Consider the following 56,446-nt stretch of genomic DNA (forward strand, 5'->3'; position numbering starts at 1 on the left):
GCAGTATCCCTTATCAGCAATATGTCCGCCGTCCCCTTCCCTCGCTTGCAAGCTTCTTCAAGGATCAGGGTTATGCGACACGGGCCATCCACCCCTATCGCCAATGGTTCTGGAACCGCGGCCCCGTTTATGAAAGCATGGGCTTCGACCGGTTCATGTCGGAAGAAAACATGCCGCCGCTGGAAAAGCGCGGCGCACTGGCTTCCGACGCTGCCTTGACCGATGAAATCATCCGCGAAGCAGATTCCATGGATGCGCCATTCTTCTTCTTTGCCGTCTCGCTGCAGGGACATGGCCCTTACGAAGCCAATCGTTACCCGGATTCCAAACTTGAGGTGCAGACTGACGCCAGCGAACATACGCGCCAGTCGATCCGTTCCTATTCGCAAGGCGCGATGGATGCCGATGCGAGCCTTGCACGGTTGATGGAATGGGCATCGAAGCGCGACCGGGAAACCATTCTCGTCTTCTTCGGCGACCATCTGCCTCCACTTGGCCCCGTCTATGTCGAGACCGGATTTATGACAAACCGCGTCGCAAGCCGTACGGCACCTGCCGCCGATATGATGTTGCAGCACGAAACGCCGCTTGTTCTCTGGTCAAACAAGCGCGGCGCCGAGCGGGGAACCGGCACGATCAGCCCTGCCTTCCTGCCGCTGCACATTCTGGACATGGCGGGTATGCAGCACCCCTACTACACAGGCTTCCTGCGTCAGTTGCATGAGCAATACCGGGTCGTCGATAATCATGCAATTTTCGACCGGTCGGAGAAAGCCGAAGAAGGCTGGCAACAAAGGCCGCCATTCCCGCCACTCCTGCGCGATTATCAGATGCTGCAATATGACATGATCTTCGGCAGCAATTTTGCCCGCGAGCGGTTCTTCCCCGGCCCGCATTCACAAAGCTGACCTGCAGTGTCAGGCGGGAACCTTGCCTGACGATTGGCGGATGATGAGCTTGTAGTCGATCCGTCGGGAAGCCGATGCATGACCGGTTTCGATCTGGTTGAGAAGCATGTCCGCCGCATCGCGGGTCATCTCGAAAATCGGCTGGCACACGGTGGTGATCTGCGGCGAAACCATGCTGGCAATCGCGCTGTCATCGAAGCCGACTACCGTTAGCTGGTCAGGTATCGCAATGTTACGATCATAGGCGATCTGCATGACGGCTGCGGCCATATCGTCGTTTGAGGCAAACACGGCAGTCGGCGGCTCTTCGAGCGATAGCAGCTTCTTTCCGGCAGTGAGACCGCTCGAAAAACTGAATCCGCCTTGCACCTCATAATCAGGATTGCTTTCGATTCCCGCCTTTTCCAATGCGCGGCGATAGCCTGCGAGGCGCAGCTCTGCCGAACGATGGGTTGGATCGCCAATGACGATCGCAATCCGGCGATGACCGAGTTTCAGAAGATACTCCATCAGATCGACGGCAGCCGCCTCGTCATCGATTGTAACGCTGTCGGTCGGGTGCACATTAACGTCGCCTGCGACACGGGCAAATGGCATTGCCGAAGCTGTCAGTTCGGCCAGAATTTCCGGATCGTCCGACATGGGCGGCGTCACGATGATGCCATCGAGACCGGAAGCATGCGCCGTTTCAATCAGCGCGCCGCGGATATCTTCACGATTTTCGACAGGGAAAATCAGCAACCGGTATCGCGTGTCGCGCAGCCGTTCCAGCGCGCCCATCTGCAGTTCGGTGACATAGCTGGCGCTTGGGTTCTCGAAGAAAAGACCAATCAGGTGAGAACGCCGCTCAACAAGATTGCGGGCTGCAGCATTGGGACGGTAACGCAGCTCGCTCCCCGCCTGCCTGACTTTTTCGCGAATGGCTTCGCGCACATTCGGTTCGTCATTATAGACGCGTGAAACTGTCTTGATTGACACACCGGCAAGGCGTGCCACATCATGAATGGTTGCTCGTTTTCCTGCAGCGGCCATGTTGGATCGTCTCCCTCCCTCTCCGTCCTAACTAGCCGCTTTGCCGGGAAACGAAAAGAGAAATCAGGGAACCGAACAGACGCGCGAGCGCGTCAGAAACCGAACCTCGCGCCCATTGTCGAGCGAGAACATGCCGCCGCGCCCCGGCACGACATCGATGATGAGTTCGGTATGTTTCCATGCCTCATATTGTGGGCCGCTAATATAGACCGGCGCGCCACCGATTTCACCCAGTTTTACGTCCGTGTCACCGACAATGAATTCGCCTTGGGGATAGCACATCGGTGATGACCCGTCGCAGCAACCGCCGGACTGGTGAAACATGATCGGCCCATATTCGGCCTGCAGTTCACGGATGAGATCAAGCGCTGCCGCCGTGGCGCTAACCTGACCCTTGCCGTCGCCGGAAGCTACCTCAACCATATCCTCCTCCATGATACGAAAGGGCGGAAATTCACCGCCCTCTCTTATATTAGCCCAACCGGCCTATTGAGTCAGGTCCATGACCACGCGACCTTCGATATTGCCTTGGCGCATATCATCGAAGATGGAATTGATATCTTCGAGCTTCTCTGTGCGGATGGTGGCCTTGACCTTGCCGTCGGCTGCAAAATCCAGCGACTCCTGCAAATCGAGCCGCGTACCGACGATTGAGCCGCGCACGGTAACGCCGTTCAGCACCATGTTGAATATTGAGAGCGGGAAATCGCCGGGCGGCAGACCATTCAGCGATACAGTGCCGCCCCGCGATACCATGCCCAGGGCCTGTTCGAAGGCAATCGGCGAAACCGCCGTAACCAGCACGCCCTGCGCGCCGCCATCGGTTTCTTTTTTGATATAGGCCGCAGGATCGTTATGCGTCTTGGCATTGACGGTTACCGTCGCACCAAGCTTGCGGGCCAGATCGAGCTTTCTGTCATCGATGTCGACAGCGGCAACGTTAAGCCCCATTGCCTTGGCATATTGCACCGCCATATGACCAAGACCACCAACACCGGAGATCACAACCCAGTCTCCGGGCTTGGTGTCGGTTACCTTGAGGCCCTTGTAAACCGTCACGCCAGCACAGAGAACCGGCGCGATTTCGTTGAAATCAATGTTCTTCGGCAAATGTCCGACAAAATTCGGGTCGGCCACGACATATTCGGCAAAACCACCATTGACCGAATAGCCTGTATTAAGCTGTTCCTCGCAGAGCGTTTCCCATCCGCCCAGACAATGACGGCAGTGTCCGCATGCAGTGTAAAGCCATGGAACGCCGACGCGGTCGCCTTCCTTCACATGTTTGACACCACGCCCCACAGCCGAAACATAACCGACGCCTTCATGCCCCGGAATGAATGGCGGATTGGGCTTCACAGGCCAGTCGCCTTCGGCTGCATGCAGATCGGTATGGCAAACGCCTGACGCATGGATGGCAACCTGTATCTGCCCCGGACCGGGCTCAGGAACTGGCACTTCATCGATCGTCAGCGGCTTTCCGAATGCCCGCACCACGGCGGCTTTCATTGTCTTTGCCATGAAGTTTCTCCTTCGTTGTCGAACTGAGCAGGCTTCCTGGGGGAGGGAAGAAATGAATGTCGAAAACTGAATGCTTTACGGAGGCATTAGAGCGCGTTTCGATCTGATTGAATCAGATTGGCGCTCTAACTGTTTGTTTTGACGCGCATCTCGTCCGAGAACCGTTTCACACTTTTCGGGATGCGCTCCAGAAAAAGGTCGCCCGGGCGTTTCCGCCCAGGCCCCCTTGGGAGGGTATTGGAAACCGTTATGCTCGACGCGATACTGACATGAAGAACGGCTCCGCCCCTTGATTGAGCGCAATACGAAGATTTTTCTCCGTATTGCGGTTGCGGGTTCAACTTTGGTTAGAAGAAACCCAGTTTCTTCGGGCTATAGCTCACCAGCATATTCTTGGTGTTCTGATAGTGGTCCAGCATTTTCAGATGGTTTTCGCGACCGATACCCGATTGCTTGTAACCGCCGAATGCAGCATGGGCCGGATAGGCGTGGTAGCAATTGGTCCACACACGACCGGCCTGAATGGCGCGACCGAAGCGATAGGCGCGTGTCCCGTCGCGGGTCCAGATACCGGCACCGAGACCGTAAAGCGTATCGTTGGCAATCGATAGCGCCTCGGCATCGTCCTTGAAGGTAGCAACGGACACGACGGGTCCGAAGATTTCCTCCTGGAAAACACGCATCTTGTTGGTGCCCTTGAATACGGTCGGCTTGACGTAGTAACCGCCAGCCAGATCGCCTGGCAGAATATTGCGCTCGCCACCTGCCAGCACTTCAGCACCTTCCTGACGGCCGATGTCGAGATAGCTCAGGATCTTCTCGAGCTGTTCGCTGGAGGCCTGCGCGCCGATCATCGTGGCAGGATCAAGTGGATCGCCCTGCACAATCGCATCCACGCGCTTCAGCGCCTTTTCCATGAACTTGTCGTAGATCGATTCATGGATGAGTGCGCGGCTCGGACAGGTGCAGACTTCGCCCTGGTTGAGAGCGAACATGACAAAGCCTTCGATGGCCTTGTCGAGGAAGTCGTCATCTTCCGCAGCAACATCCTTGAAGAAGATATTCGGCGACTTGCCTCCGAGTTCCAGCGTAACCGGAATGAGGTTCTGACTGGCATATTGCATGATCAGTCTACCCGTCGTCGTTTCGCCGGTGAAGGCGATTTTCGCGATGCGCGGGCTGGATGCAAGTGGTTTGCCCGCCTCAAGGCCAAACCCGTTGACGACATTGATCACACCGGGCGGAAGAAGATCACCGATCAGTTCCATAAGCACGAGGATCGATGCCGGTGTCTGTTCAGCCGGTTTCAGAACCACGCAGTTGCCCGCCGCAAGGGCCGGAGCAAGCTTCCATGTCGCCATCAGCAGTGGAAAGTTCCACGGGATGATCTGGCCGACAACGCCGAGCGGTTCATGGAAGTGATAAGCGACCGTGTCGTGGTCGATTTCGGAAATGCCACCTTCCTGGGCGCGGATGACGCCTGCAAAATAGCGGAAATGGTCGATGGCCAGGGGAAGATCGGCAGCGGTGGTTTCGCGGATTGGCTTGCCGTTGTCCCAGGTTTCCGCAGCAGCGAGCGCAGGCAGATTTTCCTCAATCCGGTCTGCAATGCGATTGAGGATGAGCGCGCGTTCCGCCGCACTCGTCTTGCCCCAGGCATCCTTGGCGGCATGCGCTGCATCGAGAGCCGCTTCAACATCTGCGGCGTCCGAACGGGCTACTTCGCAAAGCACCTGACCGTTAACTGGCGAAGTGTTTTCGAAATAGCGGCCCGATTTAGGCTCGACCCATTTGCCCCCGATGAAATTTCCGTAGCGTTTTGCGAAAGCCGGCTTCACGGTCCGGCTGAATTCAACCTTGTTCATGACATTCCTCCCAAAACCACGCTGCTCCTACAGCGTTTCATGCGTGAGGATCGCGCGGCAGTGCGAAAGAGTCATCCCGCGCATTCAAGCTCGCAAGGTTATGTGTCGCAATATTGAGACAGTTGCGCCCGCTTATTGCTGATTAGTGCGGACGAATGATCTTCAGGCGATTGAGCTTGCGGTGAAGCGTGGCGCGACTGATGCCCAAAAGCCCGGCAGCGGCTGAAATATTCCCTTCTGCACGCGCAAGAGCGCGCAAAATAACACTCCGCTCCGACTCCGCCATATCTTCACGTGGATCGGCATGCCAGCCGAGAAGATCGGCTGCGGGCAACGGAACCGCAAGAGCGGCATCGTCAAGCCCCATTGCCAGACGCGCCGCACGCGTTGCGCCGATGACCAGGTCATCCTTGTCGACCGCGATCAGTGCGCCGCCGGTTCTGTCGGGGCTTGGCGCCAGCATGATACGAGCCTCGGGAAAAGCCTGACGGAAATTTTCAGCCTCGATGCGCCGGGCAGCATCGATTACAGCGACAGATATGAGCTGCGCAAAAGCCTCTGTCAGATCGGCGCGGCATGACGAAACATCAAGCGCTGCCATCAGGCGCCCCTGATGATCGTGGATCGGGGCGACCGTACAGGAAAGCCCGATATTACGCGTGTGAAAATGCTGGTCGCGATGAATTGTCAGCGGACGCTGTTCGACAATGCAGGTGCCGATCCCATTCGTACCTTCGCTCTGTTCGCTCCAGACCGCACCGGTCCAAAGCCCCCAGCGATAGAAGGTATCGTCATCGCCCGGTGCGCCACGACGTTCGACCGGCACACCCTCGCTATCGGCCAGAAGCACACAACAACCGACCCCGCCAACGGCCAGATAAAGGCGGTCCATACTGGCTTGCGCTATGCTGACAAGGCGTTCGATACGTTGATGAGCGGTCCTGAACTCACCGTCGGAAAGGGTGCGCACAGACCCCAGTTCGGCAGGATCAAGCCCATGCAGTTCCGCCGAGCGCCGCCATGAGGCGACCAGAGCCGATCTGGCAGCGCCACCGGCTGTCATGATTGCGGACTGAATCCGATCAGCATGCGTTAGGTCTTGCGGTGTGCCCATCTTTTCCTCCCAGGAAGGCTGGAACCCGCTGTATGGGAGAATAATGACTGCTCAAAACACAACTGGCAAGTGCGGCTAAAGATTGAGAGAGCTTAGGCGACGCGTGCTGGCTTCAGATATTCCTCAAGCGAGGAAACATCCGCCGCATTAAGCCGAAGACCAAGTTTCGTACGCCGCCACAAAATATCCTCGGCGCTCACTGCCCATTCATTAGCGAGCAGATACCGCACTTCGGCTTCATAAAGATCGGCACCAAAATGCTGTCCGAGGTCGGCAAGTGAAACGGCTTCTCCAAGCAGAACATGAATACGCGTTCCATATTGTCGGAACAGACGCCGCGCATGAGCAGGTGTCAGGAAAGAATATGCGGCAGCCACCTTTTGCAGCTCACGTTCGAACTCGACATCCACGAAATCACCGCCGGGCAAGGGTGCAGCATGGGTCCACGGCGTCCCCTTTCTGCCTAACCGATGCTCGATCTTCTCCAGCATATGTTCGGCAAGCCGCCGCGCCGTAGTCAGCTTGCCGCCAAAGACGTTAATCAGAGGAACAAGCCCATCCGGCGCATCTTCTTTCAGCACATAATCGCGGGTCGCTTCCTGTGCCTTGCTTGCGCCGTCATCATAAAGCGGGCGCACACCGGAATAGGTCCAGACAATATCCGAGCGATTGACCGGCTCCTTGAAATATTCGCTGGCTGCCGCGCAAAGATAGTCGGTCTCGCCATCGGTGATCGCGACCTTGGCCGGGTCACCCTGATAATCCTGATCGGTCGTGCCGATCAGTGTAAAGTCGTCCTCATAGGGAATGGCAAAGATGATGCGCCCATCATTGTTCTGGAAGAAATAGGATCGGGGATCGGAGAACTTCTTGCGCACCACAATATGGCTGCCCTGAACAAGTCGGACATTGTGAAGCTGTCGATCTCCTTCGACACCTTGCAGGACCTTGTCGGCCCACGGGCCGGCAGCATTGACCAGCAGGCGAGCCCTAACTTCCTCGCGCTCATGTGTACCGGTATCTTCCAGCGTAATGGTCCAGTATTCCCTGTCACGGCGCGCCGCCACGACTTTTGTGCGGGTTCGGATCATCGCACCGCGATCTGCTGCATCCCTAGCGGTCAAAGCGACGAAACGTGCGTCATCGACCCAGCAATCGGAATATTCGAACGCCTTTGTAAAAAGCGGCTTCAGGGGCTGCGCTGCCGGGTCGGAGCGCATATCGAGTGTACGCGTTGCAGGAAGCTTTTTACGCCCGCCCAAATGGTCATAGAGAAACAATCCGAGCCTCAACAACCATGCTGGGCGCATTCCGCCCTTATGATAAGGCAGCACAAACCGCATCGGGTGAATGATGTGCGGTGCGTTGGCCCACAACACCTCGCGCTCCATCAGCGCCTCTCGCACCAGACGAAATTCGTAGTGCTCCAGATAGCGCAAGCCCCCATGAATAAGCTTGGTTGCTCGCGACGAGGTGCCGCTTGCCAGATCGTTCATTTCGGCAAGGCCAACTGAAAATCCCCGGCCAACCGCATCACGCGCGATACCGCAGCCGTTAATGCCGCCGCCGATTACAAAAATATCGAATAGTTTCTCTTGCGCCATGGCGAACCCCGAAGACCAGTCTCCGAAAACCAAAGCGAATATAATTCATTTAATACGAAAGCAAACCGAAAATGAAACGAACCTACGTTCGTTTTTCGTCCGTCTCGCTCTCTCCAAGGGTTTCGATCAGTTCGACCTCGTTTTCACGGCACAATTCCCGCAACTGGTTCGACGGGCAGTGATCCGTAATGAACGTATCGATCTGCGATATGTGTCCGATACGCACCGGCGCGGTCCGTTCCAGTTTTGTGGAATCGGTGACGAGAATAACGTTCCGGGCATTGGCGATAATGGCTTGCGCCACTTTCACTTCGCGGAAATCGAAATCCAGGAGAGCTCCGTCTTCATCCATGGCAGAAGCGCCGATAATCGCATAGTCGACCTTGAACTGCCGGATGAAATCAACGGCTGCTTCGCCGACGATCCCCCCGTCGGACGGACGAACGACACCGCCTGCAACAACCACCTCTATCGAGGGATGAACGCGCAACGTATTGGCAACATTGATGTTATTGGTGATAACCATCAGATTGTTATGGTCAACCAGTGCCTGACTGACGGCTTCAGTCGTGGTGCCGATATTGATGAACAGGGAGGCGCCGTCCGGAATGATTTCTGCAGCAGCGCGTCCGATCGATTCCTTTTCGTGCGCGGCGATGCGGCGGCGCGCTTCATATTCCATGTTCTCCACGCCGGACGGATAGAGCGCGCCTCCATGGATACGACGCAGCATCCGGGCGCGGCAAAGATCGTTCAAATCCTTGCGTACCGTCTGCGGCGTCACTTCAAAAGCCGCAGCAAGATCATCCACCAGAACCTGCCCTTGCTTGCGAGCGAGCTCAAGAATTGCATTGTGACGGGGGGTGAGCTGCATTTTTATCCCGGAGCTGGCATTATTCTGATTGCGTTCGGGTAATTTCGCGGTTTTTCAATAGAAAGCAACCATTTCAGTTCGAATAGCTTCGAATAGCATTCGCTTTTCAGCAATTTTCGACTTCTATCGCCGCCACTCGGCACCACCAAAAGGAGATTATAAATCCAAATAAAACCTTCGTTTAATTTTCTGACCAAAGACGTATTTCACTGATCAATTTCCAAATCTCAATCATCACTTTGGGCATATTGCTCTGATCGTCATAAACCTATTCGTTAAATGTGGATCGAATATCTATATTCATAAGATTCCAAACTGGCGTATTCTTGTAATCATCTCTTGAACACAAAAGACTGAAGTAAAACGAGAGATATGAGGCATGAAAGAATGAGTTTGGCACGTTCGTCCCTGCTCAATGCAAACATAAAACAAAATAATCGGGCTGCTTGATTCAGGCATTATAATGCGGGGAAATGAGTAGCGTTATTGCGTAGCAGGCCAAGTGTGAAATTGGGGTTCAGAAGGCAACGAACATCGCCAGCATGACTAAATGCAAGCCCAATAAAAAGAATACTCTCTCATATTCGAAAGAGGCGGACTACTTGTTCGCCCTTTTTTCGTGCAAACGGCATTGAATTGGAGCGTTTTTCGATCTGATTGGATCAGATCGGCGCTCTAATCATTTGTCTTTACGCTCATCCTTCCGAAAACCGTTTCACACTTTTCGGGATGCGCTTTAAAACGAAACCCGGAGAGTTCAATCGAGATCGAACTTCTCACCATACATGCGATGCAGCTTGCAAGCGACTTCCGTGCGGTTCGCAGCACCGATCTTCTTCATGATATTATGGACGTGTGCCTTGACCGTGCCTTCGCTCATACCGAGTTCGAAAGCGATGATCTTGTTCGATTTACCAATCCGGATGGCATGGACGACTTCGATCTCGCGCGCTGTGAGCAACTCACCCAGAACATCGTCGTCAATGTCAGTCGGTGCCGTCTGGAAAACCATGGAAGCAGGCACATACATGCCGCCAGCCGTGGCAAGATGGATGGCCTCTACGCAAACCTTGATGTCAACCGAAGTGGGAATATAGCCGCGAGCGCCGATTTCCATAGCACGCACAACCTGTGCCCATTCCTCGCGCTCGGCAAGGAAAACGACCGGCACCGGACGCCAGAGCTCGATCACAGCCTGCAACTTTTCCGAGAAGAACGGATCGGCGAGGCGCTTCGAACCTATATTGATAAGAACAACAGCAATATCGTCTGTCGGATCTGCGATCTCGATCGCCGCTTGTGTCTCCACGGGAAGCTTGAGGCCATTCAGCACAAGCCCGTTATAAAGGCACTGTCGTTCAAGATTGCTCTTGCACACGAGCAACATGCGCCGTCCGCGCGCTGCTTCAATGCTGGCGGCGTTGCCCCTATCGCCCATATTCTCCGAAGCAGCCCAAAGGCTATCCCCTCTTGTCTCCAACATGTGATACTCCCGGCGCTACTCAAGTTGCTCTATGTTTATGCATCCAACTATTACTTTCGTCAGAGACGAACAATTTCCTGCGCTTGCCTGGATAGACCTGTAACCTTGACTGGGGTAAATATTGCTATCGGGAAATAATCGTGTCATTAACTTATGTTAGCAATGCAGAAAATTTATGACCGTCCATAAGAACGACTTGGAGAGCGGTAGGATATAGCCTCTATATCTTTCGTTTAGATGGTTTTCGAGTTTACTGAATTCACCAACGCCGAAGAGGCAGTTAGGTGTTTCAAAACTCACGGATACTCAGACTTTTGATGGAAACGCCGACTGCTATTTACACGGTTGTCCGACCGCCATGTGATTAGGCGGAACTCTGAGGCGCTTATCGATTTGATTGAATCGAGTAGGTGCCCTAGTTGTGACTTTCAGGTGCAACTTTTCCGAAAGGCTGTCTTACAAATTTCGGGATACGCTCTAGTGGGTTAGAAATGCATAGTGGCAGGCAGACCACAGACCCATCAATTGAAGCGCTTATTGGTTTATTGGAGGCACCTCCAATTCTTGCCAAGCTGGAAGCGCGGGAAACAGACGCGCTTTCATCTCTCACCATTATTGAAAACGACTTTACCGCCGATGCCATCATCATCGAGCAGGGTGCGCGCGTCAGAAGCATCCATCTCGTACGCTCCGGTTGGGGTTGCGTATATCGCGATCTGTCGAGCGGCGAACGACAAATCATCGATTTTCCCATGCGGAGCGATTTTCTCGGACTCAGAACTGCCGATGGCTATAGCTACAACACAATCGCGGCGATCACGCCCATGTCGATTTTCGAAATCCCGCTTGCCTCGCTTGAAACTTCTATTGAGCGCGCACCGCGCCTCAGTCTGATCCTTATCGAGCTTCTTGCGCGTCAGCGCTCGATGTTGATCGAACATCTTACCAATATCGGATGCCGCGCAGCATTTGTCCGAACCGCCCACCTGTTTCTGGAGCTTTCCGATCGGGTGCAATCGTGCGGGATGGGCGATCCGGACTCTTTCTATTGCCCTTTGACGCAATATCAACTCGCCGATGCTCTGGGACTGACGCCCATCCATCTCAATCGAATGCTGCGTGATCTACGCGAAGAGGGCCTGATCCTGTTCCGTTCGAACCGTGTGGAAATACTGGATCGCAAACGCGTGGTCGCCCTTGCCCAATATGATGGAGAGTTCATGCGCCTGTCGGTTTTCGGGAAAGCGGAATAACAACCGATGTGAATTCTATTCTCTGGCGCTATTGTGGGGAATCCGAAATTCGCATCACTTAGGAGCAGTGCCGTGAACGAATTTCGGATTCAAATCCACCACACTAGCCACAAATATGAAGGCCCTGATCCGGGCCTTCATATTTGTCAGCCTGCATTTCCTGCTACCAGTGATTGCCAATCAATCGCTTGATCCGAAGCCTCCGGCTTTATCGAAACCACGACCCCGGTTTTGATCCGTCGCCGCATGACGACGTCGCTTTCATCCGATGTCATCCGAATTGTGCCTCCGTCACTGAGCACCTGAAGGCGCGTGCGAGAGATTTTAAGCTCGGTTGCCAACAGACGATCCAGGCGCATATTGACCGGAAGGGCAACTTGCAACTCGATCTCGATTGTCTTGAAAAAGGCTGCTTCGTGCACAACACCTTTAGCGACATCGTATTCTGCAAACTCGTCGACGCGCTGCGATTTGCGTCTCAATGCCTGCATATTGAACGCCTCGGCCCAAATCCATTGCGGATCGTTGGAATGAAGAGCCTCCAGTATCCTGGGATCGATCTCGCGGACATTCTGCCGTTCAAAGATCGACCGATTCCATGTCTTGTCGCATGTCAGGCATTTATAAATCAGCCACGCATCAAGCTTACGGCCGTTGGCATTCAGCCGGACCTTTCCGCTGGATCGAAAAGCGTTCAGCTTGCCGCATCCACTGCACGCAATCCAAGGCTGAGGGGCAATTTTCGGTGTGATCGTCCACCGCACCCGAAGAATATCGCTCATAATATCTCGGTCTTCCATTTTGGAAGCTCACCAAGATGGCGAATGAGGTGCCCATTCCGGGCGCGGCATGGCGATTTTTCAAGTGATTGAAGAGCAGAGACAGGCAAGCTGTTCCGGCACATTTGACAATGCCAAACCGGTCTCTAACCGCCACCCGATGAACAAGTTCACACGCCCGACAGCTCGCTGCTATCAGGTTGCATGGGTGAAACTGGATTGAGACCGGAATTAATTAGGCAAAGTCTACCTCAATGCGCCAATGCTCTTCGGGAAAGCATTTAACACGGCATCAACTTGGATTGTAGCCAATACAGGTGCCTTGAAGGAAGAAATAGTTCGAGTGGTGCCAATGCAACGGCTCATCACAGGCTGGCGGATATTGATGTGAAGAGAAATATCGGGATAAAAGTGCTTTGGCACTTGGAAAATGGTCGGAGTGAGAGGATTCGAACCTCCGACCCCCTCGTCCCGAACGCGGGGGCTTTCTTTGAAAGGTCCGAGTTTCTGGTCTTTTCTATCACGCTTAACTGCGCTTGTTCACCCTTATTTCCGTTTTATCTGTGGGGAAAATGTGGGGAGAATCCGCCTTGTTCCCTGTCTGTGCATCATTGATGCTCACAACGTTTTTTGGTCGGCGCGCAGCACCATGCTTCGCCGTTATCTTTTCGGCTGCATCAATCTGGAAATCGGGATGGTGATGCCCGTAAGTTTGCACCAAAGTCTCGACTGTCATCCCCAAAAAGCCTGCGGACTGCCATACATCCGTTCCAGCCATCATCAGCCATGTCGCAGCTGTGTGACGGAAGATGTGCGGGGTAACATCCTCCCCGAGCCCCGCAATCTTGCGAGCACTGCGAAAGCCTTTTTTGATTGAATTGACCGGTTTTCCGTTCCATTCAACGACATAGTCCTGAGAGATTTTCCGCCCGATATTTTTGCTCTTAGCGCGGCCCTTCGTATGAATTTCCAGTTCCGTGGTGGCCCAACGTCTCAAATGCGCCAGGAGTCGAACAGGTAGCCGCACTGGCGGTTGCCGCTTTTTGGTTTCCTTCGCGCCTTCTGCCCGGCGATAAAACACGCCGCGCTCCAGATCGACATAACCTTGGCCTTCTGTCGGTCGGATTGCTGCCCCACAAATTGCCGCCGAGCGGGTGCCGGTATAAAGCGCAACCAGCATGAACCGGGCAAGGTGCCTGCCGGTACGGCGAAGACTGCCGTCGCCCGAGGGCGCGCGTTGCGACATCCGCCATGCAGCCCAGATTAGCTTCGCTGCTTCGGAACGGGTAAGCCATCGTTCTCGTCGTTGGGCTTTATCAGGAAGTGTGATTTTCGGAGCGGAGGTCGCGTAGCCCTCCTTGTGGTAGTAATTGATAGCCGAGCGCAAATCTTCGAGTTGTCGCCGTGCGGCCGCTTCGGTCGAGGACTGAGCGATAAAGTCACGGCACAATTTTCCGTTGACCTCGCCCAGCATCTTTTCGCCAAAGAAATCCAAGATGGTTTCAATCCGTGCTGCAGTCTCGCCAGGCCGCGCATGCTTGGTTGCAACATCCGTCAAATAAACATTGACGACATCGGCAATCAGGATCTGATCGGGGTCACGTCCCCTCTCTCTCGCTGGCTGGTATTTTTCGTTGATGTAGGCTGCGAGCGCGATTTCAGCGCGCTCACGGCTTGTCTCGCCGCCGCCAACGCTGATGAATTTTTGCCCATCGCGGATGAACCACCCGGCGCGGTTTCTGAGCGAGCCATCGCTTTTGCGGCTCTCGTCGCGCCAGACGAGGCGCGCTCCTTTCGACGTCCGCGACATAATTCCCGCATCTCCCTGATAGCAGCTAGCGTTACATATTCTTTGCCTGCGATCAGTTCTGTTTGCAATCGTCCAGCATCGCGTTCTTTCCGAAGCCCAGCAGCTTTCATGCTGCCATCGGGAAATGCTAGGCGAACAGCATGTTCAAGTCGAAGAGGTGTATCGTCGGAGACGCTCTCGATCTTAATGTTCATTGTTCTGCGCCCTCCGAAGCTGGTGCAGAGGGGAGCAGCGGCGACAATCCGTGAACTTCGTCGCCCTCCAAGAGCAACCGGAAAAGCATCGCAAACGTCTGCTTTATTTCTGCGATGACGGCTTCTGGATTTTCCCGGCCTTCAGCGCAATGGATGGCGGCTTTAACAACCTCTCCAGCTTCTTCGGCAATTTTGGAGATGATATAATTCGGCTGCGGGAATTTCCGCATTGCCTTTGCAGCCTCTTCCTTCGCCGCTTCAATCAAGTTAGAAATGGCGGCTGATTGCAGTCCATCCCTCTCGACCAATTTACCGGCGTCGGCATGGTCCGGGGAGGATAGGGCAGCGCGAAGTTCTGCCGCTGCGTTCTGCGCGTTTTGGGCAACCTTACGAGGCGTCGAACTATTAAGCTCGTTTTGATCGCAGATGAAGCGCTCAAACCATTTTAAGTGCTCCCGTACAGCCTCCCCCAACCCCAGATCACGCGCTGCGGATGGCTGAGCATGGCCGAAGTCAATGAGGGCAAAGTCACGGTCGGCATTCTTGTCGTGGTCGAAAGCCGTCAAAAACCATTGCGGCTCGGGATGCCAATCGCTGATGCCATACCATACCCGCTTCGGAGTGATGGTGCGTTCGGCAGTCTCGCCGCGATAATTGGTGTATATGATGCGGGCAGGTTCGCCTATCGCTACCATTTCGTCACCTCATATTTCAAATGAAGCTCACGCATATTGACCAGAACGGGCTGTGCGCTCATCGGGCGCACCATGGCCCAGCCCTCGGCTATCGTCATCACACGTGCAGGGTGTTTCGTTTCACGGTTTTGCAGCCTACTACCCGGCCTAATTTTTCTGGTACGATCAGCCATGGCGTACTGATCCCGGCATCGCGTTATGTTCGATGCCATCCAAAACCCGACCGGCTATTTTCTTGGTTGCATGAAACATGGTGTCTGGCGGCATAGCGCCAAGTAGCGGTGCATAATTGCCCCATTGTTTGAAGAAGAATGGAATACCGGCCGCAACGCACTGATCGCGCAGAGAACGCGCCCAATCCGGATGCATAGGACGCGCGCCCTTCCCGCTCTCTCCACCTGCCACAACCCAATCAAGCCGACCGCCATCGTGTAACAGCCCGGCGTCAAGCGGACCACGCGATGAACCGTCCATAGCGCGGGCTTCTGCCTCCCACTTTCCTTTGAATGGGTTGAGCCAAGTGGCATCTTGCGTGTCTAGCGGCAGTTCAGGGACTGGATGACCGCCGCAATCTGCGAACGTATCCACAAATTCGCCGATACGATCCAGCCGGACAGGCCCAAGCAATGGCTCGGCACTCACCCAGCGAACTGCCGCCGGAGTGTCGAGCAGCGCAGGAATGCGCTCGTCGGCCCGCCTCTGGTCTTCAACCGAAACGCCAAGCCAGACATTGGGCAGCGGCCATGACCAGACCTCGCGCGCGCCACCGTCAAAGCTGTACCAGTTGGTATAGATTGCTTCGAGCAGGTCATCTTCGGGGCGCGATAGAAATTCGCGCATCCTGTCGGCGCGCTTGGTTAGAACCTGAAAAGTGTGCTGTTTGGCGATCGCCATGATGGTAAAAATGTCTAGAATCCATTCGTCCGGAACGTCTTCATGGAAAAGGTCGCCATGCGCGCAGACGAACACCATGCGCGGCTTTTTCCATTCAAGCGGCTGGTAGAGCCATTCGCGGTTAAGCCGAACTTTGCCATTCCAAACCGGCCCCGACTTCGAGGCTGCAGTCAGCCCGGCACGTGAAGGGTGATGCTGCAAGCGCGTGCCGGCGAGCTTCATGGCATAGCAATTCGTGCATCCGGGCGAAACGACGCTGCATCCTGTGATTGGATTCCACGTTGCATCCGTCCATTCGATATGGGTCTTGTCAGCCATGATCGCGCACCTCCGCAGAACATTTCTTCCGCCAATCGAAAAAACCGAGAGCGCCATTGCAGGTGATTGGTTTTTCTAGCAGACGCGGATTGTCGAGAACGAAGCCATACGGGCCAAAGAACCAAGGATCGTTTGACCGGCGAACCACATCGACGATATCGACCGTGCCGATGATGGCTCCGCGCGGGATCGATCGAAGTGACGGCACGGGGTTCGAGCGCAACATTTCACCCGTTGCGTCATCAATCTGGCCAATCTGATAAGCCAAGGTGCGGCAGTCTTCATACTCGTACTGCGTCATTCCCTTGGAGGCGTGGATGCAAATCGTCCCGCGAATGCTTGTGTTCCATTTGCGGTTCTCGACTGGCTTTCCAAGATGAAAAATACAGTGAACCCACGGCTGGCGCACTGACAGTGCCAGTTGTGGTAGGTCTTCTGGAAGAATGATTTTCATAGCCTCCCCCTAAACCCGCATCGGCATGATGACGAAAAGCGGTGGCACGTCACCATCCTCGGCCCCGACGGGCGAAACTTTGCACGGTGCGCCGGGGTCGCTGAGTTCGAACCGCATTTCCTTGGCAGAAACAGCGCCAAGTATGTCGAGGCAGTATTTGTGATTGAAGCCGATAGTCACTTCGTCGTCGTGACCTTCGTTGACAACAATGCTGTCCTCGGCCTGCCCGCTATCGGGATTGGTGACTTCCATCTTTAATTCGCTCGGGCCGAAACTGAATTTCACAGCCCTGCCGCGCTCGCTTGAAACCGTGCTCACGCGATTGATCGCGCCCGCAAGTTCCTCCCGATCAATGGTGTAAGCCTTGTCATTATTGGCAGGAATTACCCGCTGATATTCTGGATACGTACCATCAATCAGTTTCGACGTGATGGCGGTCCCGTCAGGCAGCACAATGCGAATTTTACGGTCGGATATCTTTAGAATGATATTCTCATCGCCCTTCGCAAAATGCTGCAGCAAGGCAACAGTGCGGCGCGGCACGATGATTGGCGGCATAGCTGCACTGCCAGCCGGAGCATCGAGTTTCATTAGCGCGAGGCGATGGCCATCTGTCGCCACGAAAGCCAGATGCTCCCCGTCGTTGTGGATGAAAACGCCATTCAGGTAATAGCGCGTTTCTTCGGTCGAGATTGCGAATGCCACTGTGGAAAGGACGCGCGCAAGCACATTGCCCGGCAGGGCGAATTCGTGCGTGAACTCACCTGCCGACATTTCCGGGAAGTCCGTCGCCGGCAACACCTGCAGGCGAAAGCGCGATCGACCCGACTTGATGTTCACGTGCGTCTCGTCGCCTTCAAACGTGACCACACTGCCGTCAGCGAACTTGCTGACCGCGTCATGCAAGAGTCCGGATTGTACGGTGAAGGGTCCGATATCTGGCAACCCATCCTGCTTTGCCACCGACTTGACCTCAATGTCGAGGTTCGTACCGGTAACGCACAGTTCGCCATTCTCGACGGTCAGCAACACGTTACCAAGGATCGGGATCGTGTTGCGCTTTTCAACGGCGCGATTAACCGCCGCAAGGGCGGGGAGCAAAGCTCCCCTTTCTATGCTGAAGCTGACCTTCGTCACGCCGCTGCCTCCGGCTTTCCAGCGAAGCATGGCAGTTCCGTCGCCGACTTTACGTCGGAAACCGAATGCTCCAGGTGCTGGGTTATAATCTGGTCCGGGCGGTAGATCTGATAGCACCAATGGACACTGCCGCCGCTAACGCGATAGCGCAAACGAACCGGAATGCGCACCGCATCGCCCATGAAGAATACCGGGATCGACAGGATAAACATGCCAGGCACAGTAATGGCCTTGCCGTCCGCACCAACGTGGTTTTCTTCCCACTGAAGCTGTCGTTCACCAGATTGAAGGGTATGATTGACCTTGACCTTGGACTCCACATTAACCTGCATCTTGCGAGAAAGCTCAACCAACTGGTTCGGGTTGGCAACGGTGCAGGAAAAGTCTCGCTCGATGTTGGCCACATCAGCATCAGAAGGTGACGCAAGATCGGGAATGCGATCTTCAAGGAAATAAGCGAACTTTTCCTGATCCATAAATTCGCCGTCCTTGCTGATCCAGACTTTCCATTCCTCGGACAGAGGGAACTCGTAGTGGATACGATGGGACAGAAAGTCGGCAATGCCGCCGTTCTGAGCTTCATGATAGTCGATGACAGTCGTCATGGATGGCTTGCGCCAGTTCAAGTCGACAAAAACAGCGGAATTATCGGTCTTGTGTCGGTTGGTGAGATCGATGAGTGAACCCAGCGTCTGCGCGTTGGCAGTGCCATGCTTTCGTTTGGGGTGCAGGCGATGCTCTTCGAGCAGCTTGGAAACGCTGTTGATGCCGGGTGTTTCGCCTCGCGTCAGCAATGCGGGTACTGATTTCGGCAGGCCAACCATCTGATCATTCGTTTCGATGACGACCAGTTCGGCACCATCTGCCCGTGCGCCAAGATCGGCAGCGGCCCGGATATCGAAGCTATTGGACGGCAGAAGTTCGGAAGTTGCAGTATTCTCGGACATTTTAACTCCTGATTTTTAAAGGGTTAGCCGTGGATCACGTCGGTCACGCTGCGCGAGGCATCGCGAGGGCCACCGAACATGTCGATTTGCTTGGGGTGCTGGGTGGAAAGAGAGCCGTCATCCAGAAGCCAGTAGAACGACGAACCGTGGACCGGCTTGGGACGTTTGGAATTGGTTTCCGCTTCGATGGTGACAGTGCCGTCAACCACTTCGATATTGAGCTTGAGCGTAACGGAACCTTTGGCTTTCACCTTTGGCCGACCGCCGGTGTGCTCCTGCAAGGCGGCAAGAGTATCCATCATCTCGGTGGTCAGGCGCTGCGCCAGTTCGCCGTTTTCCAGAAGTCCGATAATGGTGTTGGAATCGCGGATGCGTTGCATGTTTTCCTCTGCTAGTTGAAGGGCACAATTCGCCCGTTATCCGCGCCATTCAGGCGCTAAGGGGATTTCGTCATCCAAAGCTGGGTTGTAGCCGCCGCCCTGCTGGTTCGCGGTCTGGCTTGGCTGGTCGCGCGAGCGTCCATCGCCGTAATCGTCCTGGCTGGAAGGGCCTCGCCCGCCGTTTCCTTGGGGCATGAGCTTCAATTCACCGCCAAAGCTCTCCAGCACAAGTTCCGTGGAATAGCGGGTGTTGCCCTGCTGATCTTCCCACTTGCGTGTGCGGCTTTTGCCCGCGATGAAAACGATATTACCTTTTGACAGGTACTGTTCTGCGGTCTTCGCAAGTGCCTGATTGAAGATGACAACTGTATGCCATTCGGCCTTTTCTTTCCGCTCGCCGGTCTGCTTGTCGCGCCAGTAATCGGACGTGACCACGCGCATGGTGACGATGAGGTCACCACTATTGGCGTTGCGAACCTCTGGATCAGCGCCAAGACGGCCGATAATTTCATGACGATTGTACGTCATGCCGCCGCCCTCCAGTCGATGCCAAGATAGCGGGAGAGCCGGTCAAGCCACGCTTCCTCTGCCTTCATCGGCGCCCACGGCTTGATTGCCCCGGTGAGTTTCGGCATCGGCAATTCCCTGCCGGCCAGATTCTTCAGGCCGTTATTGCCAAACAGCGCCTCTGTTTCGGCGCGCAGCATCCGCTCGTCCATTTCCTTGACAGCGAATGGAACAGAAGGTGGCAGGCCAGCCTTCCGATAAATCGCCTGATCCAGTCGCGCCTTTACGGCCTCGACAGCGTCCCGGACACGATGCATCGGTATATCGTGCATGCGATAGAGTGCATCGGCCAGAAACAGAACCGCCGGTCGCGACCAGTCTCCAAGCAGCGCCTCATGGGCGTCATGCAGAAGAAAATAAGCACACAAAGTCGTGTCGCCCGTTTCATTCGCCAAAGCATCTGCACCCATTACGCAATGCTGCGCGACTGGAAGCATCGGGCCTCTATTGATGCCGTTGAAGCGGGCCAGCTTTGAAAGGGCGCTGGCGATCGTGGGCCAGTGAATATCGCTATCCAGCGGATTGGCGAGATCCATGACAGAACCGTCTGGACGGAACGAAAGTATTTCGGAAGTCATAGCGGGATACCGATAACAAGAGAAAAGAACGGGATGGCGAACGCGATGACGCTCCCGGCGATGGATTCTGTCACCGTCATGACAGCGCCCTCCCGTTACGAACCGGGATTTTCGGCAAGGTTTGCTCTGCCGCGAGGGTCAGCCTGGCGCGCTCTGCTGGAAGCAAGGGAAGGAGGTTCAAGAACTCCTGAAGCACACAAATGCAGCGCTCGCGCTGTGGTGCCCAAGGGTCCAACATCAGGGCCGCGCGGCTGGCGCAATACCGTCCCCAAGCCTCGAAAAACTGCGTTGATGTTGTGAGGTCAACCGTCATGGGTGGGCGGTTCGGAACCGGTTGCCTGACTTTCATGACCATGTCAGCGATATTGTCGTGAACCGGCCTTCGGCTTTCCGATTTCCATTCCGCAGCCAAATGCTGGGCTTGTGTGCCGAACTCGATGATTTCAGCAGATGTGAAACCGGCCCGGATCAAGTCCTTGAATGTCGCAGCACCTGACGATGCGGCTATGTCCTGCATCGTCTTCGCCATTTCGATAGCGCGAAGATGCGGGGTGCTTTCAGGGCTACGCGGATCAGTGTTGCGGATTGGAAATGAGGGCCGAGAAACCGCTGCCTTGTGGCCGATAGATTGGGTGAATGGGAGAGTCATGCTTGCCTCCAACTTGAAAGATGTGGCGCAATGTAAGCATAACTTATATTTCAATTCAAGTGGCTCTTGAAATCCACAGACAAAAGAATCGATTCGACATTGCCAAAAAAAGAATCAATTATGAGAACGGAATGAGAACAAACAGGGCGTAAAGGGTGTGTAATGTTCCCGAAAGAACCGACAATTGGACAGACTTTTTCGATATCGATTGAGTGTGGAGACTGCGGACACGTGCGATGGCGCAAGCCGCAAGAGCTTTACAAACTCGGCTTCAAATACGGGACGTTAATCAACGATCTGGGGCTGAAACTGTACTGCGCGGAATGCCGACGCAATGGAGATTCGGGAAAAAATGTGATACTCAGCCCAGCTTTCAAAACTGAGCTCGACCGAGAACGCGCGAACGCGTCCCGGATCAATAACCTAATAGTTCCCGGAGAGGGATTACGCGCCACATGTTCCTGATGGCGTAAGGATCAAAACTGATTTCCTTTTGGGGATTGAACTGCGTGCAGATAATCTCCGACGTCGAGCGCCGGACAAGGCGCTTGATATATGCGTGACCGATTTCACCTTCCTTCACCGGAAACATTTCGATCACAACATCATCGCCCGGCACAGCCTCGCGTCCACCGCAATAAATAAGCTCACCGGGCTCATATCGTGGCCACATGCTGTCGCTGATCACATGTAGCGCGAATACCTTGCGAATGCCGGCAAGCCCAGGGGGGCGGCGCACATATCCGGTAATTTCCCCGTTAAGCGAGAAATCGCCATCATCGCCACCAACGGCCACACCCCTGACCTCAACATCAAGCGGACCCTTCGGCAACTCGTGAGAATCAGAGATTATCTCCGCTTCATTCACCGGCTGATCGTCGAGGTACACTACCTCGCCCCGTCCTAATGCCGCTGCATCCACTCTCAATAGCGCGGCAGTCCTGATCAGATTTTCAGTCGACGGGAGATTCTTGCCAATTTCCCAATTACCGACAGCGGCGGTCTGGGTGTTCAGATGGGACGCAATCTCGCGCATCACCAAGCCGCGCTGCTTTCGCGCCGTCCGGATAGCTGCCCCAACTTTGATCGCCAGTTCATTCTTGTTCATGGGCTGCATGTGAAGCTTAAACATGTTTCTAGTCCATTTAAGAGTTTCTTGCTTTCATTTTTAAGTTATGCTTATATCGCCTCATGAAACCGAACCTTGACCCCTCCGGAGCACTCAAGCTCGCCATAGACAAAGCCGGCAGCGCCAGCGCACTGGCGCGCCATTTGCGTTTGACGCCCTCTGCGGTCTTGCAATGGGACGTCGTTCCCCCAAAACGTGTGCTCGAAGTAGAAGCCTTCACCGGCGTTTCTCGCCACGCACTTCGCCCGGATATTTACGGGTTGAAGCCATTTGCCGAGGTGACGGCATGAAGCCTCTTTTCCGCCGCCTTGATAATGCAGCCTGCGCTTTCCTGGCCGGCCATTCGCGCCGCGATCTGGATAGAGTGCGTTTGCGCCGTCTGAAGATCCTTGTTCGTCGCGAAATTGCCCGACTGGAGCGCGAAGCGCGAGAGCATGATTATTTCTCATTTCGTGCGACCTCCTGCCGGTCTCTAGCGCAGTCGCTTGCGAGCCGCCTTGAAGGCGTCGTCGATCGCATTGATGGTGATGCCTACCGAATTCTGCTGGATCATCTCCATATCGAGCGCGTCAACCTGCACGCCCGCCGCAAATTTCAGTGGGATGACTGGCATTCGCTCGACGATTTCGACAAGGCGCGAATTCACTGCCCGGTAATGCCGGTAGTCGATCCTGCCGGCAAGCAATACGGCAAGCTCTTCAAGGGCCTTGGTGACCGCCGCATTTTTGATCCGTTCCATGACAAGGGCGGTTTCCGCGTTTGGCATTGGCATAGTGTTCTGGCTCCGTTGTTTCGGCGGCTGGTGCGCCCCTGGCAGCGTGCGAAGGTTAGCGGTCCGCCGTAGTGATCTGACACCGGCAACCTGACACTCCAATCCCTTTCCCACCATGGGAAAAAACTGCGGCTTTTCCCGCCACGGGAAAGCTTTGCCATTTGAGGACTTACCCATGACCCCATTAACCGATGCTTGGTTTTACCGGATCAAGGCAGCCCAGAACGATCTCATCAAATATTGCGGGGGCGTTGAGAAAACGGCGTCGCTAGTTTCCATGTCGAAAAGTCAGGTCGGTCGATACAACAACACGCTCGATCCCGACATGATGCCGGTGCATGTCGTCTGCCAGCTTGAGGCTCAATGCGGCGTACCTTGCGTAACCTCCGTAATGGCGGACCTGAACAACCGCCGACTATCGGAACCCGATAGCGAGGACGTCAGGGCGGCTGGCGACATTCTGAATGCCCATTCCGAGGTTGTCCGCAGCGTGGGCGAAGTAATGAGCGTAGGTGCGCAGGTGTTTGCCGATGGCAAGGTGACCGGCACTGAGGCCATTAAACTCGATAAATCCGCATCGCAGGTCGAGCGGCATGTTTCCGAACTCAGACGGAAACTATCCGGGCACATCACCAATGCGCGTCGAGGCGATCCCGCGCTTCGCATCATAGGGGATGACTGACCATGGTGCGCCGCCCCTCCAATGATCCGCGCTCATGGCAGATTGTCTTGCTCATCGCATCATTATGCGTGGGTGCAGTGATTGCGGGCGCCTACGCCTCTATTCTGTTTTCTCCGGTAACACCATGGCAATGAATTTGCTCGACGGTCGCGTGGAAATTCGTCTCGGCGACTGCATAAGCGTCATGGCCGCGATGCCGGACGATAGCGTCGACTGTGTGGTTACATCACCGCCTTATTGGGGCCTCCGCGACTATGGCGTCAGCGGTCAGATGGGCTTGGAACCAACCCTCGCTGAACATTTGGCCGTTATGGTTCGCGTGTTTGCAGAGGTGCGCCGTGTCCTGAAGCCCACCGGCACTTGCTGGATCAATTATGGTGACTGTTATGCAACCACGCCTAATGGTAAGTCAGCCGCGGATTACAAGGCTGAAGGTACTGATGATCGGACTTTCAGGGACAAACCCTTCTCGACGATTGGTGGCGGTATCAAATCCAAAGACCTGCTGATGATCCCCAACCGGCTTGCGATTGCTTTGCAGGACGACGGCTGGTGGGTGCGCTCGGAAATCATCTGGGGCAAATCCAATCCGATGCCGGATTCCTCCGGTGCCTATCGCCCGTCTGCCGCGCATGAGAAAATCTTCATGCTGACGAAGTCGGACGATGGCGACGTGTGGCGCGCCCGCGATACGGGCGAGATTTCTTTTGCACCGGATCTGACTGAGCGCTGCTCGTTCATCACCGACCCGTCACGCGAAGGCGCTCGTTGGATACGCATTGGCTCTTTCTATGACGCGGAAGCTGTCCGACAAGGGCGGGCCAGTGATGAAGATGCAAATGGTTATCGCGGAGGCTCATACACTGGCGGTAAACCCGGCAAACGGAAAACCGTCGGAAACAGGCGCGTAGCGGGCTGGACCGAAGGTGACGGCCTCCATACTGTGATCGCTCATAACCGTGTACGGACTGATAAGCAGCGTGGCCATGGTCGGCGACATGACGGTTTCAATGGCCGTTGGGATCAGATGACGAAGGAAGAGCAGAGCGCAAATGGCCGCTTTCTTCGCAATTATGAGCCTGCGCCGCTGTCTGTCTGGCCGATTGCCACTAAACCCTTTTCCGAAGCTCACTTCGCTACGTTTCCGCCAGAACTGGCAGAACGCTGCATTCTCGGCGGTTGCCCGAAAGATGGTGTCGTTCTCGATCCATTCGGCGGCGCCGGAACCACCGGATTGGTCGCTGCTCGCCACGGTCGCCGTGCAATCCTGATCGAGCTCAACCCGGAATACGCCGACATCGCCAAACGGCGCATCGAAAAGGAATGGCGCGTTTCGGATGCTCGCTCTGACGTGCCCGATCATGGCCCCTTGTTCAACAACGAGGCAACCGCATGAGGGGAGCGACTGATTTCACAGTGCTTGGCATGTTCGTTGACCGCCAGAGAATCCTTTGCCGCATGAACATCCAGCAGGTCGCGCGGACATGTGGCGTTCCCTCTGACGACGTGCACCGCGTCATCGCAGGTAAAGCGATCGGCTCGGACTCGCTTGCATCATTCTGCGCCTGGCTTGGGCGTTCACCTTCCTTTTTTGACAAGCATTCGCTCGCAACCCGACGAAAGGTTTACCCATGAAAACGTTTGGTCAGCCCGGCAGTATTACACCTGCAAGCTTCACCCCTGAATTGCCAACCCAAATGGTCATCGAAGGGTTGATGCTTCTGCGCGAAATGGGAATGACCCGCTGCCAGATGGTTAAGGCCACTGGTATGTCGGAATATAAAATCCGATCGTACTTCAACACGATCTGCAGCCAGTGGAATGTGAAGGGTCGCGATCAGGTGGGGGTAACACAATGAACCTCCCGCTGATTATTGATTCATTTACAGGCGGTGGCGGAGCATCCACCGGCATTGAAATGGCCCTGGGCCGTTCGCCGGATATCGCAATCAATCACAATGCGGCCGCACTGGCTTTGCATGAAGCGAACCACCCTCAAACACTGCACTTGTCGGAAAATGTCTACAAGATCGACCCGCTCGATTATCTGCGCGGAGCGCATGTCGGGCTGGGCTGGTTTTCGCCTGACTGCAAACACTTCTCGAAGGCCAAGGGCGGGAAGCCAGTTGAGCGTAACATTCGTGACCTCGCCTGGATCATTCCCGGCTGGATCGAGCGCGTTCAGCGCAGCGGCGGCAAGGTTGATGTCGTCATACTCGAAAACGTCGAGGAATTTCAGGATTACGGCCCGCTGATCGAAACAGCGCGCGGCCTGATGCCAGATCCAGAGCACAAGGGCGAGTATTTCAGAAAATGGTGCCGCAAGATTCGCTCGCTTGGAGGCAAGATCGAGTGGCGGGAATTGCGCGCCTGCGATTATGGAGCGCCGACTATCCGCAAGCGCTTCTTCGCCGTTATTCGTTTCGATGGCCAGCCCATTGTCTGGCCAGAGCCGACCCATGGCGCGCCAACCGATCCGGATGTTATTTCAGGGCGCATACTGCCATGGCGCACAGCGGCGGAAATCATCGACTGGTCCCTGCCCTGCCCCTCCATTTTCGATACGTCCGAACAGATCATGGAAAGGCACGGGCTTCGTTCCGTGCGCCCACTTGCTGATAACACTATGGCCCGTGTTGCTCGCGGCATGAAACGCTATGTACTGGACGCGGAGCGCCCATTCCTTGTCAACCTGACCCATGGCGGGCGCGTCGAAGCGGTTGACGAACCGTTCAAGACCATCACCGGCGCGCATCGCGGCGAAAAGGCTGTAGTGTCGCCGCATCTTGCGTCTGTTGCGCATGGCGATAGTGGCGGGCGCAGGGAATATCCTCTGTCCGAGCCGCATGGCGTCGTCACCGCTGGCGGAATCTCCAATGCGCTGATTGCGCCGTCAGTTATCCGCTTCAACACCGGAGCCACCGGGCAGGATGCGCGCGAGCCGCTCTCTACCGTAACCGCCAACAGTTATATCAAGCGACCCGGCGGCGCTGCGCCATTAGGCATAATCGCCCCGCACCTCATGACAATGCGCAATGCGGGCAAGCCGTTCAATGGAGCCGACGAGCCGACACATACTATCACGGCGGGCGGGGCCGGCCTGACTGTCGTCGCCCCGGTGCTGACAGCAGCGCAGCATGGCGGCTCGACCCGTTCGATCGAGAGCCCCTCGCATACCATCACTGCCAGCACGAAAGACCAGAACAGCGTTATCGCACCGACATTGGTTCAGGTCGGATATGGTGAGCGGTCGGGTCAAGCACCAAGGGCACTGGATATCGATAGGCCGCTCGGCACTGTAGTCGCGGGCGGCACAAAACACGCGCTCGCTACTGCACTGATTGCTCGCGATTTCGGAACTTCGACCGGCCATGGCCTTGAGGAGCCGGCGCACACGGTCATGCCTGATGGCCAAGGCAAGTCCCGCCTGATTACAGCTTATATGGCGCAACATAACAATGACAGCCGCCGCGAAGGCGGTGTCAATCCGGGCCGTGCCATGGGCGAACCGGTTTCTACTGTCACGCAAACCGGCTCGCAGCAAAGCGTAGTGGCGCCGTATCTGCAAGCCTATTACGGCACCGGCGATGGTGGCGAAGAAAACCAGCCTGTCAGGACCGTCACGACTAAGGACCGACACGGACATGTTGAAGCTGCGCTTGACGTGCCGCCATTCTCGCCTGCTCAGGCCGACCGGGCACGTGAGGTTGCCGCGTTCCTGCGCTCCTATGGATTCTGGGATGAACGCGAGTTCGTAACCATAGAGGCTGGCGGCGTTGTCTATGTCATCGTGGACATTGGTATGCGCATGCTTGTGCCCCGCGAGCTCTATCTCGCGCAAGGTTTCCCGGTAGATTACAAGATCGAGCGCGGCATCAATGGTGAGCTTTTCTCGAAGTCGGTGCAGGTTTCCTGTTGCGGCAACAGCGTTTCGCCGCCGGTCGCCGCTGCCCTCGTAGCCGCGAACTGCAGCCATCTGACGGCACAATTGGAGGCGGCGGAATGAGCACCGCCCTGAAACTCTTTGTCGAAGATGCTCGCGCCGTCACGATCGCTGACGCCGCGCAGCGCCTCAACCTGAAATGCAACCCGCGCGGAAGCGAGCACCCGCAACCCTGCCCCGCCTGCGGCGGCAAGGATACATTCGCGTTCAACACCCAGAAGAACAAATGGAACTGCCGGCAGGGTGGAGTCGGCGGGAATGACGCCATCGGCATGGCTGCGCACGTGCACGGTCTCAATGTCCGCAACCGCGAAGGGCTGCTGGAAGCCTGTTCAATTCTTCTTGGACAGCCAATCCCGGAAGGTGGCGAACGGGAATCCGATGACGACAGGGCGGCACGCATGGAGCGGCTGGAAGAACAGCGCAGGCGCAATGCCGAATTGCAGAATGAACAGGCCAAGAGCCAGGCGGATTACCGTGAAATCGAGCGAAACAAAGCGCGCGGCATCTATGACCGGGCGATCCCGCTTCACAGCACCGGCATTACCTTCGGTCGCTATTATCTCATGGCGCGTGGTGCCAGCGCGCCAGAATCCGAATGGTTGCGGGTCAGCCAGAATGTTTCCTATTGGCATGGCGGCGACGCGCTCCATGAAGGGCCTGCCATGATCGCACCGATCATCGGTCCTGATCTCGGTGTCATCGGCTGCCATATCACCTGGATCGACCTCGACAACCGCCCCAAATGCAGGCCCGATATCATCGACCAGGAATTGGGCGAGCTTCTGCCAACCAAAAAGATGCGCGGGAGTAAAAAAGGCGGGCTGATCCCGCTTGCCGGTCATCCACGCTTGGAACGCTGGGTAGGTGGTGAAGGCATAGAAAATACGCTGGCTGTTGCTCGGGCTGAAAATCTCCGGCCTGACACGTTCTATTTCGCAGCCGGCGATCTCGGCAATCTCTCCGGCCCCGCTGACCCTGCATCACGCTTTGCGCACCCCACCCTGAAGAAAGAAGACGCCAAGGGGCGTTTGCGCGCAGTCATGGTGCAAGGGCCAGTCCCGCGCCCGGATCGAGGGCCTGAAGACGGCTTCTGGGTTGGCGACCACGTGCGCGAGATTGTTCTTCTGGGTGATGGGGATTCCGAGCGCGTTATGACGTCCGCCGCAATGGCGCGCGCCCGCGCACGCATTCTGCGACCAGATCGCAAGGTAGCAATTGCCTGGCCTCCGGCCGGGACTGATTTTTCTGAAATGATGGCAGGTGCCGCGTGACCAAGACTACCAAAGATATTCCAGCGGCTGTTCGAGCTATCATGGACGAAGCATCACGGCAGGCGGAAGCCGCCGATATCGAGCCCCGTAACCCCGTTACCGATGGTTCACCTGATGCGCACTCCCCAGATGATGGGGAGCCTGCCGCCACCACGCGCGGGGACAGGACAGTTGACCGCGAAGTTGTCAGGGCCTGCGCTTCACTCGATCATTCAGACACTGACAATGCGGAACGGCTGCAGCGCCACTTTGGTGACGATATGCTGGTGCTTGCCCAGAGTAAGGCTCGCAAGGCGACTTATGCCATATGGGACGGAACGCATTGGGATATCGATACCGGCGATCCCCGCTCGCTTGCTATTGCGCAGCAGCTTGGCGGGCGTATCGCCATGGAAACCGATTTCCTGCAATACACCCCCGCCGAGGATGAGGTGGTCAAGGCTGGCAAGGATGCCTTGAAAAAACCGGAGGATGAACGATCAAGACCTGAAAAGAAACTGGCTGACGCCGCGCTGAATGCGAAAGCAAACCTTGCCAAGCGCAAAAAACGACGCATGGATCACGCGGTCACATCAAAGAACCGCGCGCGGCTGGAGGCCATGCTGACGTGTTTGGCACCGCATGTGATGCGCTCGCCAGACGACTTCAACGCCGACCCGCTCAAGGTTGCTCTGCTCGATCACACCCTGATTTTCTCACGCAAGGTCGAGGAAGTCCGAAACCCGGCTTACGATGATCCTGACGACAATCGTGAGGATATTCCCGAAACAATTGACCAAAAGTCCGCGAGCGTAAATGTGATAAAGGGGCATCGGCGCACCGACCTGATTACACAGATTGTGCCTGTTGCTTACAACCAGAAAGCCAAATGCCCGAAATGGGACGCCTTCCTCAAGCGGATGCTACCGAGCGACGATGTGCGCCGCATGGTGCAGGTGGCGTCCGGATTGGGTTTGGTCGGCATCACTGTTCAGAAACTATTCTTCCATTACGGCTTCGGCGCTAACGGCAAATCCGTCTACATGGAAACGCTCTGCCGTCTGCTGGGCGATGTTTCTGTTACGCTGCCGTCCGAATCCTTCATAGGCGAAGGCAATTCAGGTGGCGCAGCTTCGCCCGACATGGCCCGGCTCTATGGCCGACGCTTCCTGCGCGTCAAGGAATTGCCTGAAGGCGAGGATTTGCGGGAAAATCTGGTCAAGGATTTGACGGGCGGCGAAGATTTCACCGTCCGCGACCTGTTTCAGGGTTATTTCGATTTCAAGCCCATATTCACCGGGCACATGTCGGGCAACGGCTATCCTCGCATCACCGGCACGGACAACGGCATCTGGCGGCGCATGGTCGTGGTGCATTGGCCTGTGACACTGAAAAAGGAAGAGCAGCGCGAATTTGAGGAAGTCGTTTCGGAATTCCAGCCTGAATATCCGGGCATACTGAATTGGCTCATAGAGGGTGTGCTGATCTTCCTGCGTGAAGGGCTGGTCATTCCGGCATCGGTCGAGGCGAAAACGCAGGAATACCGCGACGAAATGGACCCCACGTCCGCTTTCTGTGCCCGATGTATCGAAGCTGATGAGCATGGCGAGGTGACTGCCAAGGACTTCTATCAGGCTTATGTTGACTTCACCGTCGATCAGGGCGGCAAGCCTATTTCGCTGACCAGATTCGGACTGATTATGAAAAAGAAGTACCGACGCGAGGACGGGCGTGCTGTGAAATACCATGGCCTGCGCCTGATTGAGGTTCCTAAACCCGCTCACGCGTCCGGCTCTGACGATTATGAGGCGCACATGCGATGATGCTCGACAATCTTCCCCGCAACCCCGCCTTCGGCACGGCTTTCGCTCCTGAAACCGGCAACCCTTTGATATGATTAAACTTATGCTGTGCAGTAGTTTGCACCAGTTTGCACCACTCTGCACCAGTTTAAACAACGGGATAAATGAAATGATTTCAACAACTTGCACCAGTTTGCACCAGTTTTCTCTATGTATACATAAGGGAAAAAGGGGGATGGGGGAAAAAGCTTATTATATGCACAAGCCAAAACTGGTGCAGAGTGGTGCAACAGACTGATTTTATTATTCTATTTCCACTTTTCAAAGTGGTGCAAACTGGTGCAAACTATCGCAAGTGGTGCAAAACATGAAAACCGTAACGATTGATGAACTTCTCGTCTGGGCTTTCGTCCACGAACTGCCAAAAGGTGGCGGTGCTGATGGTCTGGATAGCATTCACTCTGCCTGGCGGCAACTGGAAGCCTCGTCTTGGGGAAAAGTTCTGGGCTTTGCCGAACTCATGACGCTTGTCGACCGCGACCGTGCCGATCCCGGCATGTGGATTGAACAGGGTGCGCCGCATGAGGATGCGCTTGAAGTCGGCAAGGCCGTTGCCGATCTTGCCCGTTTTGATGTTTCTTTCCCGGATGGCTGGAACCCGGTTGCCGACTGGCAGGACTTCGACGGGCTAACAGCAGATGCGGTGGCGCGGGCAAGAGAACGCCTGATGCTGCGCCCTGCCCGTTCGCGCAGCGCTGGCATTGCCTCGCTCGTGATTTCCAGTGCTGTCTTGGGCCGCGTACCTGATAACAGCGCACCGGAACCGGAATGCGTGGTGTTCGCACGCCGCGAAGGTGAGCCGACATGGTTCGTTCAACGGCCAGCGGTTGACTCTTTCGGTAGAGAATACTTGATAGAGGTTGATGGTTTTAACCGTCGCGCGCGTCGGCCATATCCGGGTGCTTATCGAAAGTTTGTCCTAACACCTGATCCAACAGCCGATATTCTGGGTCGGATCGATTACCAGATTTGGGTTGCTGCCCTCACAAAGCTAGAATCAGCGCTCATGGATCGGCTCGTCGGCCACAAATTGATCTTTTCGCACCGCTCGGCAACACCATGGCTTGAAGATCGCGACATGGTTGGCGTCCAGCTTTTCCGGGCTTTTGACGGTGTCCAACGGCTAGAGCCTGAAAATATGTGTTGACCTGCGACTCCGGGTTGACTTACACCTTGGATGCTAAAAAAGATTGATTGAACCCCGGCGCAACCGCGACCGGGGTTTTTCGTTTCACAGGCGGAATTCGCGATGCTCAACTATCGATGGGAAAACATCGAGGGTTTGCGCCGGTACTCCAGTGGCATCAAACGGCTGCAAACGGAATTTCCGAAAGTCCTGCCGCGTATCGTCAATCAGATTGGGCGTCGTGCCCGCACCCGCGTGGTGCGCAACCTCACGAAGCAAACAGGTCTGGAACGGCAGGTCATCGTCCGGGCAGTGAAGAACGTCGATACGGCAAAGCCGGGAAAGCTGTTCTATTCCCTGCAATCGCGTGGCGGGTTCATTCGGCTCAAGTACTTCAAGGCACGTGAAACCCGGTCCGGTGTATCGGCGCAGCCCTTCGGCAAGCGCCGTATATTCCACAGCACCTTCATCATGGGCGGTCAGTTTCCATACCGTCACGTGAAAGACTGGAACTTGGATGGGCATGTTTACCGACGCATTGGCCGTGCTTCGCAACGACGCGTCACGCAGGTGAAGTCGGACGTTCGCATCCCTGATGAGATGGTGCGCGGCGAAACCCGATCTGCATTCGAGCGCGAGGCGACCGTGACCATGCCCCCTCGGGTCGAGGCGGTCATTCGCAAGCTCCTCGGGTGACCCCCCACCCCCTTTTAGGGACCGTATCCGCCTCTAATACACCGGACGGGCGGGCTCGACTGCCGGATTTCGCCAGTAGGTCGTTTTGAAAGCGATACACAGATACACGTGCTTGCACGTGTGCATACACACAACGAAAAACGGGACGCCATGCCGGACGGTGATTGGATTTCAATTTCGGAAGCCGCCACGCGGCTGACCGCGATGGGCGATCCGGTCGAGCGCTCGACCCTGTCGCGATATCTGAAACAGCATGCCGAAGCGATCGAGCTTCGCGACGACGGAAAGGCGCGACTAGTCGAGTTCAATACTCTGGTCGCCCACCGAAACGAAAATATTCGTATCCGCGTGGCTCCTCCCACGACGCGGACTATTGCGGCGCAGGGAAACTTCAACCCTGCGCCGCGCTTTTCGGGTAGCCAGTCCGATGGCGCAGCGCGCAAGGCGCAGGCCGACGCCGAACTGCGTGAAATGGATCTGGCGGAACGGCGCAAGACTTTGACCAAGGTGTCGGAAGTGGACCGGGCCGGGCGCGATGCCGTTGCGTTGATGCAGAGCGCGTTTGAGCGCGCACTGGAAACGGAGGCAGCAAATGCCTCGGTGAAATACGGTTTTGACGAGCGCGCCACGCGCATGGTTCTCAAGGCGTTTGTGCGCAAGGGACTGGAAAATTTTAATCAGACAATTCTCGGGCGGATCGATGCCATGCGTCAGCGGGACGAGGCCGATATGACCGACGAGACAAGTGAGGAAAGCGAACAGACATGAACGCCCTGCAGCCGCGTGAGCAGTTCCTGGAATTGCCGCGTGGTGAATTGGTGTTATTCCGGGGGCTGGAAGCTGCAAGCCGCCCTATCGAGAATCTGACCATCTCGGAACATGCTGATCGCTATCGCAAGGTTTCACCCGAATCCGGCTCGCCTTGGCCGGGCGACTTCCGCACCGATCGTGTGCCTTATCTGCGCGAGCCGCAAGATTGCCTGCATCCGGATCATCCGGCGCGCCGCTGCACTGCCCGTTGGGCCGCGCAGCTTGGCAAATCGACCGCAATCGAGAACTGGTTTTGCTTCATCGTTGACCAAGCCCCCGGCTCGATGATGATCGTGTTGCCGACCTTGGAAGAAGCTACGAAGTTCAATCGTATCAAGCTACATCCGACGATTGAGGCGACACCGCGCATCAAGCATAAGGTGCTTCCGGTCAACAGCCGCGACGAACAGGGATCGACTACGGCATTCAAGCGGTTTGCCGGCGGCTTCTGCCAGATCGTCAATGCAGGTTCTTCGAAGGGCCTGCAGATGGTTTCGATCAAGTATCTCGCCATGGACGAGATCACAGGATATCTGAGCGATGTCGACGGACGCGGCAGTCCGCGCGATCAGGCCCGCGCCCGTCAGAAAATGCATGGCGATACGGCAAAGGAATGGCAGGGGTCGACACCCGGAATAGCAGGCGCTTGCGCGATTACCGATGATTTCGAGGGCGGGGATCAGCGTTATTTTTATCTGCCCTGCCCCCATTGCCGGACCTATCAGGCTCTCGAATTCGACAATATGTCGCCAGCAGATTCGGATAAGAATCTGCCGGTACATTTCCGGTGCATTTCCTGCAATGAGGTCATCCTTGATGGCCATAAGCATGAAATGCTGCCGCAAGGAAAATGGATCGCCCGCCGGGTTCGCGAAGGTGAGCCACCGGTTCCGCTTGCGATACCTGAGACCGATGTTGAGAGTTGGCGTTGCAATCCATGCGAAGGCCGATGCCGGGATTGGCAACCATCGTGGCACCTGTGGGCAGCCTATGCGCCGCGTGAGCGTTGGGCCGATATCTGGTCCCGCTGGACGGACGCACAGGGCAACGTCACCAAGTTGCGCACTTTCTTCCAGCAGGATTTGGCCCTGCCCTATGATCCCGCTGGCATTGCTGTCGAACATGAGAAGATCGTCGAGGCGGTTCGCAAGGAACTGCAGCCTTCGCGAGTTATCCCATCATGGGCAGGTCTCGTGATTTCCGCTGCCGACGTTCAGGGCTATGGCATCAAGTGGATGGTCATTGCCCTTGGTCCGCGCGGACAATACCAGATTATTGACCGCGATATTTTCGAGGGAGCCCCTGACCAAAGCGACGAACCGTGGATCAAGCTGTCCGATGCTTTCGGGCGAGAATATCCAACCGCTGGCGGCGGTATGAAAGGCATTGACCTTTCCGGTGTCGACTCCGGTTTCGCGACCGACCGCGTTTATCGTTTCTGCGCACCACGCGCGAACGTTTACGCGCTCGACGGACGCGCACCACAGGGGCTCCCCTGGCTTGGAACGCCAGTGAAGCGGGATATCAAGGACAAGCACCGGCGCATCATTGCAAAGGTTCTTCTCTACCCGGTTGGCCTTTACGATGTGAAAACCGCTGTTGTTGCCGCCCTCGCCAATCTGGTGCTGGGTGCCAATGAAAGCGGACAATGGCCGCGCAACACTCTGCACATTGCCAACGACATTTGCGACGAAGACTTCGCCAAGGAGTTGACTGCCGAAAGTCTCGTTGATCCGGATGAAGAAGCACTATCCAAGCCGTCACGTGGAAAGCGAAAACTGATCCCGTCAAAGGCGGGCCGCATCTGGAAAAAGATCGCAGGGCGCAAAAACGACTGGTTTGATACCACCGTTTACGCCTTCGCACTCGGCTGGCACCTTGAACGCAAACTCCGCCTGACCGCCGAGCGGTGGGCCGACCTGCTGGTCAAGGTTCATGGCGTGCCAGCCGAGAATGATTTGTTCGGCCATGCCGAGCAATCTGTCTTCGACAAGCCCGAGAAACCGAAAAAGCCACGCGATACCGAAGCGCGGCGCAATGCATGGAAAAATCGATGAAGCAGCGCTTCCGCATCAAAGCAGTGGGCCGCTCTATCAGCCCCGGCACAGATGTGTCGGACGTTGCGGCGCGACCGACCGCGCGTATGCTGCGCGATTCCAAGAGCGGCGTCCTGGCGGCGCAGCAGGTTTCCATTGTCGACAACCGCGAGGAAATCCGCCGAAGCTGGCGGCGTGCCGCCGCATATGCACTGGATTTCATCCAGAATTCCGGCAAGCTCAAAGGAGCTTGCGATCAGGTTCTCGTCGATACTGTCGGCGTTGAGCTTGTCTTGCAGCCACAGCCGGAACTCGCAGAACTCGGATACTCGCCGGACGAAGTTGCCGCTCTCGTCGCGCAGATCAAGCGGGAATGGAAGCGTTACGCATGGAACCCGCGTGAATGCGACATGCGGGGTAAATTCACCCTGCCGCAGCTGGTCGATATCGGTCTGCGTTGGTACATGGCCTATGGCGAAATCACCGGCATTCTGGATTACATGCCGCGCGCCAAGCGCCGGGCGAAGGGGATCAAGACTGGACTGAAAGTCTGCATGACCCCGCCGAGCAAGCTGGTGCAGGACACCAACGAGTTCGAAAACCTGTTTCAGGGCGTCTACCACGACGAGGACGGAAGCCCAATCGGTTATCTGTTCGAGGAGAAGGTCAACGGAGTTACGCAGAAAGTTCGCTATCCAGCTTTCGACGCGGAAGGGCGACCCACCGTCCTGCATCTGTTCGACCCAACCGACGCAACCGACGTTCGCGGCATTTCCGTTCTTTCGTCTGCGATTCGAAAGCACGCCCAGAAAGAAGTTCTCGACGAAGCGACCCTGCAAACCGCCATCCTGCAAACAATCTTTGCAGCGGTACTGACAAGCGAGAACCCGTCGAAGGACGCATTCGAGGCTCTGGAAGCGCTGGAGGATGATGAACTTCGTGACGAGTTCGTAGGCTTTTTGCAGGCCAAGATGGACAAGGCGAAGAAAAGCAGTATCGGTATCAACGGCACACCATCTGTCGCGCATCTGGGGCCGGGGGAAGATCTGCAATTCCGGACATCTGCTACGCCCGGCAAGGAATATCTGCCTTTCGCAAGTAGCCTTGATCGAGAAACCGCTCGTGCCATCGGCGTCACATACAGCAGTTACGCCATGGACCATTCGGATGCGACCTATTCGTCCGTTCGTATGGAGAACGCTACTATCTGGCCTATTGCAGTTCGCCGCCGCGAACGTCTTGCAGCACCAATGTTGCAGGCTGTTTACGAAAGCTGGTTTGACGAGATGGTCGGCGAAGGCCGCATCAAGCTCAAGGTCTCCTATGAAACTTTCGTCGCCAACCGGGAAAAATTCACCTGGGCACAGTGGCAGGGGCCGGCAGCCCCGACCGCCGACGATTACAAGAGCGAGCGTGCCGTATCCGAGCGCATCTCTAATGGCACCTCATCAATCGCCATCGAATGCGGGCAAAAGGGGATCGACCCGGACGAACTGTTTAACCAGCAGCAGCGCGAGCATAAACGTTATGTCGCTGCTGGCATGCGTTCCCCTTACGAGCGTCCGAACCAACCTCCACTGGCGGTGGACGATCCGCCTGATGAAAACAAAAAGAAGAAGGCTGCGGCATGAACACGATCCGCATCAGAAAAACGGAAATCGACCTTGATGACCCGTGCGCCGCAGCCAAGAAGCTTCGTGGCCTTCGCATCCAGATCGCCGCCGGCGGACAAACCGAAGTCGTGCGCTTCGGTGATGATGAAGTGCGGTATGGCAAGACCAATATTGCGGCGCTTGATCAGGAAATCGAGCGCCTGACAGCGGAATGCCAGAACATCAACGGCGGTCCTCGCCGCCGGTTCGCGAAGCGCATGCGCTTCTGCTGACCTAACAGGAGTTTCCACAATGCCCGTTCTTCAGGACGGCGAACTCGTGCTTTACGGGTTCGTCGGCGATAACTATTGGGATGAAGGCTTTACGGCACAGGATGTCCTTGCGGCGCTTGCCGAAGTTGGACGCGACACGGACATCACTGTCCGCATCAATTCAGCAGGCGGTTATGTCTATGACGGTGTCGCCATCTACAACGCGCTCGTCGGACACAAGGGCAAGGTTACCGTCGTTGTCGATGCCTTCGCCGGTTCGGCTGCATCCGTCATCGCTATGGCTGGCGAGGAACGCATCATGCGTACAGGTGCCATGATGATGATCCACGATCCCGCCTCCGTTACTTACGGCAATGCCGATGACCACGAAGCCGCCGTCGGCTTTCTCAACAAGCTTGGCGACCTGATGGCGGACATTTACGCCGAGCGCACGGGCGAGGATACTGAAACCATTCGCGCCGATATGCGCAAGGAAATCTGGCTGACCGGCGAGGAAGCCGTCGCCCGAGGTTTTGCGACCGAGACCGAGAAACTCAAGGCCGTCGCCTATTCCGCTTTCGATTACCGGATTTATGCCAACGCTCCAGCCCGCCTGAAGCGGATGGCCCAAAAGAATTCATGGTCGCTCGACCGTGAAATGACCGCGTCTGCACCCGCCGGCGCGCCAACCAGTCAAGAGGAAGACGATATGACTGAAAAGCCGCAGGCGGGCCCAGCACCCGCCGATATCGCCACTGCGACCGCCAATGCCGAGAAGGCAACCAAGGAGCGGATCAAGGCGATCATGACCAGCCCCGAAGCATCGGGCCGCGAAGAACTGGCAAGCCATTTTGCCTATGACACCACCATGTCGGCAGAAGATGCCGTCAAGGCGCTGACCATGGCACCGAAGGCTGAAGCCACAGGCCAGCCAGAGCCAGATCCTGCTCAGGATTATGAGCAGCGCCGCATGCTGGCTTCTGGTCAGTCGCAGCCTCAGCCACCTCGCAAGCCGGGCACGCCGACTGCCAAGATCAACACCGGCGAGATTTACGCCTCCCGCCGTCAAGCGGCCAAGTAGGAGATTCCACCCATGGAAAACAAGGTTATGGGTCCGCGCCCGCTCGAATTCATCCTGCATGAAGGCGACGGTCATATCTCGCGCGATGTCGCGAAAATCCCCGCTGGCACCGGCAAGCTCAAGCCCGGCACAGTTCTCGGCGAACTGACCGCCACCAAGGGCAGTTTCGTTCCCTCTCCCGCTGCCGAAGTTGCCGGGAAGGAAGGAGCGGAAACCGCAAAGGCCATCCTTTGCTATGCCGTCGACGCCACCGACAAAGATGAAGAAGCCGTCATCATCAATGTTCACGCCGAGGTGAAAACGTCGCTGCTGGTGTTCGACGCTTCCGTCAACGACGCTGCCAAGCAGGCGGCAAAACTCGAACAGTTGCGCGCCGTCCATATCAAGGCCCGCTAAGGAGAACCCCAAATGCCAACCCTTGATATCTTCAACGATGACGCGTTTTCGGTGCAGACGCTGACTGCAACCGTCAACAATCAGCCCTACCGCCCCGGCCAGATCGGCGCTTCCGGTATGTTCGAGGAAGATGGTGTCACCACGACCATCGTATCTGTCGAGGAGCGTGACGGCTCCCTCAGCCTCGTCGAGCCGACCGAACGCGGCGGCCCCGGTGAAACTGCTACCGGCGAAAGCCGCAATCTGATCCCGTTCAATGTGGATCACTACGAGCGGAACGATTCTGTAAAGGCTGATGAAGTCCAGAATATTCGTGCTTTCGGCACTGAAAACGAAGTCGAACAGGTTACCGATCGCGTCATGAGCAAGGTCGACCGACATTTGCTCGACCTCGACATGACGCTCGAACATCAGCGCGTCGGTGCGATCAAGGGCATCGTGACCTCGAAATCGGGCCGCGTGCTTCACGATCTGTATAACCGCTTCGGAATTGCCGTTCCGGCTCCTGTATCGCTTGATCTGGGGAACGATGCGGCCAAGGTCGACGAAATTTTGGAAAAAGATGTTGCATGGTCCATCGAAGATGACCTTGACGGCTTCTATGACCATTTCCATGTCTGGACCGGGCGCAACCTTCATCTCAAGCTTTGGGGACATAAGCGCATCCGTGAAACCTTCCTCGCCACCAATGGTGCGGCTCAGCTTCGCGAAGCAATCCCCGACAAGTTCACGGTCGGCAAGTTCGTGTTCGAACGATACAAGACGGGTTCGCGCGCCACGGCCAATCTCGGCGCGGCATATATCGATCATAACGAGGGCCGCGTCACGCCGATGGGGGCGCCGGGCCTCTTTATCACCCGCTTTGCTCCGGCTGATTACATGGAGACGGTCAATACCAAGGGTCTGCCGCGCTACATGAAACAGATTCCGATGCGCAACGACAAAGGTGTCGATATCGAAGTGCAGTCGAATCCGATCTCGCTTTGCACCAAGCCTGGCGCCCTGCGCAGGATCACTCTCTAACCAGCATCAAGAACACAGGCCCGCCTCCATGGAAGCGGGCCGCAGTGTTCATGCATGAGGTTCTCCCATGTCGAAGAAATCCACAATCGTTGTCGCATTCCCGCACGGCGGCATTATCCCTGCCGGGGTTCTGGAAAAGCCTGCAAACGTTTCCGTTCTCCCTCATGAGCCTATCGAAGTGCCGAAGTTTTACGGCGAGCATCTGATTTCCGACCGCATTGCCTATGATTTTGTCGAGGCAGAAAATCGGAAGAAGAAGGACGCCGCATCGGCAACAAGGGATGCCGAAACCGCGCGGGCGGATGCGAAAACATTGGACGCGCTCAATGAGCAAATCGCCCGGCTCACCTCCGAGAACGAAAAGCTGACTACCGATCTGGATGAAGCCGGCAAGAAGATTTCCGCGCTTGAATCGGACAAGGTCAAGCTTTCCGGCGAGATCGGCTCTCTGCAGGCCGATCTGAATGATGCAGACAAGGCCCTTGCGGATGAACGTGACAGGCTCGGCAAGGAACTGGAAGCGGAACGCAGCAACATCGCCATGCTGACCGAGCAACTGGCCGAAGCCACGAAGCCCCCCGCCCAGACGCAGGAATCCCTGAAAATGGACGGCGACAGCGGCAAATCGAAATGAGCCCGTCGCCATTCGATGAACATCGGGACGCCCTTTACGAGGAAGTAGACGCGGAATTTGCAGAACCGTTACGCGTCTTCTTCCTTGAGAATGGTCGCAGCATACCGGGTCGCGGACCAGTCGACATTGATGCCGTCCTGCGAACGGCGGGTCGCGATGCATTTCAGCCTGATGGCGGGAATAATGCAGACTGGAACATCAAGCTTGCCGCAGGCAAGGCCACGCTGGCGATTGACCGCACCGTGTATCCGGAACTTGAACTCGCCAAGGGTTTTCGCGTCTGCGCGCTTTCTCGTAAAGGCCAGCCGATGTTCGAGGTGGTGTTCGTAGACGCCCACTCGCACCGTCGACTTTACGCCATTTTGGGTGAGGTCCAACGAGGGACAACAAGGAATGTCTGACCATGAGCCTTGCCCGCATCGCACTGCGCGCCACCGCCGTTGAAGCACTCAAGGGCCGTACCCGCGCCTTGAAAAATGTTCTCGACAGCGAAATTGGCATTATCGACAGCGATAGTTCGGGCAAAGTCGAAATTGAAGCCGGGGCATACTTCATAGCGATCTACACCGATGCCGGGAAAACGCAGACGGGTGACAATGAACTCAGGGCATTGTTGCTTAACGGGCGAACTGAAATCCTGTTTGAGACTGGCGTGACGGCCAAAATGGTCGTTATGAACCCCGAAACCGCCGAGGCCAGTTTGCCGGAGATGGGAATCCCCGATACTGACGGGAATTTTGAGTTCACGCTTGATCTGATTTCGCGAGAAATTGCGGAGGCACTGACAGACCCGGACAATGTCTGGGGTCAGTTATTCCTCAGCTTCATCTACCGCACCGTTTCGACGGAGCGAACCCGCGTCGGCAACATTGCCGATGGTGTCCGCCTCGCAGCACATCAGACGAAAGTCGTTGTCGACCTGATCGATGATCCGGAACCAAAATGCCCGCTCGACCCCGACGCGCCATTTGCGCGCTTTATCGCCCTTGCGCTCGCGAGCGAGGATGAGAGTCTGCAGAAGAAGGCCACTTTCATGGAGGCCATCATCACCGGACACCGCGAGCCGTGGGAACGACTGCAACAGGTTCATGGGATGACTGCGTCGGAACTGCTAGCGCTGGGGCTTGGCCCGCTCGCGTCGGACGTCAATCGGGAAACACCGGAATGGACCGGCAGCACGATCGCAATTGACGGTATGTCACCAACAACAGAGGTGCCCTGATGTATCGCGACCTGCTCGCCATGAAGATCGACATAGAGATGCTGAAGACAGCGTTCGGCAAATCCCTGAAAGTCGGCCCCATTGAACAGGTCGATGCGAAGAAAGGCTACCGCATCAAGCTTGGCGAGGACGAAAACGGCGAGCCGTTTCTGTCGCCATGGTATCCGCATCCAGAATCGGGCGGTGCAACCAGCACTTGGGCGCCGCTGTCGAAGGGCCAGATTGTCGGGATGATCAATCCCACCGGCGATGCGCGGCAGGGTATTTTGCTGCGCGGCGGCTTTTCCGACAACAACCAGCCGCCGAGTGCTGACTTGCTCGCCAATGTCTTGAAGGCGTTTGGCGTCACCGTGACCGTCAAGGACGGGACTGTAACAATCGACGGCAATCTTGTCGTCAAAGGCAACGTCGACTTCAAGGACGGCCACGTCAGGCACAATGAAGTCAATATAGGCGACACGCACATTCATGGCGGCGTCGAACGTGGCCGTTCGAACACCGACGAACCTGCGAACTGAAAGAACCCATCATGAGCAAGAATAGTTATCGCGTCCGGCCCGGAGTGAGTTGGGTGAACGGCGCACGTGTGCCAAGTTCCGGCAAGGTGACTCTCACAACTTCCGAAGCGAAGTTTGATCTTGATCATGGGCGGATCGAGCCAGTGACTGCGAAGCCAAAGTCGACAGAACGCGGCGGAGCTGAAACCGATGGTGGGAATTAGCCGCTTTACTGGCCTGCCAATCTCCAATCTGGAATCAGCATATCAGTCTGTTGAGGTGATCCTGATGCGCCGGATCGGTTCGCTTGTCGGACGCCGCGAGTTCGGGGCCGGCATCGTAGAACTGCTTGGGCGCAAGATGACGCCGAACCTGTTTGCGGCCTTTCAGTCTCTCATTGCTACCGCGATAGACCTTTGGGAGCCACGCTTTCTGGTCCGTCAGGTCATAGTGACAGGAACGGTTGAACAAATCCGCGTGGGCCACGCGGGGTTCCAGATTCGGGTTGATTACAGGCCACGTGGCCATCTTGGCGACATGACCGTCGAGCGCGTCGTCACCTTCGGGCTTGGCATTTCCTCCGGCACAGTTGTGGTGAAACCGTTATGAGCACATTCGATTTTTCCACCCTGCCTCCACCAGAGGTGATAAAGACGTTTTACTTTGAGACGATCCTCACGGAACGAATGACAGATCTGCGACAGCGTCTTTTAGCTGCTGGTGTTGATTACGATGTTGGTCATCTTGAAACCGATATCCTGAAAGTAGTGCATCTCGGCGACAGTATGCGCGAGGTCACCCTGCGTTCGGCAATCAACGACGCCGCGATGGCCAATCTGCTTGCTTTCGCGCTCGGCGGCGACCTTGAGCATCTGGCTTTTTTCTATGACGTAGAAAGGCTGGAAGGTGAAACAGACGATGCATTGCGAGATCGTACCGTTCTCGCAATCAAAGCCCGGTCTCCTGGCGGTTCAGAATGGTGGTATGCAGCAGCAGCGAAACGCGCTGATGTTCGCATCCGCAGCGTCAAACCTTATCGGGAAAAATTCTGGCCGATCATCCATATCGCCGTATTGTCGAATGAGAACGGCGGCATCCCCGACCAAAAGATGCTTGATGCCGTCACCACCGAGGTTATGAGCGACCGGGTCCGCCTGCTCAACGATACGCTGATTATCGAACCAGCTGTCGCAACAGGCACCGATATCGAGGCGGATATCTGGCTTCTGCCCGATGCAGCCTTCGGTTTGATGGACGTTCTACCAGAAATATTGAGACAGGCATGGAAGTCCGAAGCCGCAATCGGGTTCGATCTTGAACCGTCATGGATTGAAGCTCGTCTACACGTCTCTGGCGTGAAACGGGTTCAAGTCCGTAGTCCATTGGAACCCGTGATCGCATCCGAAGGCGTTGCTCTTACGCCCGGCTCAATCAAGCTCAACTTTATGGGACGCGACTTTTGATGGAACGTCAGCACCTCCTTGGCGATGATGCAGCGCCAACGCCATTGGAGCGCGTTCTGTCGGAGTCTCTCGACAAGCTTCCGATTCTAATGCCTGGCGTAGAATCGCTTCGTGGTTTCAAATTCAATCCGCCTGATCCGATTATTCCCTATCTGATAGCCGAATATGGATTGAATGAAATCGCAGATTATCTGCCAGATCTGCGGGCGGTTCTACGTGAAGGGGTTGCATGGCAGCGCCTCATTGGAACGCCTGCAGCAATTCACAAAGCGCTACGCTGGATAAATCACGATGGCGACATCGAGGAGTTTCCGGCAACGGCGCGCAAATGGTGGTGGTTTCAAGTTCACCTCCCGTTTGAGCCAACCAATACTCAATTCTTGCGGCCAACGACGCAGCTTGTTCAATCTTCGAAGCCCTTACGCTCCGAATTCGCCCGGCTAACCGCCGGGTGGGACGTCCGTGCCTTCCGGTTGAACGAACATCGCTTAAACGGCGGAGCCGGGCTTAATACTTGGTCCGGCACCCGCAAGGAACCCGGCGGCCCGGTGGTTTCGATCCGCGTCAATCACCGCAATCAAGTCGTGGTCCCGACGGGCGGGCGCGTCGACGTCAAAGACGTCCAAAACATTGAGACGGTTCGATCCGTCAAATCAATCATTCCAGTGAGCCAGCTTTCAGCGCGCTTCGCATCGCAGGCGGCGGTTTGGGTCGAGTACCGCAACCGCGCAACGGTCGCATTCCAGAATGCGCCGTTTGTTCATCAACCTTTCGGTGCTCCGGTGCCGCGTGTCCAAACAGGATTAGAATAAATGGCTGTCTTTACCCAAGACGGGCGCGTCGCATTGGCGAAAGCGCTCTACGACATGACGCTCTTTCTCGCCGTCGGCGAGGGCCTGCCGGAATGGGACGACCAGCCCCGCCCGACAACGCCGGAAGAGCAAGCCGCTCAAGACGCCGCATGGTCGATCCTGACCAGCCTCGAAAATGCAGTCGGCTTGACGAGAACCCGCGACAAATATTTCGTGGTGCCCGATCCCAACGGCGAAATTGTCATGGCAGACGGCGCAAAGTTTTCCCAAAGCTCCGAGCCTTCCGGGTTCATCTTCATCCGGTTTCAACTCGATCTCGACGACGCCAGCACAAACACGTTGCGCGAAACAGGCATGTATGTCGGCACAAAATTGGCCGAGAGCGTGCCCGCCGGGGAGATGTATATCCCCGTCGCCAACGTCGTCGATCTTGGGAAAATGATCGAGGTCGATCGCTTCTCGCCAATCATTCGCGATGGCTCGATCGGCCAGACATTCACTTTCGTTCTGACAATGTGAGGTGCCATGAGCAGCATCATTAAGCGCGCCGGTTACGGCGATCGGTTTGATCGCGCGTTACGTCGCCACGCAATCGCGTTTCAGGACGTCGGCCGCGACAAGAAGGGTATCTATCTTCAATCGACTGATTTGAACGAAATGCAGTCGATGAATATCGATCACATGCGGCGCGGGTTTGATTATATCCTTCAAGACGGCCGCGTCATGGATGGTCAAGACCCCGTCGTCGAAATCGAAGACGACGACCACATTCGCGTGCGGCTCCCTGCCTGCCCGATCTATATCGAAGGTATCGTCCATGACGTACCTGCGGCGACCTTTGTTCTTCCCAACAAGGGCGACCTGACGATCGGTGTGAGGAGCACTCAAGTCCTCATAACAGACGTGATTGACGTCGATTTGAAAGGTTCGATCCCCGGCACCGAAGCTTACATGGAGGAAGGTCCAAGCCGCATCGAAATCACGGTGATTTGGGGCCATTCGCAGGACGGCGATCCCTCCCCACTGGTTTCGGTATATCAGGTCCGAGACGGCGTTATCTTGACGACGTCAACCAACATCGACTTTTCGGAAATCTACAAGGCCATTGAAGGCTACTCGCGCGAAAGCAACGGCTCTTATGTCTTCAACGGTTTCCTGATTACTGCGCTCGGCCCGAAGCCGGACGGAAAGCAGGGGTTCTCCGTTTCGGAAGGAACCGCCTATGTGAACGGCCGCCGCATCGTGCGGCGACAATCATATCCGTTTGATGTTGAGGAAAAGCCGGACCTTCGCAATGTCGATGCCGAACCGCACCCGTTTACCGAGGCGACCGGCGGAACGCAGACGTTCAAAGTGTCCAAGGCACCGATTTCAAGCGTTCGTCGGGTAACAGTGGAAAAAGAAGTCACCGAAAGCGTCCTTCACGGGCCTTATTCCGGTGTCGTCGATCCGCTGGAACACCCGTCGGTCACTGCAATCCTTGAAATCAAACAGGGCAGTACCGTCTATACGTCGCCCGCAAGCTGGTTGCTTTCTCAAGGTCAAATTGATTGGTCGCCATCCGGCGCGGAACCCGCGCCCGGAACGACTTATACGGTCAAATACAGGTACAACGAGAATATCCAGCCGGACGAAGTCACCCGCGACACTGTCACGGTGACCGGAGCCGCCAAGGATACGAACGTTCTTATTGACTATTCGTACAAGCTGCCTCGCATTGATGCCGTTTGCATGGATATGACCGGATCAATGGTCTACGTGACGGGCACTTCTGCGGTGTCTCGCCCCCGCCCTCCGATTGTATCGGACAGCATGATCGAACTCGCCCGGATTTCGAACGATTGGGGTCAAAAGCCCCTCGTCGAGGTTACCGGCGTCCGGAATGTGCCTTACAGCGAAATTCAGGACATTCGAACGATGTTGCTCGACGTGTACGACCTCGTTGCGCAGGAGCGTCTTAAGAATGACGTGTCTGCACGCGATGTTGGCGCAAAGCGTGGCCTGTTCGTCGATCCGCTTCGCAATGACGCCATGCGGGATCAAGGCATCGCGCAGACGGCGGCCGTTTTCGGCGGCAAGATGACCTTGCCGATCTACGCTCGCATGCACGAATTCCCTGCCTTCGTTGGTATCCGTCATCTGGATTTCTCCGAAGTCGCCGTCATTCGCCAGCCACGGCGAAGCAAGGCGATGAAGATCAATCCATATCAGACGTTCACTCCGATGCCGGGGCGCGCGAGCGTCGAGCCTTCAACCGACATATGGACCGACAAGCAAACCGTTTGGACGTCGCCGGAAACACAAGCATTTGAAGCTGGCGAAGGTGAATTCATTAGCGGTATCTCGCTTGAACAAATGGTCGAGAAAGTCAGCGAGCGCGTCGTCAATGCCGAATTCATCCGGCAGCGGGACGTTAACTTCCGGCTGGAAGGCTTCATCGAAAATGAAACTTTGGTGCTCGTCGAGTTCGATGGCGTGCCCGTTGTGCCGACCGTGTCGGGGCCTGCCGACGAGGACGGCGTAATTACGGGGCATTTCACAACGCCGCCGAACATTCCGGCCGGTTCGAAGTCCATTTACTTTGAAGGCTCAGCCGGAACGGAAGCCGGTTGCACCTATGTCGGACGCGGTTCGATCACGGTCGAAGAATATCGCCTTACGTCGTCTCTCGAAACGACGACGGATACGATGCCTCAACCTGTCGTCAACAACACCGTTATCAATAACGTGACGAACGTCACCAATGTGACGAATGTTGCGGCAAATAACTCGACGCCAATCGTCCGCAGAGACAGCATAGCCGATGGTGGCGGACGCGACCCACTTGCACAGACTTTTACGCTTGCTCAATCTTGGTGCCTTTCCGGTATCCGTTTGATGTGCGCAAAAGTGGGTTCGCGAAGCAACTCCGTTGCTATTCAACTTCGAACGGTCGAGGTCGGTATGCCGACGTTGACGGTACTCGCCGAGGCATTCGTTCCCGGTACTGATCTTGTCGAGGGCGAAGTTTTTACGGCACGTTTCAACTTCCCGGTTTTCCTGCAAGGCGGTCGGGAATTTGCATTCGTGGCGTTAACCGACGACGCAGAGCATTCGTTGTTTGTGGCCGAGATTGGAAAGATCGACCTCGACACGAACGCAGTAATTTCGGAGCAACCGTTCACGGTCGGCGTGCTTATTTCGTCTTCGAACGCTTCGACTTGGACGGTTCATAACGAGGCCGATCTCTGGTTTGAAATGCTCGGTTGTCGTTTTGATCCTGTCGAGCGGGTTGTCCCGATTGGCACTTTCAAGGCGAACAAAATGTCCGACGTGATTATTCGAGCTGGCGTCGAATACCCCGACCCTTCGGTCGATGTATCTATCCGGCTTCGCCGACCAAGCGGAGAAGTCATCACCTCGGCACCTTCGCAAACGATCCGGTTCGACGAGTATATCCAGAACGAGGATATCCAAGTCGAGGCAGTCTTGCGCGGAACCGAACGCATAACGCCGTTCTTGTTCCCCGATATCCAGATTATCGAGGGCGAGTTACAGCCAACGGCAAACTATGCAACGCGAGCAATAGACGCCGCCGACACAAACAAAGTGTTGGTGACGCTCGACGCCCGCTTGCCCGCCGGTTCGTCCGCGACGGTCCAGATTGGAATGCCGGGCGACTACCCGAACATTCCGGTTTCGAGTGCAACCCAACTCGGCGACGGCCTGGTCGAGCAAACCTTTATCCGATCCGCCTACCCGGCGGCCCTCCTCGATGCACGCACGTTGATTACGATTACCGGCACGCCAGCGGCGCGGCCGGAGTTGTCGGCGGTTCGCATGCTACTTTCAAAGGTGTGATAAATGGCCAACACGGCAAACTACAATTGGCCTTTGCCGTCTCCATCCGGCATTCAGATGAATGAGGTCGCTAAAACTGCGACCTCATTCACAGCGATCGATGCCAAGATCAAGGCATTTGAAACGTCCTTTAGCAATCACAAGCACAGGTTCGCCGACTTGGAAGACAAGCCGACGACGCTCGGCGGCTATGGGATCACGGACGGAATGACAGCCGCCGAGGTTGCGCAGGCAATCAAAACGGCGGTTGACGACCTTATCAATGGCTCCGGGGCTGCGCTCGATACGCTGAAAGAGCTTGCCGACGCGCTCAACAATGACCCGGAGTTTGCAACCACCGTCGGCAACGCCTTGGGCGTGCGGGTCCGCGTGGATGCCCCAAGCGCTTTTACCGCAGCGCAGAAAGCACAGGGGCGAACGAACCTTGACGCGCTCGGGACCGTTGACAAAGGCAAGGCTGACGGGGTTGCCAGCCTCGACAGCACCGGCAAAGTGCCATCCACTCAACTGCCAGACCTGACAACCACAGCAACCGTTGGCGCGGCCATGGCCGGGGCCAACGGTAAAACGACGCCAGCGGATGGCGACCTCTTCGCAGGGGTCGAAGCTGGTGGTTCAACCATGTTCAAGACGACATGGGGCAACATCAAAACTGCCATTACGGCACTCGTGAATACCATTGTAAGCGGCAATATGGCTGGACGCGCGTATCCGCGTAGGCAAGACGGTGGCGCTCTAAACTTCATTGGCTCTGGCGTTACGGCGGGCCAACCACCTGCATTGATCGGTGGCGGATGGGACGGAAATTTCAACGATTTCTATTATTACTCCACAGCCACTCTGAATGTTGGATGGGCTAATGGTGCCGGTTATGCCGACGCTCTTGGAGCCGGGAAAGTTTGGACCGTCGAGTACATTCAAAATCAGCTAAACTGGCGTGTAACCGACACGCGATTTGCAGGCTATTTCGAGCAAGCCTTCAATGTTGCTGCTGCATCATGGGAGTTGGTTGTTCCCGGCGCTCCGGGGTATGTTGTGGCAGGTCTTTGGACTTGGGCACCTAAAAACCTTTCAGTCTCCTTCCGGCAGCCTCAAATCTTCATTCCAAACGTTGGCTGGCGCGCCCTTGGCACATGGTGATTAAAATGCCCATACTTTCGTACAAAAGCTTCGGAACACTGGAAGATGAACGCGTCGAATTGGTCGAAAGCGATCAGGTTTACAAGTATCATGTGTTTAGGGATGCCAACGGTGTCGAATGGCATGAACTCGTCAACCAATTTGGCCCGTTTGATTATTACATAGCCGTGAACGATCAGGGTCGAATTTTTTCAATGGAAAGTGATCCTGATCAGTCACAGATCGGCGGACTTGAAATCATTGGCCTGAAAGTTGGTGGCGATTTCCCGTTTACTCGGGGTCCGGGTGGGAATGTCTACGGCAAGGTTTGGAACGGCTCCGCAATTGTCGAGCCGCCAGTTACCGAGCCAATTCCCGACGACATAAGCCGCCGCCAGTTCTTCCAATATCTATCTGTCCTAGAAATTATCAGCAGGGCAGAGGCGCTTGCGGCAATTCAGACCGGCACTATCCCGGCCCCACTTCAAGCAATTATCGATCAATTGCCGTCTGACGACGATAAGTTCAACGCTCAAATGTTTGTAGTGGGGGCGCAAAACTTCAATCGTCTTCACTGGTTAACGGACAAGGTTCGCCTTGCCATGCAATGGACCGTAGAGGAACGGGACTACTTTTGGCGCAATGCTGCGAAGGTTTAGTTCGAGCGCATCGCCGCCGCTTTAGTGGCGGCGGCAATCTTCTGCACAAACTCTCGCCAGCGGTCCGCAACGTCATGACGTTTTGAAAGGCACCGCTTTTCAAAGCCATGCCAACAGGCGTACCCGACCGCAACGGTCACCAAAAATGACACGGTCATTGAACCCCAAAAGCTCTGGATCATGATGATTGATACCTGCTGGATCGGAAACGCATAGATATAAACTCCATAGCTGGCATCACCGAACCGACTAAAACCGCTGGCAAATGGCGAGAGGCACACGATAAAGAAAGGCACCCATACCAAAGCAATCATCCAGCTTCTACGATCGGGAGCGAAGGTCGCAAGCGCGGCTATCCCGGCGATGGAAATTGCAACCGAAATTGCCTTCCTTGCACTGATGAAACGCCAAAAATGCGCAATCAAAGCGCCGGTCAAGAAATGAAATCCGGTTTTCCAAAGGTCGCCTAAATCGACGTGGAACGTAGCAATTCGCTTGGTATCGTCACTATTTTGAAGCGCAGGCAATGACGCGATTGCTACTAATAGCACGAGTGCATAGCCGACAACTCGCCTTGGAAGTAAAAACACGAGGAAAATCACGATGTACATGAAAAACTCGTACTGCAATGTCCACAAGGAGCCATTAATTCCGGGGTCTGGTCGGTCCGTAAATATTCCCTCAATCCAATATGATGGCTTCGCAATGAACGAAAGGGCGTCTTTCCGAATGTAATAAAGGTGGGAAAGTACATTTTCGTAATTATGAAAAATCACCATTAGTACAAGCGAAGATGTTACTACCGCCACGATAAGATTTGGAACTATACGCAAAAGGCGCGACGAAAAATAAAAGTAAAAATCGTTCGTTCGGCTAAGTGAATTATACATAAGGAAACCGCTTACCGCGAAGAAGGCGAAAACGGCAAACCTTCCCAAAGACACCCCGGCGAAAGGAATAGTCGGGGCAACTAGCCCCGATAACCCGTAGTGGTGAGAAACCAGAACGGCAGCTGCGAGCACGAACCGCATTAAATCAAAACTGTTATGATGTGACCGCTGCATCGACTTGCAATTTCCCCCGGAAGCCCAAACGAACTCCAAATATCGCACTGGAGAAATCTACGCAACTTGAGTTGTAACAGCCGTCCTTCCTCGAGCCGCCTAACGGGCTGCTTTTCTACGCCAAAAGCCCGGCCATCGCGCCGGGCTTTTTTGTTTTCAACAGCCAGCCCGAGTGAAACGGGCACTTTAAAGGAGCAAAACCGATGTCGGCACCGACTTTCGGCATAACTTTCACTCGCCCAAATGATGAGCCGTTGCCGGTAATCGGTGCGGATTTCTCGAAAATTCTGCTGATCGAAACGTCCGAGGGCGCTTCGGCATCGTCGTATCCTATCGGCGACCCGGTTCGCATTTCTACGAGTGATCGTGCTGCTGTCGCAGATCTTGGAACCGGTTATCTTGCAGACGCGGTCAAGGGAATTAACGCACAGGTTGCCCAACTGAACTCCGGAGCCGACGTGACAGTCGTCCGCGTGAGTGAAGGCGCAGCGCCTGTGGACACAGCCGCTGCTATTGCTGAAGCACTCTCCAGCGTCGGGTTCATACCGTCAGCAGTCAACGCGACTCCTCGTATTATCTGGGCCGGACGCACCGCCTGGCGTCCGGACGAGAACACCGTCAACCCGGTTGTCGCCGCATTGCCCGCAGCGTGCGAACGCCTATTGGCGATTGCTCCTGTCGATGTGGATGACACCAGCAAGGAAGCTGCAATCTCGGCTCGCGAAACAATGACCTCGCAACGCTTGCTGCCAATCGGAGTCGCAGCCCGCGTTTTTGAAGGTACGAACATTGTAACCCGTCCGATGGGGCCGCGCATTGCGGGTCTTTTCGCCGCTGTCGATAATGCTCACGCAGGCAAACCTTTCGACCCAATTGCCAATCGGCCTATTCATGGACTGGCTGGCCTTTCGCGCAATATACCGTTCTCCCTTTTCGACGGCTCGACTGAAGGTCAGATGCTTCTGGAGAGTGACGTGTCGATTGTGGTACGTGGCGAAGCCGGAGTCGACGGTGCTGCGGCGGATGGCGGTTTTGTTTTCATCGGCACCGACAACACCGATTCTGGCGAACTCTGGAAACAGATTCACCAGGTGCGTGGTGCAGATTATCTGATCGTGAAAATGGCACAGATTACCCGCCAGTTCCTTGGCCAGAAAATCACAGCCGATATGACGGAAGCCTGGCTGAATTCGCTCAAGTTCATGCTGCGAGATCACAAGGCGGCGAACGACATTCTCGGTTCGAACATTCAGTTCATTCCGGATCGCAACAGTCCCGAGCAGATTCGACTTGGTCACCTGACTGTCAACATCGGCATCGAGCCTGCGCCAGCATTCAAGCTCGCCAACCATGAGGTTCGCCGCTACCGCCCTGCTGTCGAGGCTCTTGTCGCCGAAATCGTGGCCCGGCTCAACGCCACGGCCTGACCGCCAATCAGCATTCAACCATAGAAAGGTATCGCAATGCAGCCCCTTTACACTCTGGTTGCCGTGGACGTGCGCCGGGCCGAACAGGCGGGTTCCTCCCGCGCAACCACAATTTCTAAACTCACTATTCCGCCCATCAAGTTTGCTACCGCCAACCATAATCCGGGTGGCGGCGTGATGTCCGTCGATTTCGCGCTCCCCCGCATTGAGGCACCAGAACCGGCTATGGAAATCAAGGGCTTCGACGGTGACATTTTCCGTGGCCTTGGCGAAGTAGATCGCTGGGTCTTTGCAGCGGCAGTCAAAGAGAAAAAGTCAGGTCTGGTTGTTCCGGCTCGCGCCATCATTGAGGGGGCAATTACAGAATGGACGCCGGATGAAGCAAGCCCGGAAGATTTCCTCGGATGCACCCATGCCTTCAAGGAAGTCACTCACTACGAATTTCACCTGAATGGTGAAGAGCTTTGGTACATCGATTTCTGGGAGCGCGTCTTGCGTACCGGCGGTACCGACCAATTTGCCGATGTTCGCCGCGCCCTCGGCGCATAATTGCATTCACCAGACCACGGTATTCCAATGGAAAACGAACTTACTATTCCTCATACGCTGCTCGTTCCTATCGATGATCATAACGGCGGCAAAATCACCGACCTTACATTCACCGAACCCGATGTCGGTCAGATGATCGACGTGGAAGAAACGGCCAAGGGTGAGATCGACCGTACGATGCGAATCCTCGCCATGATGTGCGGTCTGCCTTTCGAGATTTTCAGAAAGATCAAGGGTCGTGATATTACCCAGATCATCACCAAGACCGAAGTTATCTTGGGAAACGTCAAGTAGGACGCGGCTCCGGCTGGCGTGATCTCGCCGTCCTCATTTCCCACTACACAAACACTCCCCGCAACATCGTTGACCGCTATTCCTGCTCCTACGCATTTCGGGAGCGGGATGCAGCGCTTCGCGTCATGAAAGCGTTTCAGAATGTCCGTCATTGAAAGCAAACTCATAGTCAGTCTGTTCGACAGGGTGACAGGTCCTGCTCGCGGTCTTTTCGGAACGATGAACCGTTTGCGGGGAGCGGCAGATAATTTCTCGGCTTCCCAACGCCAGCTGGCCGCACCGATAACCGGAACACTCGGCAGGATTGCGGCTATTGGGGCGACCTATCTCAGTCTCGATCGAGGTATCCGAGGAACCGCTGGGGCTGCCATCGAGTTCGAATCCGCCTTCGCCGACGTCAAAAAGGTGGTCGAAGCAACCGACAGCCAGTTCATGAACATGCGTCGGTCGATCCTTCGACTGTCAACAGCGATACCGATCACGGCCTCCGGTTTCGCTGCGATCTATGCAGCCGCCGGTCAGTCCGGCATTGCGAACAACGAACTGGAGTCCTTCGCAGAAGCGACCGCAAAAGTCGCCACCGCATGGGAAACGCCAGTCGATCAGACCGGTGAAGCGCTTGCCAAGATCAAAACCGCATTGCGCCGCGATGTGAAAGATACGGTCCTCTTGGCCGACGCCATCAACGAAATCGGCAACGTGTCCGCAGCGAACTCTCCCGATCTGCTTGAATATACGAACCGTGTTGCCGCATTCGCTGAAACCGCAGGCTTTTCTGCCGAACAGGCATTGGCGTTTGGCGGCGCCATGATCGGCTCCGGCTTCGAACCGGAAGTCGCTGCGACCAGCTTTCGCAATCTCACCAAGGCGCTTACAACGGGCGAGAATGCCACGAAGCGGCAGCGGATTGCATTTCAGAAGCTCGGTCTCTCCGGTATCAAGGTCGCGAAAGGTATGCAGAAGGATGCCGTCAAAACTACGCTTAGCGTGCTTGATCGCATCAAGAAGTTGCCCGAATGGCAGCAAATTTCCATCATGGAAGCAGTATTCGGTTCGGAAGCCCGCGCGCTTGCGCCTTTGCTGAAGAGCACTGAGGAAGTCGAGCGGCTTCTCAACATGGTCGGCGACAAAGCCAACTATGCCGGTTCCTCTTTCAAGGAATATGAGGCCCGCGCAAAGACCACCGCAAACAGCCTTCAGCTTCTGCGTAACAATCTTGCTGCCATTGGCATTGAGATGGGAGACCGTATGTTGCCAGCCATTAATGAGGGTGCCGCTGGCTTACTCGATCTTCTGAAAACGCTTGGTGATCGGGCCACGCCCCTCGACAAGCTCTCGACCGCAATAAAGGGATTTTCGTCCGGACTTGGTTACGACGGCGGCCTGCGCAAGATGATCAATGATCTCGGCGATCTTGTGCTGGGGCCGGCAAATGGTGACAAAGCGGCGGATACCCTGGGGCGCATATTTGCCCGGTTTAAAGAGTTCGGCGCTTCTGTGCGTGAACTGACCGACGCCATAAAGGGAAATCCGCTCGCTCAGTTCTTTGGCGAGATCGTCAAATATGGCGGCTATCTCATGCTTGCCAGCGTGGGATTCGGTATATTGGCGGGCACTATCCGCAAGCTTGCTTCTGCTCTCTATTTCCTGTCAGGCGCACGCGCTGCAGTGGGCATACTGCGATCTGTCATTAAAGCAGGCGCTGCAATCGCAGGCTGGGGCGCGGCGGCTGGAGCCGTAGAAACCGTGACTTCTGCTGCAGCGGCTTCCGGTGGAATGGGTAAGGGTGCGGCGACGGTAGGTGGCGGGTGGCTCGCACAGCTTACCAGCAAACTCACTCCCCTCCTTTATGGCGGTACGGAAGTTGGCGCCATCAAAACCGGAGCAGCCTCGACACAGGCTGGTTTGTGGGGGCGGCTTTTTGCTGGCGCAGGTGGTTTGGGAGGGCTTCTATCGAAGTTCAACCTCTGGTCTACGGCGGCTTACGGCATCTATAAAGGGCTGGAGGCTAAAGGTCCGTCTGATCCCCGTTATGCCGATCCTGATTTCTTCATTCAAAAGACGAACGAGCATAAGGACAAGTACTATACTGGCACTGGACCTCGCGAAACTGCGCCCCCCCCACCACAACCTGCCCCAGCGGAGCCCGTTCCATTCAGCCTTTGGCAGATATGGAAGGACTTAACTAAACCCAGCCCGACACAAGGTGTGGGAAAACCGGAAGAGGTATCCCTTCTGGGCACACCAACGGTCGTGGCCCAACCATCCGGGGTGCAGCAAGTACAGGTTATGAACCCGCCGCCTGCCCCACAGTTGAACCTCAGTCTAACGATCAATGCAAAATCACCCGCTACGCCGGAGGAAATTGCCAACCTCGCTGTCGCGAAGGTCTCGCAAGCCGCCCGCGCGGCCTTTGACGGTGCACATGCTGATCTCGAATATGCGGTGTCGTAATGCTTTATATGCTTGGTACTCTGACTATCGATACGCGACCATTCAGCATCGATGAGATGCAGCGTACAGCGTCAGCGGACATCGCTTCAAAGCCGCTTATCAATGCCTTTCCCGGTAAGGAGTTTACCGGGGAAGGTGATGACGAAATCACACTTTCCGGACAGATTCTGCCAACCAAAATTGGCGGTATGAATGAACTGGAAATTGCACACGAAATGAGGCGGAACGGTACGAGGTTTCCTCTCCAGCGCGGCGACGGCACACGGCTCGGGTGGTTTGCGATCACCCGAATAACCGAGAACCATACCAATTTGACACGCAATGGCGTCGGCTTCGTGTTGAAACACACAATCGTTATGACGCGCGTTCAACCTGACGCCGGGTCTGGCCAACAGATCATATCCGGATTGCTATCCCTATTTGGCATTTTCTAGGAGTCATTGATGCGCACGGTTACCGTTAAAGGGGAGGGTATCACCCTCGACCTGCTCCTGTGGCGCGCCTATGGGGTACGTGGGCGTAAGCTCGTGGAAGAAGCGCTGTCTCTCAACACAGGCCTAGCTTCACTCGGCGTCGTTATTCCGATGGGGCAGACCGTCAATCTTCCTGATCTGCCGTCAGAGGAAATTGGCCAAACGCGCGAAGTCGTCTCATTGTTTGGATAAGAATCCATGGTTGATAAC

At 55.8% G+C, this 56,446-nt stretch carries 60 protein-coding genes (2 of these 60 only partly in view); 38 read left to right on the plus strand and 22 right to left on the minus strand.

Annotation, left to right across the window (positions count from 1 at the left end; translation table 11 throughout):
• A protein-coding gene (locus MKS82_RS08665) for an LTA synthase family protein (RefSeq protein WP_109985924.1) crosses the window boundary here: on the plus strand, positions 1 to 908 show its end. It extends 1,003 nt beyond the left edge of the window; 908 of the gene's 1,911 nt are visible here — the last part of the coding sequence; its start codon lies off the left edge, out of view; its stop codon occupies positions 906 to 908.
• A 9-nt stretch (positions 909 to 917) separates the two neighbouring features.
• On the opposite strand, the gene MKS82_RS08670 is transcribed toward MKS82_RS08665, so the two are convergent.
• The 8 genes from MKS82_RS08670 to MKS82_RS08705 all read right to left on the minus strand — a co-directional run bounded on the left by MKS82_RS08670 (position 918) and on the right by MKS82_RS08705 (position 10,401).
• Positions 918 to 1,940 (minus strand): LacI family DNA-binding transcriptional regulator, encoded by a 1,023-nt coding sequence (locus MKS82_RS08670; RefSeq protein WP_109985923.1) that lies wholly within the window; start codon positions 1,938 to 1,940, stop codon positions 918 to 920.
• Positions 1,941 to 2,003: 63 nt separating this feature from the next.
• On the minus strand, positions 2,004 to 2,363 hold the full coding sequence (locus MKS82_RS08675) for a DUF779 domain-containing protein (RefSeq protein ID WP_109985922.1): 360 nt from the start codon (positions 2,361 to 2,363) through the stop codon (positions 2,004 to 2,006).
• 63 nt (positions 2,364 to 2,426) lie between these two features.
• Positions 2,427 to 3,461, minus strand: coding sequence for an alcohol dehydrogenase AdhP (adhP, locus tag MKS82_RS08680; RefSeq protein ID WP_109985921.1), 1,035 nt, complete (start codon positions 3,459 to 3,461; stop codon positions 2,427 to 2,429).
• Positions 3,462 to 3,808: 347 nt separating this feature from the next.
• Entirely contained in the window at positions 3,809 to 5,326 is a 1,518-nt protein-coding gene (gene adh / locus MKS82_RS08685; RefSeq protein WP_061344875.1) for an aldehyde dehydrogenase, read from the minus strand.
• A gap of 142 nt (positions 5,327 to 5,468) precedes the next feature.
• Positions 5,469 to 6,440, minus strand: a complete 972-nt coding sequence (locus MKS82_RS08690; RefSeq protein ID WP_109985920.1) for a GAF domain-containing protein — start codon at positions 6,438 to 6,440, stop codon at positions 5,469 to 5,471.
• Between the two features lie 92 nt (positions 6,441 to 6,532).
• Complete coding sequence (gene glpD / locus MKS82_RS08695; protein WP_176037609.1) at positions 6,533 to 8,044, minus strand: glycerol-3-phosphate dehydrogenase; 1,512 nt, start codon at positions 8,042 to 8,044, stop codon at positions 6,533 to 6,535.
• Between the two features lie 82 nt (positions 8,045 to 8,126).
• On the minus strand, positions 8,127 to 8,918 hold the full coding sequence (locus MKS82_RS08700) for a DeoR/GlpR family DNA-binding transcription regulator (protein WP_109985918.1): 792 nt from the start codon (positions 8,916 to 8,918) through the stop codon (positions 8,127 to 8,129).
• A gap of 757 nt (positions 8,919 to 9,675) precedes the next feature.
• The gene (locus tag MKS82_RS08705) at positions 9,676 to 10,401 is read right to left on the minus strand and encodes a response regulator transcription factor (protein ID WP_109985917.1); all 726 of its coding nucleotides are present in this window, start codon (positions 10,399 to 10,401) and stop codon (positions 9,676 to 9,678) included.
• Between the two features lie 491 nt (positions 10,402 to 10,892).
• Here MKS82_RS08705 and MKS82_RS08710 point away from each other — a divergent pair, with 491 nt between their 5' ends.
• Complete coding sequence (locus MKS82_RS08710; protein WP_109985916.1) at positions 10,893 to 11,654, plus strand: Crp/Fnr family transcriptional regulator; 762 nt, start codon at positions 10,893 to 10,895, stop codon at positions 11,652 to 11,654.
• A 146-nt stretch (positions 11,655 to 11,800) separates the two neighbouring features.
• On the opposite strand, the gene MKS82_RS08715 is transcribed toward MKS82_RS08710, so the two are convergent.
• The 13 genes from MKS82_RS08715 to MKS82_RS08775 form a co-directional block, all read right to left on the minus strand.
• Positions 11,801 to 12,436 (minus strand): DUF1062 domain-containing protein, encoded by a 636-nt coding sequence (locus tag MKS82_RS08715; RefSeq protein WP_109985915.1) that lies wholly within the window; start codon positions 12,434 to 12,436, stop codon positions 11,801 to 11,803.
• Between the two features lie 523 nt (positions 12,437 to 12,959).
• Entirely contained in the window at positions 12,960 to 13,991 is a 1,032-nt protein-coding gene (locus MKS82_RS08720) for a tyrosine-type recombinase/integrase (RefSeq protein ID WP_235924383.1), read from the minus strand.
• Positions 13,992 to 14,014: 23 nt separating this feature from the next.
• Positions 14,015 to 14,437, minus strand: coding sequence for an excisionase (locus MKS82_RS08725; protein ID WP_235924382.1), 423 nt, complete (start codon positions 14,435 to 14,437; stop codon positions 14,015 to 14,017).
• The gene (locus MKS82_RS08730) at positions 14,434 to 15,003 is read right to left on the minus strand and encodes a hypothetical protein (protein ID WP_240578595.1); all 570 of its coding nucleotides are present in this window, start codon (positions 15,001 to 15,003) and stop codon (positions 14,434 to 14,436) included. Before MKS82_RS08730 ends, MKS82_RS08725 begins: the two co-directional genes overlap by 4 nt.
• A 294-nt stretch (positions 15,004 to 15,297) precedes the next feature.
• Positions 15,298 to 16,344: a phage Gp37/Gp68 family protein gene (locus MKS82_RS08735; protein WP_151575165.1), complete on the minus strand. Its 1,047-nt coding sequence runs from the start codon at positions 16,342 to 16,344 to the stop codon at positions 15,298 to 15,300.
• Positions 16,337 to 16,798: an ASCH domain-containing protein gene (locus MKS82_RS08740; protein ID WP_151575167.1), complete on the minus strand. Its 462-nt coding sequence runs from the start codon at positions 16,796 to 16,798 to the stop codon at positions 16,337 to 16,339. The genes MKS82_RS08735 and MKS82_RS08740 overlap by 8 nt, the downstream gene beginning before the upstream one ends.
• Before the next feature lie 9 nt (positions 16,799 to 16,807).
• A complete protein-coding gene (gene dnaN, locus MKS82_RS08745) occupies positions 16,808 to 17,965 on the minus strand; it encodes a DNA polymerase III subunit beta (protein ID WP_151576457.1) in 1,158 nt (385 codons plus the stop codon).
• The gene (locus MKS82_RS08750) at positions 17,932 to 18,882 is read right to left on the minus strand and encodes a DUF2303 family protein (RefSeq protein WP_240578596.1); all 951 of its coding nucleotides are present in this window, start codon (positions 18,880 to 18,882) and stop codon (positions 17,932 to 17,934) included. The genes dnaN and MKS82_RS08750 overlap by 34 nt, the downstream gene beginning before the upstream one ends.
• Before the next feature lie 23 nt (positions 18,883 to 18,905).
• Positions 18,906 to 19,262 (minus strand): hypothetical protein, encoded by a 357-nt coding sequence (locus MKS82_RS08755; RefSeq protein ID WP_240578597.1) that lies wholly within the window; start codon positions 19,260 to 19,262, stop codon positions 18,906 to 18,908.
• A gap of 36 nt (positions 19,263 to 19,298) precedes the next feature.
• The gene (gene ssb, locus MKS82_RS08760; protein WP_240578598.1) at positions 19,299 to 19,790 is read right to left on the minus strand and encodes a single-stranded DNA-binding protein; all 492 of its coding nucleotides are present in this window, start codon (positions 19,788 to 19,790) and stop codon (positions 19,299 to 19,301) included.
• Entirely contained in the window at positions 19,787 to 20,407 is a 621-nt protein-coding gene (locus tag MKS82_RS08765; RefSeq protein ID WP_240578599.1) for a hypothetical protein, read from the minus strand. The genes ssb and MKS82_RS08765 overlap by 4 nt, the downstream gene beginning before the upstream one ends.
• 76 nt (positions 20,408 to 20,483) lie before the next feature.
• The gene (locus tag MKS82_RS08770; RefSeq protein WP_240578600.1) at positions 20,484 to 21,056 is read right to left on the minus strand and encodes a hypothetical protein; all 573 of its coding nucleotides are present in this window, start codon (positions 21,054 to 21,056) and stop codon (positions 20,484 to 20,486) included.
• A gap of 415 nt (positions 21,057 to 21,471) precedes the next feature.
• Positions 21,472 to 22,164 (minus strand): XRE family transcriptional regulator, encoded by a 693-nt coding sequence (locus tag MKS82_RS08775; RefSeq protein WP_240578601.1) that lies wholly within the window; start codon positions 22,162 to 22,164, stop codon positions 21,472 to 21,474.
• Positions 22,165 to 22,247: 83 nt separating this feature from the next.
• Here MKS82_RS08775 and MKS82_RS08780 point away from each other — a divergent pair, with 83 nt between their 5' ends.
• The 29 genes from MKS82_RS08780 to MKS82_RS08920 all read left to right on the plus strand — a co-directional run bounded on the left by MKS82_RS08780 (position 22,248) and on the right by MKS82_RS08920 (position 49,975).
• Positions 22,248 to 22,475: a transcriptional regulator gene (locus tag MKS82_RS08780; protein WP_240578602.1), complete on the plus strand. Its 228-nt coding sequence runs from the start codon at positions 22,248 to 22,250 to the stop codon at positions 22,473 to 22,475.
• Positions 22,472 to 23,029 carry a hypothetical protein gene (locus MKS82_RS08785; RefSeq protein WP_240578603.1) on the plus strand — a complete coding sequence of 186 codons (558 nt, stop codon included), beginning with the start codon at positions 22,472 to 22,474 and terminating at the stop codon, positions 23,027 to 23,029. The genes MKS82_RS08780 and MKS82_RS08785 overlap by 4 nt, the downstream gene beginning before the upstream one ends.
• Positions 23,030 to 23,132: 103 nt before the next feature.
• Positions 23,133 to 23,639, plus strand: a complete 507-nt coding sequence (locus MKS82_RS08790) for a hypothetical protein (protein WP_240578604.1) — start codon at positions 23,133 to 23,135, stop codon at positions 23,637 to 23,639.
• Between the two features lie 124 nt (positions 23,640 to 23,763).
• On the plus strand, positions 23,764 to 25,035 hold the full coding sequence (locus MKS82_RS08795) for a DNA methyltransferase (protein ID WP_240578605.1): 1,272 nt from the start codon (positions 23,764 to 23,766) through the stop codon (positions 25,033 to 25,035).
• Positions 25,036 to 25,270: 235 nt separating this feature from the next.
• Positions 25,271 to 25,498 carry a hypothetical protein gene (locus MKS82_RS08800; protein ID WP_240578606.1) on the plus strand — a complete coding sequence of 76 codons (228 nt, stop codon included), beginning with the start codon at positions 25,271 to 25,273 and terminating at the stop codon, positions 25,496 to 25,498.
• Positions 25,495 to 27,645, plus strand: a complete 2,151-nt coding sequence (locus MKS82_RS08805) for a DNA cytosine methyltransferase (RefSeq protein WP_240578607.1) — start codon at positions 25,495 to 25,497, stop codon at positions 27,643 to 27,645. Before MKS82_RS08800 ends, MKS82_RS08805 begins: the two co-directional genes overlap by 4 nt.
• On the plus strand, positions 27,642 to 28,856 hold the full coding sequence (locus tag MKS82_RS08810; protein ID WP_240578608.1) for a DUF7146 domain-containing protein: 1,215 nt from the start codon (positions 27,642 to 27,644) through the stop codon (positions 28,854 to 28,856). Before MKS82_RS08805 ends, MKS82_RS08810 begins: the two co-directional genes overlap by 4 nt.
• Positions 28,853 to 30,658, plus strand: coding sequence for a DNA primase family protein (locus tag MKS82_RS08815; protein ID WP_240578609.1), 1,806 nt, complete (start codon positions 28,853 to 28,855; stop codon positions 30,656 to 30,658). The genes MKS82_RS08810 and MKS82_RS08815 overlap by 4 nt, the downstream gene beginning before the upstream one ends.
• Before the next feature lie 346 nt (positions 30,659 to 31,004).
• Positions 31,005 to 31,844 (plus strand): hypothetical protein, encoded by an 840-nt coding sequence (locus MKS82_RS08820; protein WP_240578610.1) that lies wholly within the window; start codon positions 31,005 to 31,007, stop codon positions 31,842 to 31,844.
• A 102-nt stretch (positions 31,845 to 31,946) separates the two neighbouring features.
• Positions 31,947 to 32,519 (plus strand): hypothetical protein, encoded by a 573-nt coding sequence (locus MKS82_RS08825; protein ID WP_240578611.1) that lies wholly within the window; start codon positions 31,947 to 31,949, stop codon positions 32,517 to 32,519.
• A gap of 150 nt (positions 32,520 to 32,669) precedes the next feature.
• Positions 32,670 to 33,287, plus strand: a complete 618-nt coding sequence (locus MKS82_RS08830) for a hypothetical protein (RefSeq protein WP_151576453.1) — start codon at positions 32,670 to 32,672, stop codon at positions 33,285 to 33,287.
• Positions 33,284 to 35,386, plus strand: coding sequence for a terminase gpA endonuclease subunit (locus MKS82_RS08835; protein ID WP_240578612.1), 2,103 nt, complete (start codon positions 33,284 to 33,286; stop codon positions 35,384 to 35,386). Before MKS82_RS08830 ends, MKS82_RS08835 begins: the two co-directional genes overlap by 4 nt.
• Positions 35,383 to 36,996, plus strand: a complete 1,614-nt coding sequence (locus tag MKS82_RS08840; RefSeq protein WP_240578613.1) for a phage portal protein — start codon at positions 35,383 to 35,385, stop codon at positions 36,994 to 36,996. The genes MKS82_RS08835 and MKS82_RS08840 overlap by 4 nt, the downstream gene beginning before the upstream one ends.
• Entirely contained in the window at positions 36,993 to 37,250 is a 258-nt protein-coding gene (locus MKS82_RS08845; protein ID WP_151690254.1) for a hypothetical protein, read from the plus strand. Before MKS82_RS08840 ends, MKS82_RS08845 begins: the two co-directional genes overlap by 4 nt.
• A 19-nt stretch (positions 37,251 to 37,269) precedes the next feature.
• Complete coding sequence (locus MKS82_RS08850) at positions 37,270 to 38,310, plus strand: head maturation protease, ClpP-related (protein ID WP_151690253.1); 1,041 nt, start codon at positions 37,270 to 37,272, stop codon at positions 38,308 to 38,310.
• Positions 38,311 to 38,322: 12 nt separating this feature from the next.
• Positions 38,323 to 38,706 (plus strand): head decoration protein, encoded by a 384-nt coding sequence (locus tag MKS82_RS08855; RefSeq protein WP_240578614.1) that lies wholly within the window; start codon positions 38,323 to 38,325, stop codon positions 38,704 to 38,706.
• Positions 38,707 to 38,718: 12 nt separating this feature from the next.
• Positions 38,719 to 39,729 (plus strand): major capsid protein, encoded by a 1,011-nt coding sequence (locus tag MKS82_RS08860; RefSeq protein WP_240578615.1) that lies wholly within the window; start codon positions 38,719 to 38,721, stop codon positions 39,727 to 39,729.
• Positions 39,730 to 39,796: 67 nt separating this feature from the next.
• Positions 39,797 to 40,363 (plus strand): hypothetical protein, encoded by a 567-nt coding sequence (locus tag MKS82_RS08865; RefSeq protein ID WP_240578616.1) that lies wholly within the window; start codon positions 39,797 to 39,799, stop codon positions 40,361 to 40,363.
• Positions 40,360 to 40,764: a hypothetical protein gene (locus MKS82_RS08870; protein WP_240578617.1), complete on the plus strand. Its 405-nt coding sequence runs from the start codon at positions 40,360 to 40,362 to the stop codon at positions 40,762 to 40,764. The genes MKS82_RS08865 and MKS82_RS08870 overlap by 4 nt, the downstream gene beginning before the upstream one ends.
• A gap of 2 nt (positions 40,765 to 40,766) precedes the next feature.
• On the plus strand, positions 40,767 to 41,585 hold the full coding sequence (locus MKS82_RS08875; protein WP_240578618.1) for a hypothetical protein: 819 nt from the start codon (positions 40,767 to 40,769) through the stop codon (positions 41,583 to 41,585).
• Positions 41,585 to 42,103, plus strand: coding sequence for a baseplate assembly protein (locus MKS82_RS08880; protein WP_240578619.1), 519 nt, complete (start codon positions 41,585 to 41,587; stop codon positions 42,101 to 42,103). Before MKS82_RS08875 ends, MKS82_RS08880 begins: the two co-directional genes overlap by 1 nt.
• A gap of 11 nt (positions 42,104 to 42,114) precedes the next feature.
• Positions 42,115 to 42,306 carry a hypothetical protein gene (locus tag MKS82_RS08885; RefSeq protein WP_240578620.1) on the plus strand — a complete coding sequence of 64 codons (192 nt, stop codon included), beginning with the start codon at positions 42,115 to 42,117 and terminating at the stop codon, positions 42,304 to 42,306.
• On the plus strand, positions 42,293 to 42,691 hold the full coding sequence (locus tag MKS82_RS08890) for a GPW/gp25 family protein (RefSeq protein WP_151575221.1): 399 nt from the start codon (positions 42,293 to 42,295) through the stop codon (positions 42,689 to 42,691). Before MKS82_RS08885 ends, MKS82_RS08890 begins: the two co-directional genes overlap by 14 nt.
• Complete coding sequence (locus MKS82_RS08895; protein ID WP_240578621.1) at positions 42,688 to 43,545, plus strand: baseplate J/gp47 family protein; 858 nt, start codon at positions 42,688 to 42,690, stop codon at positions 43,543 to 43,545. The genes MKS82_RS08890 and MKS82_RS08895 overlap by 4 nt, the downstream gene beginning before the upstream one ends.
• Entirely contained in the window at positions 43,545 to 44,357 is an 813-nt protein-coding gene (locus MKS82_RS08900) for a phage tail protein (RefSeq protein WP_240578622.1), read from the plus strand. Before MKS82_RS08895 ends, MKS82_RS08900 begins: the two co-directional genes overlap by 1 nt.
• Entirely contained in the window at positions 44,358 to 44,876 is a 519-nt protein-coding gene (locus MKS82_RS08905; protein ID WP_240578623.1) for a hypothetical protein, read from the plus strand.
• 6 nt (positions 44,877 to 44,882) lie between these two features.
• On the plus strand, positions 44,883 to 48,197 hold the full coding sequence (locus MKS82_RS08910; RefSeq protein WP_240578624.1) for a DUF4815 domain-containing protein: 3,315 nt from the start codon (positions 44,883 to 44,885) through the stop codon (positions 48,195 to 48,197).
• A gap of 3 nt (positions 48,198 to 48,200) precedes the next feature.
• Positions 48,201 to 49,337: a hypothetical protein gene (locus tag MKS82_RS08915; protein ID WP_240578625.1), complete on the plus strand. Its 1,137-nt coding sequence runs from the start codon at positions 48,201 to 48,203 to the stop codon at positions 49,335 to 49,337.
• Between the two features lie 5 nt (positions 49,338 to 49,342).
• Positions 49,343 to 49,975 (plus strand): hypothetical protein, encoded by a 633-nt coding sequence (locus MKS82_RS08920; protein WP_240578626.1) that lies wholly within the window; start codon positions 49,343 to 49,345, stop codon positions 49,973 to 49,975.
• Here MKS82_RS08920 and MKS82_RS08925 read toward each other — a convergent pair.
• Positions 49,972 to 51,039 carry an acyltransferase family protein gene (locus MKS82_RS08925; protein WP_240578627.1) on the minus strand — a complete coding sequence of 356 codons (1,068 nt, stop codon included), beginning with the start codon at positions 51,037 to 51,039 and terminating at the stop codon, positions 49,972 to 49,974. The genes MKS82_RS08920 and MKS82_RS08925 overlap by 4 nt on opposite strands.
• Positions 51,040 to 51,242: 203 nt before the next feature.
• On the opposite strand from MKS82_RS08925, the gene MKS82_RS08930 reads away from it, so the two are divergent.
• The 7 genes from MKS82_RS08930 to MKS82_RS08960 all read left to right on the plus strand — a co-directional run.
• Positions 51,243 to 52,466 carry a phage tail protein gene (locus MKS82_RS08930; RefSeq protein WP_240578628.1) on the plus strand — a complete coding sequence of 408 codons (1,224 nt, stop codon included), beginning with the start codon at positions 51,243 to 51,245 and terminating at the stop codon, positions 52,464 to 52,466.
• A gap of 36 nt (positions 52,467 to 52,502) precedes the next feature.
• On the plus strand, positions 52,503 to 53,015 hold the full coding sequence (locus MKS82_RS08935; protein WP_240578629.1) for a phage major tail tube protein: 513 nt from the start codon (positions 52,503 to 52,505) through the stop codon (positions 53,013 to 53,015).
• Between the two features lie 27 nt (positions 53,016 to 53,042).
• Complete coding sequence (locus MKS82_RS08940) at positions 53,043 to 53,309, plus strand: phage tail assembly protein (protein ID WP_240578630.1); 267 nt, start codon at positions 53,043 to 53,045, stop codon at positions 53,307 to 53,309.
• 141 nt (positions 53,310 to 53,450) lie between these two features.
• Entirely contained in the window at positions 53,451 to 55,763 is a 2,313-nt protein-coding gene (locus MKS82_RS08945; RefSeq protein ID WP_240578631.1) for a phage tail tape measure protein, read from the plus strand.
• Positions 55,763 to 56,197, plus strand: coding sequence for a phage tail protein (locus MKS82_RS08950; protein WP_151690238.1), 435 nt, complete (start codon positions 55,763 to 55,765; stop codon positions 56,195 to 56,197). Before MKS82_RS08945 ends, MKS82_RS08950 begins: the two co-directional genes overlap by 1 nt.
• Before the next feature lie 9 nt (positions 56,198 to 56,206).
• Positions 56,207 to 56,428 carry a tail protein X gene (locus MKS82_RS08955; protein ID WP_240578632.1) on the plus strand — a complete coding sequence of 74 codons (222 nt, stop codon included), beginning with the start codon at positions 56,207 to 56,209 and terminating at the stop codon, positions 56,426 to 56,428.
• A gap of 6 nt (positions 56,429 to 56,434) precedes the next feature.
• A protein-coding gene (locus tag MKS82_RS08960; RefSeq protein WP_240578633.1) for a contractile injection system protein, VgrG/Pvc8 family crosses the window boundary here: on the plus strand, positions 56,435 to 56,446 show its 5' portion. The gene runs 1,095 nt beyond the window's last position; only the first 12 of its 1,107 coding nucleotides appear in the window; the start codon lies at positions 56,435 to 56,437; its stop codon lies beyond the right edge, outside the window.

Origin of the sequence: Ochrobactrum sp. A-1, assembly GCF_022488005.1 — a bacterium.
Lineage (GTDB): Bacteria > Pseudomonadota > Alphaproteobacteria > Rhizobiales > Rhizobiaceae > Brucella.

Excerpts from the sequence above, each read along its gene's own strand:
- MKS82_RS08670 (WP_109985923.1), bottom strand. The coding sequence starts at position 1,940 with ATGGCCGCTGCAGGAAAACGAGCAACCATTCATGATGTGGCACGCCTT.
- MKS82_RS08675 (WP_109985922.1), bottom strand. The coding sequence starts at position 2,363 with ATGGTTGAGGTAGCTTCCGGCGACGGCAAGGGTCAGGTTAGCGCCACG.
- adhP (WP_109985921.1), bottom strand. The coding sequence starts at position 3,461 with ATGGCAAAGACAATGAAAGCCGCCGTGGTGCGGGCATTCGGAAAGCCG.
- adh (WP_061344875.1), bottom strand. The coding sequence starts at position 5,326 with ATGAACAAGGTTGAATTCAGCCGGACCGTGAAGCCGGCTTTCGCAAAA.
- MKS82_RS08690 (WP_109985920.1), bottom strand. The coding sequence starts at position 6,440 with ATGGGCACACCGCAAGACCTAACGCATGCTGATCGGATTCAGTCCGCA.
- glpD (WP_176037609.1), bottom strand. The coding sequence starts at position 8,044 with ATGGCGCAAGAGAAACTATTCGATATTTTTGTAATCGGCGGCGGCATT.
- MKS82_RS08700 (WP_109985918.1), bottom strand. The coding sequence starts at position 8,918 with ATGCAGCTCACCCCCCGTCACAATGCAATTCTTGAGCTCGCTCGCAAG.
- MKS82_RS08705 (WP_109985917.1), bottom strand. The coding sequence starts at position 10,401 with ATGTTGGAGACAAGAGGGGATAGCCTTTGGGCTGCTTCGGAGAATATG.
- MKS82_RS08710 (WP_109985916.1), top strand. The coding sequence starts at position 10,893 with ATGCATAGTGGCAGGCAGACCACAGACCCATCAATTGAAGCGCTTATT.
- MKS82_RS08715 (WP_109985915.1), bottom strand. The coding sequence starts at position 12,436 with ATGAGCGATATTCTTCGGGTGCGGTGGACGATCACACCGAAAATTGCC.
- MKS82_RS08725 (WP_235924382.1), bottom strand. The coding sequence starts at position 14,437 with ATGAACATTAAGATCGAGAGCGTCTCCGACGATACACCTCTTCGACTT.
- MKS82_RS08735 (WP_151575165.1), bottom strand. The coding sequence starts at position 16,344 with ATGGCTGACAAGACCCATATCGAATGGACGGATGCAACGTGGAATCCA.
- MKS82_RS08740 (WP_151575167.1), bottom strand. The coding sequence starts at position 16,798 with ATGAAAATCATTCTTCCAGAAGACCTACCACAACTGGCACTGTCAGTG.
- dnaN (WP_151576457.1), bottom strand. The coding sequence starts at position 17,965 with ATGCTTCGCTGGAAAGCCGGAGGCAGCGGCGTGACGAAGGTCAGCTTC.
- MKS82_RS08750 (WP_240578596.1), bottom strand. The coding sequence starts at position 18,882 with ATGTCCGAGAATACTGCAACTTCCGAACTTCTGCCGTCCAATAGCTTC.
- MKS82_RS08755 (WP_240578597.1), bottom strand. The coding sequence starts at position 19,262 with ATGCAACGCATCCGCGATTCCAACACCATTATCGGACTTCTGGAAAAC.
- ssb (WP_240578598.1), bottom strand. The coding sequence starts at position 19,790 with ATGACGTACAATCGTCATGAAATTATCGGCCGTCTTGGCGCTGATCCA.
- MKS82_RS08765 (WP_240578599.1), bottom strand. The coding sequence starts at position 20,407 with ATGACTTCCGAAATACTTTCGTTCCGTCCAGACGGTTCTGTCATGGAT.
- MKS82_RS08770 (WP_240578600.1), bottom strand. The coding sequence starts at position 21,056 with ATGACTCTCCCATTCACCCAATCTATCGGCCACAAGGCAGCGGTTTCT.
- MKS82_RS08775 (WP_240578601.1), bottom strand. The coding sequence starts at position 22,164 with ATGAACAAGAATGAACTGGCGATCAAAGTTGGGGCAGCTATCCGGACG.
- MKS82_RS08780 (WP_240578602.1), top strand. The coding sequence starts at position 22,248 with ATGAAACCGAACCTTGACCCCTCCGGAGCACTCAAGCTCGCCATAGAC.
- MKS82_RS08785 (WP_240578603.1), top strand. The coding sequence starts at position 22,472 with ATGAAGCCTCTTTTCCGCCGCCTTGATAATGCAGCCTGCGCTTTCCTG.
- MKS82_RS08790 (WP_240578604.1), top strand. The coding sequence starts at position 23,133 with ATGACCCCATTAACCGATGCTTGGTTTTACCGGATCAAGGCAGCCCAG.
- MKS82_RS08795 (WP_240578605.1), top strand. The coding sequence starts at position 23,764 with ATGGCAATGAATTTGCTCGACGGTCGCGTGGAAATTCGTCTCGGCGAC.
- MKS82_RS08800 (WP_240578606.1), top strand. The coding sequence starts at position 25,271 with ATGAAAACGTTTGGTCAGCCCGGCAGTATTACACCTGCAAGCTTCACC.
- MKS82_RS08805 (WP_240578607.1), top strand. The coding sequence starts at position 25,495 with ATGAACCTCCCGCTGATTATTGATTCATTTACAGGCGGTGGCGGAGCA.
- MKS82_RS08810 (WP_240578608.1), top strand. The coding sequence starts at position 27,642 with ATGAGCACCGCCCTGAAACTCTTTGTCGAAGATGCTCGCGCCGTCACG.
- MKS82_RS08820 (WP_240578610.1), top strand. The coding sequence starts at position 31,005 with ATGAAAACCGTAACGATTGATGAACTTCTCGTCTGGGCTTTCGTCCAC.
- MKS82_RS08825 (WP_240578611.1), top strand. The coding sequence starts at position 31,947 with ATGCTCAACTATCGATGGGAAAACATCGAGGGTTTGCGCCGGTACTCC.
- MKS82_RS08830 (WP_151576453.1), top strand. The coding sequence starts at position 32,670 with ATGCCGGACGGTGATTGGATTTCAATTTCGGAAGCCGCCACGCGGCTG.
- MKS82_RS08835 (WP_240578612.1), top strand. The coding sequence starts at position 33,284 with ATGAACGCCCTGCAGCCGCGTGAGCAGTTCCTGGAATTGCCGCGTGGT.
- MKS82_RS08840 (WP_240578613.1), top strand. The coding sequence starts at position 35,383 with ATGAAGCAGCGCTTCCGCATCAAAGCAGTGGGCCGCTCTATCAGCCCC.
- MKS82_RS08845 (WP_151690254.1), top strand. The coding sequence starts at position 36,993 with ATGAACACGATCCGCATCAGAAAAACGGAAATCGACCTTGATGACCCG.
- MKS82_RS08850 (WP_151690253.1), top strand. The coding sequence starts at position 37,270 with ATGCCCGTTCTTCAGGACGGCGAACTCGTGCTTTACGGGTTCGTCGGC.
- MKS82_RS08855 (WP_240578614.1), top strand. The coding sequence starts at position 38,323 with ATGGAAAACAAGGTTATGGGTCCGCGCCCGCTCGAATTCATCCTGCAT.
- MKS82_RS08860 (WP_240578615.1), top strand. The coding sequence starts at position 38,719 with ATGCCAACCCTTGATATCTTCAACGATGACGCGTTTTCGGTGCAGACG.
- MKS82_RS08865 (WP_240578616.1), top strand. The coding sequence starts at position 39,797 with ATGTCGAAGAAATCCACAATCGTTGTCGCATTCCCGCACGGCGGCATT.
- MKS82_RS08870 (WP_240578617.1), top strand. The coding sequence starts at position 40,360 with ATGAGCCCGTCGCCATTCGATGAACATCGGGACGCCCTTTACGAGGAA.
- MKS82_RS08875 (WP_240578618.1), top strand. The coding sequence starts at position 40,767 with ATGAGCCTTGCCCGCATCGCACTGCGCGCCACCGCCGTTGAAGCACTC.
- MKS82_RS08880 (WP_240578619.1), top strand. The coding sequence starts at position 41,585 with ATGTATCGCGACCTGCTCGCCATGAAGATCGACATAGAGATGCTGAAG.
- MKS82_RS08885 (WP_240578620.1), top strand. The coding sequence starts at position 42,115 with ATGAGCAAGAATAGTTATCGCGTCCGGCCCGGAGTGAGTTGGGTGAAC.
- MKS82_RS08890 (WP_151575221.1), top strand. The coding sequence starts at position 42,293 with ATGGTGGGAATTAGCCGCTTTACTGGCCTGCCAATCTCCAATCTGGAA.
- MKS82_RS08895 (WP_240578621.1), top strand. The coding sequence starts at position 42,688 with ATGAGCACATTCGATTTTTCCACCCTGCCTCCACCAGAGGTGATAAAG.
- MKS82_RS08900 (WP_240578622.1), top strand. The coding sequence starts at position 43,545 with ATGGAACGTCAGCACCTCCTTGGCGATGATGCAGCGCCAACGCCATTG.
- MKS82_RS08905 (WP_240578623.1), top strand. The coding sequence starts at position 44,358 with ATGGCTGTCTTTACCCAAGACGGGCGCGTCGCATTGGCGAAAGCGCTC.
- MKS82_RS08910 (WP_240578624.1), top strand. The coding sequence starts at position 44,883 with ATGAGCAGCATCATTAAGCGCGCCGGTTACGGCGATCGGTTTGATCGC.
- MKS82_RS08915 (WP_240578625.1), top strand. The coding sequence starts at position 48,201 with ATGGCCAACACGGCAAACTACAATTGGCCTTTGCCGTCTCCATCCGGC.
- MKS82_RS08920 (WP_240578626.1), top strand. The coding sequence starts at position 49,343 with ATGCCCATACTTTCGTACAAAAGCTTCGGAACACTGGAAGATGAACGC.
- MKS82_RS08925 (WP_240578627.1), bottom strand. The coding sequence starts at position 51,039 with ATGCAGCGGTCACATCATAACAGTTTTGATTTAATGCGGTTCGTGCTC.
- MKS82_RS08930 (WP_240578628.1), top strand. The coding sequence starts at position 51,243 with ATGTCGGCACCGACTTTCGGCATAACTTTCACTCGCCCAAATGATGAG.
- MKS82_RS08935 (WP_240578629.1), top strand. The coding sequence starts at position 52,503 with ATGCAGCCCCTTTACACTCTGGTTGCCGTGGACGTGCGCCGGGCCGAA.
- MKS82_RS08940 (WP_240578630.1), top strand. The coding sequence starts at position 53,043 with ATGGAAAACGAACTTACTATTCCTCATACGCTGCTCGTTCCTATCGAT.
- MKS82_RS08945 (WP_240578631.1), top strand. The coding sequence starts at position 53,451 with ATGTCCGTCATTGAAAGCAAACTCATAGTCAGTCTGTTCGACAGGGTG.
- MKS82_RS08950 (WP_151690238.1), top strand. The coding sequence starts at position 55,763 with ATGCTTTATATGCTTGGTACTCTGACTATCGATACGCGACCATTCAGC.
- MKS82_RS08955 (WP_240578632.1), top strand. The coding sequence starts at position 56,207 with ATGCGCACGGTTACCGTTAAAGGGGAGGGTATCACCCTCGACCTGCTC.